50 protein-coding genes and 2 tRNA genes (2 of these 52 cut by a window edge) are annotated in these 57,671 nt (G+C 35.8%); 31 read left to right on the forward strand and 21 right to left on the reverse strand.

The window, feature by feature from the left end:
- The 3 genes in view from LZZ90_RS11400 to can are tightly spaced (at most 46 nt apart) and all read left to right on the forward strand, a layout consistent with a single transcriptional unit that may run on beyond the window.
- On the forward strand, positions 1-1,246 hold the 3' portion of the coding sequence (locus LZZ90_RS11400; RefSeq protein WP_237790827.1) for a SulP family inorganic anion transporter. The gene continues 419 nt to the left of window position 1, outside the view; the window shows 1,246 of its 1,665 coding nt (coding positions 420-1,665); its start codon lies off the left edge, out of view; it ends in the stop codon at positions 1,244-1,246.
- 46 nt (positions 1,247-1,292) lie between these two features.
- Entirely contained in the window at positions 1,293-1,976 is a 684-nt protein-coding gene (locus LZZ90_RS11405; RefSeq protein WP_237790828.1) for a carbonic anhydrase family protein, read from the forward strand.
- A gap of 45 nt (positions 1,977-2,021) precedes the next feature.
- Positions 2,022-2,657, forward strand: a complete 636-nt coding sequence (gene can, locus LZZ90_RS11410; protein ID WP_237790829.1) for a carbonate dehydratase — start codon at positions 2,022-2,024, stop codon at positions 2,655-2,657.
- A gap of 44 nt (positions 2,658-2,701) precedes the next feature.
- Here the strand turns inward: can and LZZ90_RS11415 are convergent, their stop codons facing one another.
- From LZZ90_RS11415 to LZZ90_RS11455, 9 genes are all read right to left on the reverse strand, one after another.
- Positions 2,702-3,904, reverse strand: coding sequence for an LETM1-related biofilm-associated protein (locus LZZ90_RS11415; protein ID WP_237790830.1), 1,203 nt, complete (start codon positions 3,902-3,904; stop codon positions 2,702-2,704).
- A gap of 72 nt (positions 3,905-3,976) precedes the next feature.
- Complete coding sequence (locus LZZ90_RS11420; protein WP_237790831.1) at positions 3,977-4,546, reverse strand: YdeI family protein; 570 nt, start codon at positions 4,544-4,546, stop codon at positions 3,977-3,979.
- Between the two features lie 6 nt (positions 4,547-4,552).
- The gene (locus LZZ90_RS11425) at positions 4,553-5,077 is read right to left on the reverse strand and encodes a superoxide dismutase family protein (RefSeq protein ID WP_237790832.1); all 525 of its coding nucleotides are present in this window, start codon (positions 5,075-5,077) and stop codon (positions 4,553-4,555) included.
- 132 nt (positions 5,078-5,209) lie between these two features.
- Positions 5,210-7,006, reverse strand: a complete 1,797-nt coding sequence (locus LZZ90_RS11430) for an acyl-CoA dehydrogenase family protein (protein WP_237790833.1) — start codon at positions 7,004-7,006, stop codon at positions 5,210-5,212.
- A gap of 38 nt (positions 7,007-7,044) precedes the next feature.
- Positions 7,045-7,401 (reverse strand): four helix bundle protein, encoded by a 357-nt coding sequence (locus LZZ90_RS11435; RefSeq protein WP_237790834.1) that lies wholly within the window; start codon positions 7,399-7,401, stop codon positions 7,045-7,047.
- Between the two features lie 29 nt (positions 7,402-7,430).
- Positions 7,431-8,612 (reverse strand): acetyl-CoA C-acyltransferase, encoded by a 1,182-nt coding sequence (locus tag LZZ90_RS11440; RefSeq protein ID WP_237790835.1) that lies wholly within the window; start codon positions 8,610-8,612, stop codon positions 7,431-7,433.
- A gap of 3 nt (positions 8,613-8,615) precedes the next feature.
- Positions 8,616-11,006: a 3-hydroxyacyl-CoA dehydrogenase/enoyl-CoA hydratase family protein gene (locus tag LZZ90_RS11445; RefSeq protein WP_237790836.1), complete on the reverse strand. Its 2,391-nt coding sequence runs from the start codon at positions 11,004-11,006 to the stop codon at positions 8,616-8,618.
- Positions 11,007-11,096: 90 nt separating this feature from the next.
- Positions 11,097-11,549, reverse strand: a complete 453-nt coding sequence (locus LZZ90_RS11450; RefSeq protein ID WP_237790837.1) for a MarR family winged helix-turn-helix transcriptional regulator — start codon at positions 11,547-11,549, stop codon at positions 11,097-11,099.
- A gap of 114 nt (positions 11,550-11,663) precedes the next feature.
- Positions 11,664-13,442 carry a long-chain fatty acid--CoA ligase gene (locus LZZ90_RS11455; protein WP_237790838.1) on the reverse strand — a complete coding sequence of 593 codons (1,779 nt, stop codon included), beginning with the start codon at positions 13,440-13,442 and terminating at the stop codon, positions 11,664-11,666.
- Positions 13,443-13,576: 134 nt separating this feature from the next.
- On the opposite strand from LZZ90_RS11455, the gene LZZ90_RS11460 reads away from it, so the two are divergent.
- The 3 genes from LZZ90_RS11460 to LZZ90_RS14105 all read left to right on the forward strand — a co-directional run bounded on the left by LZZ90_RS11460 (position 13,577) and on the right by LZZ90_RS14105 (position 18,512).
- Positions 13,577-15,499 (forward strand): LTA synthase family protein, encoded by a 1,923-nt coding sequence (locus tag LZZ90_RS11460; RefSeq protein ID WP_237790839.1) that lies wholly within the window; start codon positions 13,577-13,579, stop codon positions 15,497-15,499.
- Between the two features lie 8 nt (positions 15,500-15,507).
- The gene (locus LZZ90_RS11465; RefSeq protein WP_237790840.1) at positions 15,508-16,083 is read left to right on the forward strand and encodes a dual specificity protein phosphatase family protein; all 576 of its coding nucleotides are present in this window, start codon (positions 15,508-15,510) and stop codon (positions 16,081-16,083) included.
- A gap of 179 nt (positions 16,084-16,262) precedes the next feature.
- Complete coding sequence (locus tag LZZ90_RS14105) at positions 16,263-18,512, forward strand: ATP-binding protein (RefSeq protein ID WP_237790841.1); 2,250 nt, start codon at positions 16,263-16,265, stop codon at positions 18,510-18,512.
- Between the two features lie 30 nt (positions 18,513-18,542).
- On the opposite strand, the gene LZZ90_RS11475 is transcribed toward LZZ90_RS14105, so the two are convergent.
- From LZZ90_RS11475 to LZZ90_RS11490, 4 genes are all read right to left on the reverse strand, one after another.
- Positions 18,543-19,220, reverse strand: a complete 678-nt coding sequence (locus tag LZZ90_RS11475; RefSeq protein ID WP_237790842.1) for a DUF3667 domain-containing protein — start codon at positions 19,218-19,220, stop codon at positions 18,543-18,545.
- A 190-nt stretch (positions 19,221-19,410) separates the two neighbouring features.
- Entirely contained in the window at positions 19,411-23,079 is a 3,669-nt protein-coding gene (gene purL, locus LZZ90_RS11480; RefSeq protein ID WP_237790843.1) for a phosphoribosylformylglycinamidine synthase, read from the reverse strand.
- A 169-nt stretch (positions 23,080-23,248) separates the two neighbouring features.
- Entirely contained in the window at positions 23,249-23,896 is a 648-nt protein-coding gene (locus tag LZZ90_RS11485) for a DUF1579 domain-containing protein (RefSeq protein WP_237790844.1), read from the reverse strand.
- Between the two features lie 19 nt (positions 23,897-23,915).
- Positions 23,916-25,478 carry a hypothetical protein gene (locus tag LZZ90_RS11490; RefSeq protein ID WP_237790845.1) on the reverse strand — a complete coding sequence of 521 codons (1,563 nt, stop codon included), beginning with the start codon at positions 25,476-25,478 and terminating at the stop codon, positions 23,916-23,918.
- A 142-nt stretch (positions 25,479-25,620) separates the two neighbouring features.
- Here LZZ90_RS11490 and LZZ90_RS11495 point away from each other — a divergent pair, with 142 nt between their 5' ends.
- From LZZ90_RS11495 to LZZ90_RS11525, 7 genes are all read left to right on the forward strand, one after another.
- Positions 25,621-26,049, forward strand: a complete 429-nt coding sequence (locus tag LZZ90_RS11495; RefSeq protein WP_237790846.1) for a PaaI family thioesterase — start codon at positions 25,621-25,623, stop codon at positions 26,047-26,049.
- Entirely contained in the window at positions 26,049-27,113 is a 1,065-nt protein-coding gene (locus LZZ90_RS11500; RefSeq protein ID WP_237790847.1) for a chorismate-binding protein, read from the forward strand. The genes LZZ90_RS11495 and LZZ90_RS11500 overlap by 1 nt, the downstream gene beginning before the upstream one ends.
- 3 nt (positions 27,114-27,116) lie before the next feature.
- On the forward strand, positions 27,117-27,842 hold the full coding sequence (gene bshB1, locus LZZ90_RS11505) for a bacillithiol biosynthesis deacetylase BshB1 (protein ID WP_237790848.1): 726 nt from the start codon (positions 27,117-27,119) through the stop codon (positions 27,840-27,842).
- 98 nt (positions 27,843-27,940) lie between these two features.
- A tRNA-His gene (locus LZZ90_RS11510) sits at positions 27,941-28,016 on the forward strand.
- A gap of 128 nt (positions 28,017-28,144) precedes the next feature.
- Positions 28,145-28,732: an autotransporter outer membrane beta-barrel domain-containing protein gene (locus LZZ90_RS11515; protein WP_237790849.1), complete on the forward strand. Its 588-nt coding sequence runs from the start codon at positions 28,145-28,147 to the stop codon at positions 28,730-28,732.
- Between the two features lie 219 nt (positions 28,733-28,951).
- Positions 28,952-32,380 carry a zinc-dependent metalloprotease gene (locus LZZ90_RS11520; RefSeq protein WP_237790850.1) on the forward strand — a complete coding sequence of 1,143 codons (3,429 nt, stop codon included), beginning with the start codon at positions 28,952-28,954 and terminating at the stop codon, positions 32,378-32,380.
- A gap of 141 nt (positions 32,381-32,521) precedes the next feature.
- Positions 32,522-32,851, forward strand: coding sequence for a YegP family protein (locus LZZ90_RS11525; protein ID WP_237790851.1), 330 nt, complete (start codon positions 32,522-32,524; stop codon positions 32,849-32,851).
- Positions 32,852-32,901: 50 nt separating this feature from the next.
- Here LZZ90_RS11525 and LZZ90_RS11530 read toward each other — a convergent pair whose 3' ends face one another.
- The gene (locus LZZ90_RS11530; RefSeq protein WP_237790852.1) at positions 32,902-33,930 is read right to left on the reverse strand and encodes a M28 family metallopeptidase; all 1,029 of its coding nucleotides are present in this window, start codon (positions 33,928-33,930) and stop codon (positions 32,902-32,904) included.
- A 63-nt stretch (positions 33,931-33,993) separates the two neighbouring features.
- The gene (locus LZZ90_RS11535) at positions 33,994-35,007 is read right to left on the reverse strand and encodes a DUF3667 domain-containing protein (RefSeq protein WP_237790853.1); all 1,014 of its coding nucleotides are present in this window, start codon (positions 35,005-35,007) and stop codon (positions 33,994-33,996) included.
- A 217-nt stretch (positions 35,008-35,224) separates the two neighbouring features.
- Here LZZ90_RS11535 and LZZ90_RS11540 point away from each other — a divergent pair, with 217 nt between their 5' ends.
- From LZZ90_RS11540 to LZZ90_RS11555, 4 genes are all read left to right on the forward strand, one after another.
- Positions 35,225-35,860 carry a peroxiredoxin gene (locus tag LZZ90_RS11540; RefSeq protein ID WP_237790854.1) on the forward strand — a complete coding sequence of 212 codons (636 nt, stop codon included), beginning with the start codon at positions 35,225-35,227 and terminating at the stop codon, positions 35,858-35,860.
- A gap of 95 nt (positions 35,861-35,955) precedes the next feature.
- Entirely contained in the window at positions 35,956-36,264 is a 309-nt protein-coding gene (locus LZZ90_RS11545) for a co-chaperone YbbN (protein WP_237790855.1), read from the forward strand.
- Positions 36,265-36,266: 2 nt separating this feature from the next.
- Entirely contained in the window at positions 36,267-36,524 is a 258-nt protein-coding gene (locus LZZ90_RS11550) for a hypothetical protein (RefSeq protein ID WP_237790856.1), read from the forward strand.
- A gap of 214 nt (positions 36,525-36,738) precedes the next feature.
- A complete protein-coding gene (locus LZZ90_RS11555) occupies positions 36,739-38,478 on the forward strand; it encodes an alpha/beta fold hydrolase (protein WP_237790857.1) in 1,740 nt (579 codons plus the stop codon).
- A 52-nt stretch (positions 38,479-38,530) separates the two neighbouring features.
- Here the strand turns inward: LZZ90_RS11555 and LZZ90_RS11560 are convergent, their stop codons facing one another.
- The 3 genes from LZZ90_RS11560 to LZZ90_RS11570 form a co-directional block, all read right to left on the reverse strand.
- Positions 38,531-38,947: an arsenate reductase ArsC gene (locus tag LZZ90_RS11560; RefSeq protein WP_237790858.1), complete on the reverse strand. Its 417-nt coding sequence runs from the start codon at positions 38,945-38,947 to the stop codon at positions 38,531-38,533.
- 131 nt (positions 38,948-39,078) lie between these two features.
- The gene (locus LZZ90_RS11565; protein WP_237790859.1) at positions 39,079-39,543 is read right to left on the reverse strand and encodes a DUF6428 family protein; all 465 of its coding nucleotides are present in this window, start codon (positions 39,541-39,543) and stop codon (positions 39,079-39,081) included.
- Positions 39,544-39,558: 15 nt separating this feature from the next.
- Positions 39,559-39,882, reverse strand: coding sequence for a helix-turn-helix transcriptional regulator (locus tag LZZ90_RS11570; protein WP_237790860.1), 324 nt, complete (start codon positions 39,880-39,882; stop codon positions 39,559-39,561).
- Between the two features lie 127 nt (positions 39,883-40,009).
- On the opposite strand from LZZ90_RS11570, the gene tpx reads away from it, so the two are divergent.
- From tpx to LZZ90_RS11640, 14 genes are all read left to right on the forward strand, one after another.
- Positions 40,010-40,507, forward strand: a complete 498-nt coding sequence (gene tpx, locus LZZ90_RS11575) for a thiol peroxidase (protein ID WP_237790861.1) — start codon at positions 40,010-40,012, stop codon at positions 40,505-40,507.
- Positions 40,507-40,881, forward strand: coding sequence for a diacylglycerol kinase (locus LZZ90_RS11580; protein ID WP_237790862.1), 375 nt, complete (start codon positions 40,507-40,509; stop codon positions 40,879-40,881). The genes tpx and LZZ90_RS11580 overlap by 1 nt, the downstream gene beginning before the upstream one ends.
- A 43-nt stretch (positions 40,882-40,924) precedes the next feature.
- On the forward strand, positions 40,925-43,465 hold the full coding sequence (locus LZZ90_RS11585) for a DNA translocase FtsK (protein WP_237790863.1): 2,541 nt from the start codon (positions 40,925-40,927) through the stop codon (positions 43,463-43,465).
- A 3-nt stretch (positions 43,466-43,468) separates the two neighbouring features.
- Complete coding sequence (locus LZZ90_RS11590) at positions 43,469-44,134, forward strand: outer membrane lipoprotein carrier protein LolA (RefSeq protein WP_237790864.1); 666 nt, start codon at positions 43,469-43,471, stop codon at positions 44,132-44,134.
- Between the two features lie 7 nt (positions 44,135-44,141).
- Entirely contained in the window at positions 44,142-45,620 is a 1,479-nt protein-coding gene (locus LZZ90_RS11595) for an LptF/LptG family permease (RefSeq protein WP_237790865.1), read from the forward strand.
- Position 45,621: 1 nt separating this feature from the next.
- On the forward strand, positions 45,622-46,758 hold the full coding sequence (gene ribB, locus LZZ90_RS11600) for a 3,4-dihydroxy-2-butanone-4-phosphate synthase (protein ID WP_237790866.1): 1,137 nt from the start codon (positions 45,622-45,624) through the stop codon (positions 46,756-46,758).
- A 148-nt stretch (positions 46,759-46,906) separates the two neighbouring features.
- A tRNA-Ser gene (locus tag LZZ90_RS11605) sits at positions 46,907-46,991 on the forward strand.
- Positions 46,992-47,132: 141 nt separating this feature from the next.
- Positions 47,133-47,684 (forward strand): bifunctional pyr operon transcriptional regulator/uracil phosphoribosyltransferase PyrR, encoded by a 552-nt coding sequence (gene pyrR / locus LZZ90_RS11610; RefSeq protein ID WP_237790867.1) that lies wholly within the window; start codon positions 47,133-47,135, stop codon positions 47,682-47,684.
- A 20-nt stretch (positions 47,685-47,704) separates the two neighbouring features.
- Entirely contained in the window at positions 47,705-48,631 is a 927-nt protein-coding gene (locus LZZ90_RS11615) for an aspartate carbamoyltransferase catalytic subunit (RefSeq protein ID WP_026981505.1), read from the forward strand.
- 40 nt (positions 48,632-48,671) lie between these two features.
- Positions 48,672-49,592 (forward strand): hypothetical protein, encoded by a 921-nt coding sequence (locus tag LZZ90_RS11620; protein ID WP_237790868.1) that lies wholly within the window; start codon positions 48,672-48,674, stop codon positions 49,590-49,592.
- A gap of 63 nt (positions 49,593-49,655) precedes the next feature.
- On the forward strand, positions 49,656-49,988 hold the full coding sequence (locus tag LZZ90_RS11625) for a ribonuclease Z (RefSeq protein ID WP_237790869.1): 333 nt from the start codon (positions 49,656-49,658) through the stop codon (positions 49,986-49,988).
- Between the two features lie 9 nt (positions 49,989-49,997).
- Positions 49,998-50,903: a ribonuclease Z gene (locus tag LZZ90_RS11630; RefSeq protein ID WP_237790870.1), complete on the forward strand. Its 906-nt coding sequence runs from the start codon at positions 49,998-50,000 to the stop codon at positions 50,901-50,903.
- Positions 50,904-50,950: 47 nt separating this feature from the next.
- Complete coding sequence (pdxH, locus tag LZZ90_RS11635; protein WP_237790871.1) at positions 50,951-51,595, forward strand: pyridoxamine 5'-phosphate oxidase; 645 nt, start codon at positions 50,951-50,953, stop codon at positions 51,593-51,595.
- A gap of 154 nt (positions 51,596-51,749) precedes the next feature.
- Entirely contained in the window at positions 51,750-52,259 is a 510-nt protein-coding gene (locus tag LZZ90_RS11640) for a CAP domain-containing protein (protein WP_237790872.1), read from the forward strand.
- A 116-nt stretch (positions 52,260-52,375) separates the two neighbouring features.
- Here LZZ90_RS11640 and LZZ90_RS11645 read toward each other — a convergent pair whose 3' ends face one another.
- The 3 genes from LZZ90_RS11645 to LZZ90_RS11655 form a co-directional block, all read right to left on the reverse strand.
- A complete protein-coding gene (locus LZZ90_RS11645) occupies positions 52,376-54,310 on the reverse strand; it encodes an OmpA family protein (protein ID WP_237790873.1) in 1,935 nt (644 codons plus the stop codon).
- 11 nt (positions 54,311-54,321) lie between these two features.
- A complete protein-coding gene (locus LZZ90_RS11650; RefSeq protein WP_237790874.1) occupies positions 54,322-55,230 on the reverse strand; it encodes a type IX secretion system membrane protein PorP/SprF in 909 nt (302 codons plus the stop codon).
- 43 nt (positions 55,231-55,273) lie between these two features.
- Positions 55,274-57,671, reverse strand: part of the annotated coding region (locus LZZ90_RS11655) for a gliding motility-associated C-terminal domain-containing protein (protein ID WP_237790875.1) (this coding region is incomplete at its 5' end). 616 nt of the annotated region lie beyond the right edge of the window; 2,398 of its 3,014 annotated nt are in view.

Raw genomic sequence — 57,671 nt, forward strand, 5'->3', positions numbered from 1 at the left:
GTATGATGCAGATTTTGAGGGAGATGAAGCTTTTACACAAGTAGATGGAGGTAATACTTTTTCCTCTTTATTAGGTGCCTTTGATTACATTCAATTTGGCGCGGTTATTATAACGATCGTATCCTTAGTTATATTGATTGCATGGGATAGAGTACCTGCATTAAAAAAGATGAAACTTGTTCCAGGTGCTTTGGTAGCTGTTGTTTTAGGAGTAATTTTAAACGAGCTGTTTATTGCCAGCGGAAGCACATTGGCTATTAGAAAAGAACACTTGGTTTCTTTACCGGTTGCAGCTTCCTTCGAAGATTTCAAAAGCATTTTCCTGTTTCCGGATTTTTCAGCCATAACAAATTCTAAAGTTTGGGTTGTAGCTTTTACCATAGCAATTGTTGCTTCAATTGAAAGTTTGTTGTGCATTGAAGCGGCTGATCGTCTGGATCCTCAAAAAAGATATTCAGATACTAATAACGAGCTTAAAGCTCAGGGAATTGGTAACATTGTAAGTTCTCTTTTGGGAGGTTTGCCAATGACTTCGGTTGTGGTAAGAACATCTGCCAATGTAAACGCCGGAGCTAAGTCAAAAATGTCTGCCATTATTCACGGAGTTTTATTACTTATCAGTGTTTTGGCAATTCCGTTTATTTTGAATAAAATTCCTTTGGCAACTTTGGCGGCAGTTTTACTTATGGTAGGCTATAAATTAGCAAAACCAGCTACGATTATGCACTTCTGGGAAAAAGGGAAGTATCAGTTTGCGCCTTTTATTGCAACACTTCTGGCTGTGGTTTTTCTGGATTTGTTAAAAGGTGTGGCATTAGGTATGATTATCAGTATCATCTTTATTTTGAGAGGTAATTTAAAAAGAGCTTATTATTTCAGAAAAGAAGAATATGAAAGCGGAGACGTAATCCACATCGATTTAGCTCAGGAAGTTTCGTTTTTAAATAAAGCAGCTATTAAATTGACTTTGAGTAATTTACCGGAAGATTCCAAAGTGGTTATCAATGCTTCGGACACGGTATATATAGCGCACGACGTTATTGATTTGATTAAAGAGTTTAAACAGATTAATGCTGTAGAGAAAAATATCGATGTTACGTTGATCGGTTTTAAGGAAGCTTACGAATTGGATAATACACAATACGAGAATAATCATGTATTTATGGAGCATGATGCTTTGATCAAATACCGAAACAATTCGATTTCTTCGCATAAAGCTGCAATTGAAGAATTAACCACGAATTAGAAAATACTTAAAAAAAATAAAAAAACATTTATAAAAAATAAATTTCATGAGAACTTTAAATAAAGAATTACAGTCACAAATAAGCCCAAGAAAAGCATTAGAACTTTTAAAAGAAGGAAACAGTCGTTTTGTAAACAATTTAAAACTACACCGCAATTTATTGGAACAGGTTAACGACACGCGTGATGGTCAATGGCCTTTTGCAACAATTTTGAGTTGTATTGACAGCCGAACTTCTGCGGAATTAATTTTCGATCAGGGATTAGGTGATATTTTTTCTATTCGAATTGCAGGTAATGTTGCCAATACAGATATTTTAGGAAGTATGGAATTTGCTTGTAAAGTGGCTGGTTCTAAGTTAATTGTTGTTTTAGGACATTCCAAATGTGGTGCTGTTAAGGGAGCTTGCGACCACGTAGAAATGGGTAATTTAACGGAATTATTATCTAAAATTCAGCCTGCTGTTTATGAAGAGCAGCAAACCACTGGGGAAAGAAGTTCCAAAAATGGTCAGTTTGTGGAAAATGTAGCTGAGATTAATGTGAAACGTACAGTGAAATCAGTTATCCAAAGAAGTTATATTTTGGAGCAAATGATTGAAAATGGTGAAATTGGTATCATTGGCGGAATGCACAATATTGAAACTGGAACCGTAGAGTTTTACCCTGAAACTGAATTTATCAAAGACGAATTAAACCCTGAATTGAACTTAAAAGAACTGGTAAAATAGTTTTTTCTGTTTTTTGAATTACTTTTGTTGTCACAACATAATAGTATGAGCGATTTTTATAAAAAGATTTTAGACAACAATAAAAAGTGGGTTGAAGAAAAGTTAGCCGTTGACAATGATTACTTTAAAGATTTAGCAAAAGGCCAACAGCCCCCTTTATTATGGATCGGATGTTCAGACAGCCGTGTTCCTGCGAATGAAATTATTGGTGCGGCACCTGGCGAAGTTTTTGTACACAGAAACATTGCCAACATGGTGGTTCATAGTGATATGAACATGTTAAGTGTTTTAGATTATGCTGTTAACGCCTTAAAAATAAAGCACATTATTGTTTGCGGGCATTACGGTTGTGGTGGTGTAAAAGCTGCTATGGGTAATGATTCCATCGGGATTATCGACAACTGGATTCGTCATATTAAAGATGTTTACAGGTTTCACAAACAGGAATTGGATGCTATTTCAGATGAAAACGAACGATTCAACAAGTTTGTGGAAATCAATGTAAAAGAACAGGTTTTTGATTTGGCAAAAACATCAATTGTACAGAATGCCTGGAAAAATGGTCAGGAATTATGTTTACACGGTTGGGTTTACGGTTTAAATTCCGGATATGTAACTGATCTGAATGTAAACATCGATTCGAATGATCAATTGGATGAAGTATATCAGTTGAAGTTCTAAACTTTGAAAATAAAAAATCCGCTTTAAGCGGATTTTTTATTTTATCAGGTATCAGAATCTAAATTTTCATTAAAAGCAGAAGGTAAAAGCTGCGGTATGAATTTAATTAGTATCGGCAGTAATAATCCACCTCCGGGTAAAAGAAAGATGGTAAGGGAAGGCACTGTTTTGCAGATGTCCAAAAGCTGTTTTTTTACTTTTTTCTTTTCTTTGGCGTCCAAATCTCTTGTTGTAGAAAGCGCTAAGAGTTTCATTAACTCACCACTTTGGGAAAGTTCTTTAATAAGACGATTTTTGTTACGTGTAATCAAGACCACAACGTTTTGCGTAGCTTGATCGTAAAAATGCTTAACTGGATTGGAATATTTAAAATAAGGAATTTCTTTTTTGTATTTGAGGATAAAATCGTCAATTGATTCGATGCTCTGGATGGCATAACCTCTGTCAATTTCCAGTAAATCAGAAAGTTTGAATAAAAAATCGCTTTCCTTTTGCTCGATAACCCCGTCGCTCCACATTGCCATTCCAGCCATATCCAGCAAATAATTCTTTTCCAGATTAGATGCAAAATATTCTAATTCAAGCATTTCCAAATTCTCAATATTGATTTTTGAAAACTTTGTATAACGAACCGAAGATTCAAAAAGCTTGATTAGTAAATCATCATAATTCGATTTGACGGTTTTGGTTTTTAAGGCCAAGGATACAATACTAATGATGTTTTCTTCCAGCTTTTTCAGGTAATTTACTGGGATTTCTTTATGTAAAAGATACTGACGAAACGCAAGCACATCCATAAAAAGCAAAGCATTGGTAAGAATATGCGAAAAATTTTTACTGATGATGTTGTCGTTGGTTTGTACTCGTTCGTCAATCATTTCTTCCAAACGATGACTCGCAGAAGCCTCGGGTAGCATTTTTTTCAACAAAGTAAAACCTTCTGGGTTCATCTGCTTGTAAAAACCGTTGGCTTTTTCAATAAATTCTTTTGGATTTCCTTCGTGGGTAATTAGGCCAAAAACACCATAAAGCGTATTAAGAAGTGCTACTTTTGTACTTTCCTGATTGGTCCAGCCTTTAGCATCGATTGGTTTATCTACGTCAAATTCGACTGTATGTCCATAAATAAAACCGGTATTTCTAACATTTTGATAAAACTCCTTCGAGTAGATAACAACAGGTAAGGGCGAAGGCTGCTGCTCCGCAAAAAATTTGTCGATCCATCCGTTTGTAGAAGGGTTAATCATCGTTGTGAATTATACTGCAAAGCTATAGCATTTTGAGTATCGAATACAAACTTAGTGTTAAGTTTTATACTGTTAAGACCTCGATTTTTTGTTTGCTGTGCAGTATTCTATAATTTCTTGTATTCTTTTATTTCTTGTTTCCTCACGCTTGGCATGATTAAGCCAATAAAGATAACTCTTACGATAGGTGAAACTGAAATTCGTGAAATTTTCAAGGGCTTTGATGTTTTTATTAAAAGCATCCTGTAAATCTTGTGGAATGATTAAATCCTCTACATGATCAAGCGAAGTCCAGGATCCGTTTTGTTTGGCAATTTCAATTTTCGCCAATCCGCTTTCGTGCATCAAATTCTCAGCGATGAGTTTTTCAATGTAATTTTTGTTGACTTTACTCCAAACGCTTTTGTCTTTTCTGGGGGTAAAGGTTTGCTTTCGTTTGTCATCACCAATTTTTCTTACTGTAGAATCAATCCAACCGTAGCAAAGTGCCACCTGAACGGCTTCTTCCCATCTCATGCTTTGAAAATCACTACCAACTTTATAAAAAACTAAATCAATTCCTTTGGATGAATTATGGTTTTCATGCAACCAGTTACGCCATTCCTCGGAATTTTTAAAATAATGAAGCTCTTTTTCTTTCATGAAAAGTTATCGGATGATTGCTGTACATGCTACACGTCCACCTGCATTTCCCGTTGGTTGTGTGGTAAAATCGTCTTGTCCTTTATGAACGATAATTGCTTTACCTATAACATCTTTGGTCTCATCTCCACAGCCAATACACCACTGGTCGGTTGTTAAGGAAATTTTTCCGTTACCGCTGGCATCTGCTGTAAAGTTTCCTATATCTCCTTTATGGTATTCGCCTTCTCCCCAACGACCGTGTTTTTTGAAGGTAGGGTTCCAGTGTCCTCCGGCAGAAGCAGCATCAGTTGCAGAACAATCTGCTTTTTCATGGATATGTATGGCGTGCACTCCAGGAGTTAATCCGGAAATATTTGCCGTGAAAGTAACCTTTCCATTTTTTTCTGAAAATACAACTGTACCGGCTGTATTTGTTCCGCTTTTTGGTTCTAAAGCAATCTTAAGTTCGTTGGGTTTGCTTTCTGTTTTGGTTTTGCAGCCCACTGATAATGCCAATATTCCGAATGAAAACAAGATGATTTTTTTCATGATTCTTTTTCTTTCAAATTTACAGAAATTTTAGAGGTTTTGATTGTTAAAAAAGCATAAAAAAAAACCGCCCCTGTATTTGACTACAAGAGCGGCTTTTAAACAAACTAAACCAAAATTTTATTGCTTGGTTTAAAAGCAATAAGCGTTCTCTGCTACTAATTTCGAAGCGATAGTTTCACGTAAAGCAACTACATTAGGCATATTTGTATATTTTGTAAAACGGCGTAATCCCATTAACATCATGCGTTGTTCGTCGCCTTCAGCAAAAGAAACAATTCCTTCTTTTCCTTTCTGAGCGATAATGTCAACTGCGTGATATAAGTACAATTGCGCCATTGCGATTTGTTCTTTCACATTAGCTTCACCTTTAGATTTTGCTAATTTTTCAGTTCTTAAAATTGCAGATTCCGCCATGTAAATTTCAATTAGCATATCGGCAGCGGCCATTAATAACTGTTGATGAGCTTCTAAATCCGGGCCATATTTTTGTACTGCGGAACCGGCTACCATTAAGAATGCTTTTTTCAGTTTCCCGATTAATTCTTTTTCTTCGGAAAACAATTCTGAATAATCTGGAGTCTCGAAAGATGGAATTCCCATCAATTCTTCTGCAACTTTCATTGCCGGACCTAATAAATCCACGTGGCCTTTCATTGCTTTTTTGATCAACATTCCTACGGAAAGCATACGGTTGATTTCATTAGTACCTTCGTAAATACGTGCGATACGAGCATCTCTCCAAGCTGATTCCATTGGTGTGTCTTCAGAGAATCCCATACCACCGAAGATCTGGATTCCTTCATCGGAACAATTTTGAATATCTTCAGAAACTGCAACTTTTAGGATAGAACACTCGATAGCAAATTCTTCAACACCTTTTAGTTCAGCTTCCTGATGTGAATTTCCTTCAGCCACACGAGCATTGATTCTTTCTTCAATACTTCCACCAGCTCTATAAGAAGCACTTTCCCCAGCATAAGCTGAAGCAGCCATTTCTGCTAATTTTGAACGGATAGCGCCAAAGTTTGCAATTGGTGTGTTGAACTGCATTCTTTCCGTAGCATATTTTACAGCACCTGTGATGGTTCTTCTTTGAGCATCCAAACAAGCTGCTGCTAATTTGATACGACCAACGTTTAAGGCGTTCATCGCGATTTTGAAACCTTCTCCACGACCAGCCAACATGTTTTCTGCAGGTACAACAGTGTCGCTAAAGAAAACCTGACGGGTAGAAGAGGAGCGGATTCCTAATTTGTGCTCTTCCTCACCTAAAGTGATTCCGTTTGGATTTGCAGGATCATATTCTACGATGAAACCGGTAATGTTTTTATCGTCTTCGATTCTAGCGAAAACAATCATTAAGTGACAGAAACCTGCGTTGGAAATCCACATTTTCTGACCGTTGATTTTGTATGATTTACCGTCAGCAGAAAGTTCTGCTTTGGTTTTTCCTGAATTTGCATCCGAACCAGCTCCCGGCTCAGTCAAACAGTACGAACCAAACCATTCTCCAGTTGCTAATTTCGGAACGTATTTTTTCTTTTGTTCTTCGGTACCGTATAAAGTAATTGGCATAGTACCAATTCCTGTGTGCGCACCGAATGCTGTTGAGAAAGAACCTGTTGCTCCGGAAATGTAATCACAAGTAAGCATCGTATTTACGAAGCCCATGCCTAAACCACCGTATTCTTCCGGAACGGCTACACCTAAGAAACCTAGCTCTCCGGCTTTTTTCATACACTCTTCAGTGTAGGCATAATCTTTTTTCTCAAATTTATCTTTGTGAGCCCATAATTCTTTGTCTACGAATTCTTTAACAGAATCACGCATCATAATTTGCTCTTCGTTGAAATCTTCCGGTGTGAAAATGTTTTCTGATTTTGTTTCCTTAACCAAAAACTGTCCACCTCTTGTAATATCTTCCATAGTTATACTATTTTAAATTTTGAATTATAAATTTTAAATTATTTTGAAATGCTTTCTTGAGATGTTTTAATTATTTTGGTTATGATATTGATAATATGTTCAATTTCTATTAGATAGGTTTCGGTCGAAATTTTTGTAATCTCTGATTTATCTAATAGTCGTAACCAATATTTTGTTTCACGAGCTTCTTTTGAAGCTATTGACATTTTGCTGATGAAATCTTTTTTTGATTGTGCAGCAATTGCTTCTTCAACATTAGCGCCAATACTTGTTCCACATCTCATTAATTGTTTTGAAATAATGAATTCGTTTTCTTTTTTAAGTTGAACGAATAATGAAATAATTGAAAGTGAAAAATCAAAAGTCTTATTTGCAATAAGATTATCATTCTTCATAAGTTCATTTAAAATTTAAAATTCATCATTTATAATAATTCATAGATTCCTGCTGTTCCTTGTCCTGTTCCAACACACATGGTCACCATACCGTATTTGCTGCCACGACGTTTCATCTCGTCGAACAACTGAACAGAAAGTTTTGCTCCCGTACAGCCTAGTGGGTGACCTAAAGCGATTGCGCCACCATTTACGTTGATGATTTCCGGATTCAAGTCTAATTCGCGTATTACCGCTAACGATTGTGCTGCAAAAGCTTCGTTTAACTCAATTAATTCGATGTCTTTAATTTGTAAACCAGCTTGTTGTACAGCTTTCGGAATAGCTTTAACGGGACCGATTCCCATGATTCTTGGCTCAACCCCTGAAGAAGCGAAGTTTACTAAACGTGCGATTGGCTCAAGGTTTAATTCTTTTACCATTTCTTCCGACATTACCAGTACGAATGCCGCTCCATCGCTCATTTGGGAAGAGTTACCCGCTGTAACCGATCCATCCGCTGCGAAAACAGGTTTTAGTTTTCCTAAAGCTTCTTTATTGGTATCAGCTCTTGGTCCTTCATCTTTGGTTACCGTATAAGATTTGGTTTCTTTTTTACCATTTTCATTGATGAAGGTCTGCTCAATAGTGATAGGAACGATTTGTTTGTCGAATTTCCCTTCAGCCTGAGCTTTCAAAGCTTTCATATGGGAATTGTACGCAAACTCGTCCTGATCTTCACGGGAAACATTGAATTGTTTGGCAACTGCTTCTGCAGTTAAACCCATTCCCCAGTAATAATCTTCATGACCTGCTGCAGCTGCTTTATAATCTGGAGTCGGTTTGTAACCACCCATCGGAATATAACTCATGCTTTCTGCACCACCGGCAATGATACAATGTGCCATTCCGGATTGGATTTTTGCTGTTGCCATTCCGATAGTTTCTAATCCTGAGGCACAGTAACGGTTTACGGTAACACCCGGAACATCATCAATTTTCAATCCCATTAAGGAAATTAATCGACCTACGTTCAAACCTTGTTCGGCTTCCGGCATGGCGTTTCCTACCATTACGTCGTCGATTCTGGTTTTGTCGAAATTTGGCAACTCGTTCATCATGTATTCGATGGTTTCGGCTGCTAATTCATCAGGTCTTTTAAAACGGAACACTCCTTTCGGTGCTTTACCAACGGCTGTTCTGTATGCTTTAACTATATATGCTGTTTTCATTATTTAGTTTCTTAGAGGTTTTCCTTTGGTTAACATGAATTGGATTCTTTCCAAAGTTTTTCTTTCGGTACAAAGTGATAAGAAGGCTTCTCTTTCTAGGTCTAACAAGTATTGTTCGCTTACTAAAGTTGGTTCGGATAAATCTCCACCAGCCATTACATAAGCCAATTTGTTAGCGATTTTCTGGTCGTGTTCCGAAATGTATTGTCCGGCAACCATCTGATCGGTTCCAACCAAGAACATACCTAAAGCCTGTTTTCCTAAAACTTTGATATCCTTGCGTTTAACTGGCTGAGTATAACCGGCTTCCGCCATTAAAATTGCATGTTTTTTAGCTTCGGCAATCTGACGGTCTTTGTTTACAACTACGATATCTTTTCCTTTTTGAAGTACTCCGATGTCGAACCCTTCATAAGCAGAAGTTGCAACTTTAGCCATACCAACAGTTAAGAAATATTCTTGTAAAGTGTTCAATTCCACATCGTTTTTACGGAAGGTATCGGAAGCTCTTAAAGCCATTTCCTTAGAACCACCACCACCAGGGATTACACCAACACCAAATTCTACTAGACCAATATAGGTTTCAGCTGCGGCAACTGCTCTGTCTGCATGCATGGTTAATTCGCAACCACCACCTAAAGTCATTCCGTGAGGGGCTGCAATTACAGGGATTCCAGAATAACGAACTTTCATCATTGTGTCTTGAAACATCTTGATTGCTAAGTTTAATTCGTCGTATTCCTGTTCAACAGCCATCATGAAAATCATGGCTAAGTTAGCTCCAACAGAGAAATTTGCAGCTTGGTTCCCGATTACTAATCCTCGGAAATCTTTTTCAGCTAAATCGATGGCTTTGTTGATTCCCTGGATAACACCACCACCAATTGAGTTCATTTTCGACTGGAATTCTAAGTTTAAGATTCCGTCTCCTAAATCCTGAACGATTGCCTCGCTGTTACTCCACACTTTTTTAGTTTCACGGATGTTGTTCAAGATGATAAAAGCATCTTGTCCCGGAACTTTAACTTGTGATTTTGAAGCAGTATCGTAGTAATGTGTAGCACCTTCTTTTACAGAGTAAAACGATTTGTTACCTGAAGTAATCATTTCAGTAACCCAAGCAGCAGGAGCAAGGCCTTCCGCTTTCATTAATTCAATTCCTTTTTCTACACCGATGGCATCCCAAATTTCGAATGGTCCGTTTTCCCAACCGAAACCAGCTTTCATGGCATCGTCAATTTTGTAGAAATCATCAGTAATTTCAGGAACTCTGTTGGAAACGTAAGCAAACATTGCCGAGAAACTTTTTCTGTAGAATTCTCCGGCTTTGTCTTTTCCTTTTACCAATACTTTGAAACGATCAATTGGTTTGTCAATCGTTTTGGTAAGTTCTAAAGTGGCGAACGATGCTTTTTTAGCCGCTCGGTATTCTAAAGTATCTAAATCTAAGGATAGGATATCTTTGTCTACTTTTTTATAGAAACCTTGTCCGGTTTTGCTTCCTAACCATTTGTTTTCCATCATTTTGTTGATGAAATCGGGTAGTTTGAACAAGTCGTGTGCTTCGTCATTCGGACAGTTTTCGTAGATTCCGTTGGCTACGTGAACCAAAGTGTCCAAACCAACAACATCAACCGTTCTGAATGTCGCTGATTTTGGTCTTCCGATAACTGGACCAGTCAATTTATCCACTTCTTCAATAGTTAAGCCCATCTCTTTTACCAAGTGGAATAAACTCTGAATTCCGAAGATTCCGATTCTGTTTCCGATAAAAGCCGGAGTATCCTTAGCAACAACAGAAGTTTTTCCTAAAAACTTCTCACCATATTCATTCAAGAAATCCAATACTTCTTTAGAAGTTTGAGGCCCTGGAATGATTTCGAATAATTTCAAGTAACGAGCCGGGTTAAAGAAGTGCGTTCCGCAGAAATGTTTCTGGAAATCTTCGCTTCTGCCTTCACTCATAAAATGAATAGGAATACCGGAAGTATTTGAGGTAATTAAAGTTCCCGGTTTTCTGTATTTTTCAATCTGTTCAAAAACAGCTTTTTTAATGTCTAATCGTTCAACAACAACTTCAATAATCCAGTCGCAATCTTTGATTTTTTCTAAATCATCAGTTGTGTTCCCTGTTGTAATTCGGCTTGCGAATTTCTGATCGTAAATAGGAGAGGGTTTCGATTTTAAAGCATTTGCCAAATGATCGTTTACCAATCGGTTGCGAACTGCTTTGTTTTCTAACGTTAATCCTTTTTTCTGTTCAGCTTCGGTTAACTCACGCGGTACAATGTCCAGAAGCAAAACTTCCACACCGATGTTCGCAAAATGGCAGGCAATCCCTGAACCCATAATTCCTGAACCGATAACTGCTACTTTTTTAATTAGTCGTTTCATTTGTTGTTACTATTGTTTTTGTAATGGTCAAATGAACTTATTAGGTTGTTTCATTTGATACTATTAATATTTTAATTGATGTTTTGCGGTTTATTTTTCCAGGCTTTCGTCTGAGAAAATATTTTTATCTACAATCAGTTCATTGATGATTTCAGCAACTTCCATGAAATGATTTAATTGTTCTTCTGAAACATGTTGTCTGATAGTTTCGTTGAATTTTAAAACTGTTGATTTTGACAATTCGCGTTTCTCTTTTCCCAGTTTGGTAAGATGAATTAATACACCTCTGCCATCAACGGGATTTTTTTTTCTTGTAATTAATCCTCTTTCTTCCATTGACTTTAGGGTTCGGGTTAAACTCGTGGCTTCCATTCCCATTCTTGCACTAATAGCGGTCGAAGGGGTTCCGTTTTCCCTGTCAATACTTAGCAAAGCAAAACCTGTGGCCATGGTTGCCCCATATTTGGTAGCCTCTTCATTATACATTCGGGCTACTGCTTGCCAAGTGGCTCTTAAAACATAATCAATAGTTTTATCTTTCATAAACTTTTCGTGATTTCAAATATACAAAAAAATACTATGCGCGCATAATAAATTTGAATTATTTTTAAGTTAAATTAAAAAAAAACTCCTCAATTAAGAGGAGTTCCTTGATTTTTAGGCATTATTATAAATTTTATCATAAAGATTTTGATATTTCTCTTTTATGATTTTACGTTTTAATTTCATAGTCGGGGTCAAATGACCAGCATCAATAGACCAAACATCTGGAGTAAGTTCTATTTTTTTAACCTGCTCCCAGTTTCCGAATTTTTTGTTTAGTACTTCAACTTCTTCTTCGATTCTTTGTTTTACTTCCGGGTTTGCTGAAATTTCAGCTTCTGTCGTTCCAATATTGATGCCTTTTATCTTGGCCCATTCTTTTACGAAATCAAAATTAGGCTGAATGAAAGCAGCTGGCATTTTTTCTCCTTCACCAACCACCATGATCTGCTCAATAAAGCGTGATTGTTTCATTGTGTTTTCAATAAGTTGAGGAGCAACATATTTTCCTCCGGAGGTTTTGAACATTTCTTTTTTACGGTCGGTAATGCGTAAGAAACCATTAGCATCGACTTCTCCAATATCTCCTGTATGAAAATATCCGTTTTGTAGAGCCTCATCTGTTTTTTCAGGATCTTTATAATAACCAATCATAACGTTTGGCCCTTTACAAAGGATTTCGCCGTCTTCGGCAATTTTAACTTCGACACCTTCCAGAACACGTCCAACGGTTCCGATTTTAAAACCTCTGTTGTTTTGATCATTTACAGCAATTACCGGTGAAGTTTCTGTTAAACCGTAACCTTCCATAATTGGAATTCCTGCAGCAGCAAAAACTCTGGTTAGTCTTGATTGTAAAGCGGCGCTTCCGGAAACCATCAGCTCCAATTGTCCGCCAAGTCCTTCCTGCCATTTGGAGAAAATGAGTTTGCGGGCGATTTTTAATTGGAATTCATACCACCATCCGTTTGCACCGTAAGGTTCGTATTTTAGACCTAAATCAATTGCCCAGAAAAACAATTTCTTTTTGATTCCGTCTAAAGCGGCTCCTTTTGCATAAATTTTATCATAAACTTTTTCAAGAAGTCTAGGAACAGCAGTCATTACATGAGGTTTTACTTCTTTTAAGTTATCGCTCATTTTCTCGATACTTTCTGCGAAATAGATAGAGATACCGTAATATTGGTATAAATACAAAATCATTCTTTCAAAAATATGGCAAACAGGTAAGAAGCTCAAACCTCTGGTATCACCAGCTCTCAATGGTACACGAGGCGCACTCATTAATACATTGGATACGATATTTTGATGGGTCAGCATAACACCTTTCGGTCTTCCGGTTGTTCCGGAGGTATAGATAATTGTAGCTAAATCGGTGGTAACTATACTGTTTTTTCGTTCTTCAACTTCATTTTGATTGGAAGTGTCTTTACCCAATTCAAGAATCTCTTTCCAGCTTTTGCAACCGGGAATATCATTATAAGAAAAGACTTCGATTAATGTAGGAACTTGATTTCGAATCGATTTCACTTTATCTAAAACCTCCTGATCAGACACAAAACAATATTTGGATTCCGAATGGTTTAAGATATAAGCATAATCTTCCGCAGCAATTGTTGGATAGATTGGTACCGTTTGAGCTCCCGTTTGCAGTGCCCCGATATCGGTAATGTTCCATTCTGTTCTGTTATTGGAGGAGATGATTGCAATTTTATCGTTTTTCTGAACTCCCAAACGTAATAATCCTCTGGAAACTGCATTTGCTTTGTCAAGATATTCCTGAGTGGAAGTTTTTACCCATTCACCGTCGTATTTGGTAACTAAGGCATCGGAGAGGTTGTACTTTTCAAGCTGGTAATAAGGAAAGTCGAAAAGGCGGGTAACATTAATCATAATTAAGCTGTTTAGTAATCGCAAATTATAAAAAAAATAATAAAATTTGCTTAAATTTTTAATAATAGTTAACCAAAAGAAGGGTTATTTCGTAATTTTGGGCACTTAATTTTACTGATTTTCATCATTTTAACATGAACAAATTTATTCGTATTGCAGAATATAAAGCCTTGTTTTATAGACTCTTTTTGGTTTATTTTTTCTATTTCATAGCAAGACTTTTGTTTTTTGCATACAATTATAAACTTCTTAAAGTTGATTCTTTTACTGATTATTTAGCATTACAGTATCATGGTTTAGCTTTCGATACAGCTGCGATTTTATACTTAAATGCGCTTTTTATAGTGCTTTCCATCTTGCCGTTTTGGCATAATACTAAAAGAGGTTATCAGAAATTCCTTTTCTACGTTTACTTTACGTTTAACCTGATTGGATTTGCTACAAACTTTATTGATTTTATTTATTACAAATACATTTATTCAAGAACAACGATAGCGGTTTTGGATATTATGAAGCATGAATCCAATAAAGGGAACATGTTTTTCAGATTCATTGTTAGTTATTGGCACGTGTATGTATTGTTCTTTGTATTAGCTTTTTTATGGATTTACTTGTACCGAAAAGTAAGAGTGGAGCATGAAGCCCCAAAAGCTAAAGTTGTCTATTTCTCATCTTCTTTGGTTGGTTTATTGGTTATTGCTACACTTGTTGTTGGAGGAATCCGAGGTGATTTCAAAAAAAGCACCCGGCCAATCAATTTAATTGACGCTAACAGGCACGTTACCAAATCACAACATGCAGATATTGTTTTAAATACACCTTTTGCAATTATCCGAACTTTAGGAACTACAAGCTTTAAAAAGATTAACCTTGTGGATCAAAGTTTAGTGGAAGCTAATTTTCAGCCAATCAAACATTATACAAACAATCCGAAAACTACTCCGAATATCGTATTGATTATCACGGAAAGTTTTGGTCGTGAATATTGGGGTTCTTTCAACAAAGACACTAAAATTAAAGGTTATGTTGGGTACACGCCGTTTCTGGATTCTTTGGCGCAAAACAGTTTGATTTTTACCAACGGATTTGCCAACGGAAGCAAGTCAATACACGGAATGTCATCGATTATTGCAGGAATTCCATCGTTCAGAGATGCCTTTACATCTTCTCCCTATCCGAAGCAAAAAATCCAGTCGTTGGTTTCAACTTTGAAGGAAGAAGGTTATGATACTTCTTTTTTCCACGGAGCTCCAAACGGCTCTATGGGATTCTTAGGTTTTGGAAATATTTTAGGTTTTGATCACTATTATGGTAAAACCGAATTTAATAACGATGCGGAACACGATGGTGTTTGGGGAATTTGGGACGAGCCTTTCCTTCAGTTTATGAAACAAACTATTGATAAGAAAAAAGCCCCGTTCTTTACTACCGTTTTTACAGTTTCATCGCATGAACCTTACATTGTTCCGAAGAAATACGAAGGGAAATTTCCAAAAGGAACCACGCCAATGCACCAATGTGTAGGTTACACCGATTATTCCTTTAAGAAGTTTTTTGAAGCAGCCAAGAAAGCACCTTGGTATAAGAATACGATTTTCATCATCACTGCCGATCATGGAAATTTAACGGCTTATCCTGAATATGAAAAAGTGGTAAATCGAAGCGCAACTCCAATCCTGATTTTCAAGCCTGACAATAGTTTAAAAGGTGTAAATACCGATTTAGCACAACAAATTGATATCTATCCGACTATTTTAGATATGATAGGTTATGATAAACCTTTCAGAAGTTGGGGAAGAAGTTTGGTAGGCGATAAAAAGATTAAACCGTACACAATTAACTTTAACGGAAACCAATATCAGTTTCAACGTGGAAATTATATTTGTACTTTTGACGGCAAGCAAATTACAGGATATTACGATATTAACGATAAAGCTTTGGAACACAATTTGATAGCTAAGCCTAATAAGGAAATGCTTGAGAACGGTGAAGCTTGTAAAGCAATTGTTCAGGATTATTTCGAAAGAATTGTCGATCAGAAATTATACGCTAAATAATTATTAGGATGAAGAAAAAGATAGGTTTATTGGTTCTTTTGGTTGTTCTCGCAGGTGTGGGAAAATATGTTTATGATATGAACATCAACCATAATTTTGAGACCATTACTGAAGGAAAAGTATATAAAAGCGGAGTTATTCCGCCAGATGAAATCGAAGAATACGTAAAGAAATACAAGATCAAATCGATAGTTGATTTACGTTTCCCCGGAACAGGAGATTTAGTGAACAATCCTGAAATCCCAGCTGAATTAACCGCTGAAAAAGAAGCAATTGCTAAAATTCCGGGAGTTAATTATTATAACAATGGTTCGGATCAGGTGCCAAAGCAGGAGAATTTGGACACTTTCTTTAAAATCATGGATAATCCAGCTAATTATCCGGTTTTGATTCACTGTTACCATGGCGTTGGGCGTGCGGAAATGTATTCGGCATTATATAGAATTGAATATGAAGGAATGGATAGGGATGAGGCCAGAACCAGCACACGTGTTCTAACCAAATGGAGTTCTTTCGATTTAGGAAAACCTAAAGGTGATTACCTACACAATTATAAATCAAGAAAAGATAAAGAAACTAAGTAGTTTTAGTTCGTGATAGTAAACAACCCTATTTTTAATTAAATAGGGTTGTTTTTTTATTTATAGTCTGAAAGTCATGCTTAACTGTTTGAAATTTAACAGAATATATGTTTTATTGGTCGGAATTATTTGATTAAAACTGAATATTATCGTAAATTCATAGGTAACAAACATTCAGAATTGTGGAAACCAAAAACACAAACGATGGCTATTTCTTTAAATGGACAGCTGATAAACCATTACTCTGGTGTTTTGTGTTTGTTTTTTTCTGTTTTCTTTGTTTTGCAACTCCTCAAAAATCAATTATCGATCCTGTCATTTTAAAAGAATTTGAACAGGCAAAACAACTTATTGAGCAAAACAGATATGAGCAATACCAACAAGGAATGCAAATTATTACTGCTTTAGAGAGCAGACTGATTTTACAAAAAAATTACGACCAGCTTTTATATTTATATTTAGAAATATCGTATTTCCATGTAACCCAATATGATTATAATTCTGCAAAAAAAGCTCTGGATAAAGCAGAGAAAGTTTTAGAGAAACACAATAATAATTGCATTCGAGGGGAATATTATGAGCATCTTGCAGTATTTTATAATTCACAAGGAAACGAAGCTTTAGATGAAAAATACACCTTACTTTCCGAAAAATATTTGAGTAAGTATGCACCTAAAGAGAAACAAGTTGATTTGTATTATAACTTGACGCTCTTATATTTAAAGAAAAAGGATTGGAATAAAACTCTTCTGAACTCCTATAAATTTTTAAAGATAAATGAGGAAACAGGTGGGAGTAAAGATCAGCCGGAAATAAACTTAATAATCGCGGAAAGTTATTATAATCTAAATGATTTTGATAAGGCTCTTGAAAACTTATCAATTGCTGAAAAATCCAATATTTTTACAAATCATGATGAAAGTTATTTACTAAAATCCCGTTACTATCTCATCTTAGGACAATTATATCAGAAACAAAATAATTTTAAGGCCGCAGCGGAAAACTTAAAGATAGCCAATGATTATTTCAAAAAACGTTTGGTTTACCGAGTTGTTCAAATGAATCAATCTCTGAACCAAAAAAGAGAACTTGAAGTAAAAAATATAGAATTTCAGTCTATTATAAAGCAGAACGAACTTAAAACCGAAAATTATAAGTATAAAAATTATCTTTTAATTCTTTGCTTGATAACAATTGTGAGCTTATTGATCCTGTCTTATTTTCAATATAGAAACGCCCGGTTTAAAAGTTCAACAAATACTTTACTGAACCAGAAAAACGAAGAACTCTCCAAAGTTAATGAAGAATTGGAAAGTGCTTTAACAGTGAAAAAAAAATTACTCGACACGATTTCCCACGAGCTGAGAACACCGATTTATACTTTAAATGGTCTGCTTCATTTAATGAAAGAAGACAAATCGAATTATGAGAAAAATATTGAGCAGTTGGAGGCATCGGTCCAGCATCTTTACAATTTGTCTGGAAATATAATCGAAATCAATGTACTGGATAGTTTTGACAATAATTATGTTCCCAGAAAAGATGTAGTTTCTCTTGAAAAATTGCTGGTCAAAATACTTACAACAGTTGAGAAAAACAGAAGCGCCAATAACAACAGTTTTTCGTTGCTTTTTGATAAAACAATCCCTGAAGAAGTAGTTTTTGACGAATCAAAACTGCATCAGGTTTTATTCAGTTTGATCGATAATGCCTTTAAATTTTCGAAAGTTGGGGAGGTTGTTGTTCAAGCTAAGAAGTTAACTGAAAATGAGGTTCAATCGGAAATTCAATTCAGTATTAAAGACAACGGCATCGGAATTGATCCAAGTATTAAAGACAAAATTTACGATTTGTTCTTTCAGGGTTCAGATAAAATAAATTACGAATATGGAGGTAGTGGTCTTGGGCTTACTTTAGTAAAAAAGACGCTTGCTCTATTCGGAACAACTATTGTGATCGATTCTGAACTTGAAAAAGGAACTACAATCTCTTTTTCTTTAGTGTTTGAAAATTATAGACATAAAGAAGAAGAGCTTACCCAAGAACCTGTTATAAAGCAAGTTAAAGATCCTTCACAAATCAAGATATTATTAGTGGAGGACAATAAAATAAATCAAGTGATTACCAAAAAAATCATAACCAACAAAGGTTATGCCTGTGATGTTGCCAATAATGGTTTTGAAGCCTGTAATATGGTAGGTGAAAGCGACTATTGCCTTATTTTAATGGACATCATGATGCCGATCATGGATGGTTTTGAAGCTTCAGAATACATTTCAAAATTTAAGCCGGAAATCCCGATTGTTGCTTTAACAGCAATATCTGAAGATGTAAACAAAGAACTCTTTACAGTAGCCAAAATTAAAAAAGTGCTTAGTAAACCTGTCGATGTTGAGGAACTTTATAGAACTATTGATGTTTACTGTTCATAAATAAAGATTTTAACGTTTTTGACAAAATTTCTAGGCATGGTAACTGATACTGCCAAATTTCCAATTAGTGACAATCCCGAAAATTGTTATTCCCATAAAAATCAGCTCTAATAGTAAAAGAGTTAGAAATAAGAACATTTTATAAGAGAACTTCAGTTTGCTGTAATTTTCATTGAAAGCAGAATAGTAGCTGTATATAATATAAAGTAAAATGAAGACTAATCTGGCAATGTTGGAAATATCAGTTATAAAATCAAAATACTTAGTAAATTCAAAGAAATTTAGCAGATCTGCAAGAATAGTAATGATCATAATTCCTAGAAAGACAATTCCTGCCAAGATAAAATGCTCGCTTAAATTCAGTTTTCTTTTTTTGAATAGAAGATAACCGTTCAGTGCAAAAAATGGCACAAAACTAAAAATTATTATTTTGTAATATTTTTCAAGGAAAAGATCTATTTTTTGACCTGTTGAATCATTTTTTCCAATTGGGCTACTGTAATATACTTCAAAAAGCTGATCGTAATAATGATTCACAAAAAGTTGCAAACCAATAAGTAACAGAATAAAATAGAATACATTATAATAGCGGATTCTTTTTCCTGAAATATAATCTAAAGCCGCCTTTCCCGGTCTGATAAGTGCTTCTTTAGCAGTAAAAAGCATTCCTCTTTCAAAATGCCAGACACCATGCAAAAGATCATGCATGAAAAAATGCTTGAAAGTTATTCTGTGCGTATCAGATTTTTGCCCGCAGTTGGAACAGAACTTCCCAATTAGTTGTGTGTCGCAGTTTAAGCAGTTGTGATGAGCCATGTTTTAATGAGAAAATTTCGCACAATAATACAAAAAAGCACCCTAAAAATAGAGTGCTTTCTTTCAGAATTTATTGAAAATCTTATTTGTTTTTTGCTTCGATCCATTTACGTGCATTTACAAACGCTTCGTGCCATGGTGTAACTTCGTCTTTGTGTCCCTGATCCGGATAATGTGCCCAGTTCCAAGGGAAAGTGGAACGCTCAATGTGTGGCATGGTTACTAAGTGACGACCGGTTTTGTCGCACATCATAGCGGTATTAAAAACAGAACCGTTCGGGTTTGCCGGATATCCTTCATAACCGTATTTACCTACGATGTTGTATTTTTCTTCAGAATAAGGCAAGTTGAATTTGCCTTCACCGTGAGAAACCCAAACACCTAAAGTTGTCCCTTCTAAAGAAGAAAGCATCACTGAATTGTTTTTCTGAACCGTTACCGAAGTAAAGATACTTTCGTGTTTATGTGAATTGTTGTGAAGCATTTTTCCGTGAACTTCATGCTCAGGGTTAATTAACTCTAATTCCATGAATAATTGACAACCGTTACAAATTCCAACGGATAAAGTATCTTCACGTTTGAAGAAGTTTTTTAGGGCAGTATTCGCTTTTTCGTTGTACAAGAACGCTCCGGCCCAACCTTTAGCAGAACCTAAAACGTCTGAATTTGAGAATCCTCCAACAGCTCCGATGAATTGAATGTCTTCCAAAGTTTCACGTCCTGAAATTAAATCCGTCATGTGAACGTCTTTAACATCGAAACCAGCCAAGAACATTGAATTTGCCATTTCACGCTCGGAATTACTTCCTTTTTCACGGATAATTGCAGCTTTCGGTCTTGGTTTTGAATTGTCGATAACCGGTGCTTTTCCGTCAAAATGTGAAGGGAAAGTATACGTTAATGGTTGGTTTTTATAGTTGTCGTAACGCTCTTTTGCCGTTCCGTTTTTCGATTGTTTTGAATCTAAAAGGAAGGACGTTTTGAACCAAGTATCTCTTAATTTAGAAACACTTAACGTGAAAGCATCATCATTATTGATGAATGTTACCACATCGCCTTCCACAACAGAACCGATGTTGAAAATTTCAATGTTGTTTTGAGCAAAAACCGCTTCAACTTCAGCATCAGCTTGGAAAACCAAACCAATATTCTCGTTGAACAAAGCTTTAACCGTATCTTTTTCTCCTAACGAAGTTAAATCAAACGAAGCTCCTAATTGTACATCAGCAAAACACATTTCCAATAAAGTTGTGATTAAACCACCACTTCCGATATCGTGTCCGGCCTTTATTTTACGGTCTTTAATTAAATCCTGTAAAACGTTGAACGCTTTTTTGAAGTAATCAGCATTTTTAATTGTTGGAACTTCCGAACCGATTTTGTTTAAAACCTGCGCAAAAGAAGAACCTCCCAATTTGAAATTATCCTGCGATAAATTGATATAGTAGATGTTTCCTCCGTTTCTTTTCAAAACAGGTTCTACAACTTTAGTAATGTTTGAACAGTTTCCGGCTGCTGAAATAATTACCGTTCCTGGTGCGATTACTTCATCATTCGGATATTTCTGTTTCATTGATAATGAATCTTTTCCGGTTGGAATGTTGATACCCAATTCGATAGCAAAATCAGAACAACTTTTTACAGCTTCATATAAACGAGCATCTTCCCCTTCGTTTTTACAAGCCCACATCCAGTTAGCGGATAGGGAAACCGATTTTAAACCGTCCTTTAACGGAGCCCAAACAATGTTTGATAAAGCTTCCGCAATTGCAGTTCTTGAACCCGCTACCGGATCAACCAAAGCAGAAACAGGGGAGTGTCCAATAGTTGTGGCAATTCCTTCTTTTCCTTTGAAATCCAAGGCCATTACCCCAACATTGTTTAGTGGTAATTGTAATGGTCCGGCACATTGCTGCTTGGCAACACGTCCACCCACGCAACGGTCTACTTTGTTGGTTAACCAGTCTTTACAAGCAACTGCTTCTAATTGTAATACTTGGTTTAAGTAAGTTGGAATATTTTCTGTAGTATATGCTAAATCAGCGTAATTGGTCGCAACCGTTTTGTCGGTCATGATGGTTTTTGGCGAACTTCCGAAGAAATCTTCCAAAGCATAATCCATCGGTTTTGCCCCGGTAGTTTTCGATTCGAAGGTAAAACGATGATCCGCAGTTACATCACCAACCTGATACATCGGCGAACGTTCACGGTCTGCAATTTTCTGTAAAATATCGATGTCTTCTTCACCAATCACCAATCCCATTCGTTCCTGAGATTCATTTCCGATGATTTCTTTAGCGGAAAGGGTAGGGTCACCCACCGGTAATTTATCTAAATCGATTAAACCACCTGTTTCTTCCACTAATTCAGAAAGACAGTTCAAATGTCCTCCCGCTCCGTGATCGTGAATAGACACGATTGGATTGTTATCGCTTTCTACCAAACCACGAATGGCATTGGCAGCACGTTTTTGCATTTCTGGGTTGGAACGTTGAATAGCGTTCAATTCGATTCCTGAACCGAAAGCGCCTGTATCTGCAGAGGAAACTGCAGCTCCACCCATTCCGATTCTATAATTTTCGCCACCAAGAATTACGATTTTATCACCTTGTTGTGGTTTCTTTTTAATCGCTTGGTCTAATTTTCCGTAACCGATTCCTCCCGCTTGCATGATTACTTTGTCGTAACCGATTTTACGGTTGTTTTCCTCGTGTTCGAAGGTTAAAATGGAACCTGTGATTAACGGTTGTCCGAATTTGTTACCGAAATCTGAAGCACCATTGGAAGCTTTGATTAAGATATCCATTGGTGTTTGGTACAACCAAGGTCTTTCGTTCATAGCTTCTTCCCAAGTTCTGTCATTTTCTAAACGAGAATATGAAGTCATGTAAACTGCAGTTCCCGCTAACGGCAATGAACCTTGTCCACCTGCTAAACGGTCACGAATTTCTCCTCCGGAACCTGTTGCTGCACCACTAAAAGGTTCAACAGTAGTAGGGAAGTTGTGTGTTTCTGCTTTTAGGGAAAGTACAGAATCGAATTCTTTTTCCTGGTAAAAATCAGGTTTGTCAGCACTTTTTGGTGCAAATTGCGTCACTTTTGGTCCTTTAACGAAAGCAACGTTATCTTTATAGGCAGAAACAATATCGTTAGGATTAGTTTCCGAAGTTTTCTTGATTAATTTGAAAAGAGAAGTCGGTTTTTCTTCACCATCTACGACAAAGGTTCCGTTGAAGATTTTATGGCGGCAGTGTTCCGAATTGGCTTGTGAGAAAGCAAAAACCTCAGAATCGGTTAGTTTTCGTCCTATTTTAACGGCTAAATTATTCAGGTACTCTACTTCTTCGTCGCTTAAAGCTAAACCTTCCTGTTTGTTGTATGCAGCAATATCCTCAATGTCTAGAATGGCTTCCGGTTGAATGTTGATCGTAAAAATATCTTGGTTTAGTTCTGCATATTTTTGAGAAATCATCGGGTCGAAAGTGTTGAAATCTGAAGTTGATTTTTCAAATTCCTCAATTCGGATGATTCCCGAAATCCCCATATTCTGAGTAATTTCAACGGCATTGGTACTCCATGGTGTTACCATAGCGGCACGTGGTCCAACAAAAAAATCCGACAGTGCGGATTTCTCTATTTTATGTGCGCTTCCAAAAAGCCAGTTTAATTTGTTGATGTCTTCAGTCGATAATTCGTTTTGCGATTGAACAGCAAAAACAGTGTTCGTTTGGTTTCCGAAGAAATGAATCATTGTTGTAGTTGTTTTATTCCGTTACGTTCCATACAGTTAGGGGCGCTCCGGGTGTGTTGTTGTTTTGAAAGTGCAAATTTATTCCAAAAAAATCAGTTAACAAAGTTTGTCATCATAAAAAAAGCACAAGATTTAACCTGTGCTTTTTATGAAAAATCATTACATGAAATTATTTCTTTTTTGTCGAAAGAATTTCCATGTTTTTGTATTCTTTTCCGTCGTAACCGGTATCAAACATTTCCATTTTACGGGTATTGTCATCAACAACAGTAACAACTTCTCTCATTTTTTTGGTTTTTTTCGTAACCGGATCTACGCAGTCTCCTTCAAAGCTGAATTGTTTGGTTGCCGGATCATATTTTCCTTTCATGATCATAATTCCTGTTCCCATATTGTCAATCCATGTTGACGTATATTCCTGAGTTGCGTTGTCATAAGCTAAAGTACTTTTACCTTCGAAGGGCATTCCCATGAAGTTTCCTTTGTGGATACCTTCCTGATAACGTCCGCCCATTACCGTTTTGTATTCTGCAGAGACAGCTTGTTTCATTGGTTCGGCACCAGCGTTCATCCACATGGTCATTTCACCGTTCCATGTTCCGTTTTCAGCCATCATCATTTTGTGAGCTTCTCCCGGAGTTGCATATTCCATCCATGCTTTGTTTATAGCTGCTGAATCAGGAATCACAGCCGCAGCTTCTTCTGTTTTTGTAGCTGTTGAATCTACTGAAGACTGAGCGTCTGCCTTTTTCTCGTCTTTTTTGCAGGCAACTAAACTTAACGAAGCAATTGCCAGAGTAAGAATTGTTTTGTTCATAATTTATTTTGGTTTTTGGTTAAAACGTGATAGAATTATAAGCGCCCAAATCTGGTGGTGTTGCAGTAGGTCTGTCTTTTCCTAGTATATCTTTTGGAACTGGAATTGTAAGAACATCACCTTTTGCAACAGCATCCGAAGTACTTCCAATAATGAACTGATTTTTAGAAGGATTTTTAAACACAGGTTTATTAGTTGAAGACGTTTTAGCAATCAAACAACCCGGATAATTAGCTGTGTTAGCAATAGGGTATAACGGATCATTCTGAAACTGGCCAAAATCAAAGAATTTAATCATGCAATGATTGAAAAGATAATCAAAATTGAATCCGGATACTTTTTTTAGTGCAAGACTGTAGTTTGTACTTCCGTAAATAATGCAGTTATCGAATCGGGCATTGATTGCGGCTCCGTCATTATCAAGAGTTAAACAGGTTTGGTTTGGCCTTGACCAATAGTTTGCAATGGTACAATGTTTAAAACTGTAATTTCCGCCTAAAGAGCAGGATAAACTCGAATTTCCACAATTGTTTATTACCAGATTTTCACCTTCAATAGTAGCAGTTCTGGCAAGGATACCATTATTGGAACAGTTGTAAATTTGTGAATTTGTGATTTTAAGTTTTGGCGTTGTTGTTTCCTTTATTCTTTGGATAAAAATTCCAACCGCCGCGTTTTTAATTGTTAAATGGTTGATGGTGTTATTGTTTCCGGAAAATAATAAAACCGTTCCCCATTGTCCCGGAACTTCCGAAAAATCATATTCCAATCGGTCGGATTCGAAAACTACTTCGTTATCAATAGCGACAGTTCCGTCAGGATTGTAAGTACTTGCATTTCCGTCAATGTTTAGTGTTCCGGTATCGTCTACAATTAAACCGGAATCCGCATGAAAATGAACTTTTGTTCCTTGGGCAATGTTTAGAGTTTTTCCGTTGGGAACTAAGGCATAGCCGTAAACGACATAAGGTTTGCTACTCGTCCAGTTCAATTCTTCCGGAGTGGAAAGCTCGTGACCAATAATATCTGACGCTTCCCCATTTAAAATAAGTTTTTCTTTAATATTAGCAGGTAAAGTTCTGTTTGGTTTGATGAAAACAGCATCCTTTACTAAAGTTACTAAATCGACCGTTTGCGGAGCGGAACTTATATTACTGAATTCGATTTTATCCGTGTAAAGGTATTGAGAGTTTGGTCCGTTGAATTCGCTGTAATCGATAGTGGTTTCAATAAAGATGAACAGACTGTCATTGGCAAGCAGTTCAACATTTTTGAAAATTTTCCCGTCACCGATGCCGTTTCCATCGTTGTCTTCACCCATCATGCCATCAACGGTGATGCGGTATTTTGAATTATTCCCTTGAGATAATTGAACGGTCGGGATTTTGATGTCTTTGTCACTTCGGTTGTAAACTTTTAAAGTATAAGTACTCGAACCTATGTTTGTGAAAACAGTGTCTAAATAGACGGTTTGTTTTGAAAACTCAAGGCCTCCGGTGCTCGATTCAAATTCGAAATCGTCTCGGCATGAGCTTAATAAAGTTAAAATACCAAGTACCAAAAAGGTAAAAAAGTGGCGCATAAAAGTTTTTGATTTGTGTAAAAACATCGTTTTATTCAAAATTTAAAGAATTTTCAGAGGTCTAAATTAACGTTTTTTTAGACAAATTAGTTTGTTAGTGGCATTAAAAACTTTCATAAATTTACATTTTAAACCCAAAACTATGTCTTTCGATAAAGAAAAAGTATTACAGCTTTGCAAAAAATTTTCTCAAAATACTTTAATGGAAACCCTTGAAATGGAATTTACCGATGCAGGTGAAGATTTTTTGGTAGCTACAATGCCGGTAAATCCTCGCGTTCATCAGCCAATGGGACTGCTTCATGGTGGAGCTTCAGTAGCGCTCGCAGAAAGTGTGGGAAGTGCAGCCTCCATTATGTTTATTAATCCTGCGGAGGAGGAAGTAAGAGGTATTGAGATTTCTGCAAATCATTTAAAAAGTAAAAGAGAAGGACTAGTTACCGGTACCGCAAGAATTATTCATAAAGGAAGGACAGTACATCTTTGGGAAATTAAAATCACAGATGAAGAAGGCAACTTGATTTCACTTTGTAAGTTAACCAATATGGTGTTGCCAAGAAAAAGAAGCTAATGACCGATTTATTTTTAAAAGTAAAAACGCAACAGGAACAAAATCTTCCGTTTGTTTTGTATTCTAAACCGAATGCGAATTGTATTGTCGGGCTTTTTCAGAACAACGATCATTTGTATTTTGTGGAGGATTTTAATGAGAAAGGTTTTGTGTTTGCTCCCTTCGACGGTGAAAATTATGTTTTTTTGCCTGAAGAACATTTGCAGATAATCACTGAAGAGTTTCATTTTCATGAAGTTCCTCAACAAACTTCCGTATTTTATGAAATAGACGAATCTGCAAAAATAAACTTTGAAAATTTAGTTGAAAAGGCGGTAAATCATATCAATTCCGGATATTTTCAAAAAGTGGTGCTTTCCAGAAAAGAAAGTGTTACAATCAATAATTTTGAGGTGGAAACATTGTTCAAAAATATGCTGAACATTTATCCATCGGCATTTAAATATTGTTTTTTTCATCCGAAAATAGGAATGTGGATGGGCGCAACTCCGGAACAGCTTCTTAAGGTAAAAGAGTTCGAAATTAAAACAGTCGCTCTTGCCGGAACCAAGAAAAACAAAGGCAAAGAAATTGTGGATTGGAAGCAGAAAGAAAAAGACGAACAACAATTTGTAACCGATTTTATTCTGGAAAACCTGAAAAGTTATGTTTCTGAAGAAGTGGTTTCCAGTCCATACACGGTTCAGGCGGGAAATCTTCTACATATTAAAACTGATATTTCTGCAAAATTAAACGATAAAGCCGATTTACGGGAAGTACTTAAAATATTGCACCCAACACCTGCCGTTTGTGGTTATCCGAAGTTAACAGCAAAAGACTTTATTCTTGAGAATGAAGGTTATGATCGCGAGTACTATTCCGGATTTTTAGGTGAACTGAATTACAATTTCCAAACCGGCCGAAGCGAATGTTCCGATTTGTTTGTGAATTTACGCTGTATGAAAATAAACACTGCTTCAGCAGATTTATATATAGGATGCGGGATTACCAAAGACAGTGATCCGGAAAAAGAATTTTTAGAAACAGTAAACAAGTCGCTAACCATGAAAAAGATTTTAGCGTAAACTATGAGTGAATTAAAATTAGACATATTAGCCTTTGGAGCACATCCTGACGATGTGGAATTAGGCTGTGGAGCTACAATTGCCAAAGAAGTTTCTTTAGGTAAGAAAGTAGGAATCATAGATTTGACCAGAGGAGAATTAGGAACAAGAGGAACCGCCGAAATCAGGGATAAAGAAGCGGCTGCTGCTGCAAAAATACTTGGAATTGAAGTACGAGAGAATTTGCGTTTTCGTGATGGGTTTTTTATGAACGATGAAAAACATCAGCTGGAAATTATTAAAATGATCAGGAAATATAGGCCTGAAATCGTTTTATGCAATGCTATCGAGGACCGCCATATTGATCACGGAAAAGGAAGTAAACTGGTCTCTGATGCTTGTTTTCTTTCCGGATTGAGAAGAATTGAAACAAGTCTGAATGGAGAAAATCAACAAGCCTGGCGCCCTAAATTGGTGTATCATTATATTCAGTGGAAAAATATCGAACCCGATTTTGTGGTAGACGTTACCGGATTCACTGATAAAAAAGTGGAAGCGATCATGGCCTACAGTTCCCAATTTTACGATTCGAATTCCAATGAACCTGTAACGCCAATTGCTACAAAGAACTTTTTGGAAAGCCTTACGTACCGTTCTCAAGACCTGGGAAGGCTAATCGGAACTGATTTTGGTGAAGGTTTTACTGTGGAAAGATATTTGGCAGTCAATAGTTTAGGAAATTTGATATAATTTTTTTGAAAAAATATTTGCGAAAGCTGAGAAATGCGCTATATTTGCACTCGCTAATCAGGATTTGAATTGTCAAACTTTGAGAGGCATAATCAAATGGTGATTGTAGCTCAGTTGGTTAGAGCGTCGGATTGTGGTTCCGAAGGTCGCGGGTTCGAGACCCGTCTTTCACCCTTAAATACAAGCTTCGAGGAAACTCGGAGCTTTTTTTGTTTTAAAAAACTTCTAAAATTATTTTACTGCTCAATATTTCTATGTAACTATTTTCTGTATTATTGCAGTGTCAATTAAAAGTATTTACAATGAAGAAAATTTATTTAGCTATATGCTTATTAGCTGGAATGGCAACTTATTCTCAAGAAGAAACAAAAACAACTGCTGAGAAATCAACTACTGAAAAAGCAACAACCGTATCGGTATTTTATTCCGGTCCGGAGCTAAGTCAAATAGGTGTTAGTGTAGAATTTGGAGAAATTCAAAATAATACCAATAAAAAATATTTTTCTGCCAATGTTGCCAACTTAGCTTATGGTACAATGGATTATGAAACTTCAGGCTTTGACTTTACAGGGAAAGGTTTTGTTGCTGAAATTGGATCCAAAACTTATTACTGTAAAGAAAATAAAGGGATTTATACCAGCAATTTTCTCTCTTATGGAAATATAAGATTCGACGAAACCCTTTCAATTGGAAAATTTAAAGGTACTTATTCCTATTTCTCTTTTTTTAGTCCGGAAGTTGGTTATAAGTTAAAAACAGGAAATCTTTCCATCGATCCTTTTGCAGGAATTATGTGGAAATTGGAAATTAAAGGAAGAGGCGATATTGATAACAAAAATGTTGAGGAATGGACACCTCGTGTTGGTGTACGAATCGGATATCAGTTTTAATTTTATCTTATAATGACAGAAAGCTTCGAGGGAAACTCGGAGTTTTTTTTTCTGGATTGTTTTAAAAATTTTTAGTTATCTGTTTTATAGCTGATTAATTGTGTAATGTTAGGAAAATATTTATAAATTATTTTATTGTTAGTAAAATAATATGACAGTATTGTATTACAATTTAAATTTTACATTTGTTGAAATTGTAATATAAATCCTAATTTAAACATGAAAAAAATTATTCTTTCAGCCTTACTGTTCTTCGGAGCAGTTGGCTATTCGCAAGCACCTCCTTGTGCTACCGATGCTCTTCTAAAGAAAGCTTTAAAGGAAAACCCTCAAGCAAAAGAACAATTGAATTGGATTGACAGTCAGATCAATTCAGTAAAAAGTTACCAAGGGAAAGATTCAACCCCGCCACAAGCTTCTTACACTGTTCCTGTTGTTGTATATGTTGTTCATGATGGGACAGCAGCAACAAACATTTCGGATACACAGGTAAACAGTCAGCTAACTGCTTTGAATCAGTATTTTTCTAATACTGGAATCAAGTTCTGCTTGGCAACAAGAGCAGGTTCAGGTACTCAGGTTCCGATGAATTCAGGTGGAGTTCAAAGCACACCGGGGATTATTCATATTCAGAATAGTACTTTAACAAATCATGAAACCGCCACAGAACAGGCACAATTAATGGCAACTGCTCATTCATCAATTACCAAAGAAAAATTTTTGAGAATCTGGGTGGTTAACACAATTGATGGCGGTCTTCCAGGCGTTTTAGGCTATGCTTGGTTCCCGGGAGCTCAAACACATGATGGAATTGTTATCAGAGCCAATGTTTTTGGTAATGGTTCAGCAAATTTGTTACCAAGTTTTGACCAAGGAAAAACTCTTGTTCATGAAGTGGGGCATTATTTAGGCTTGTACCACACTTTTGAGGCTGGTTGTTCGGCTTCAACAGGAGATTGTTCTCAAGATGGAGACAAAGTTTGTGATACACCAAAGGCTTCAGCTCCTAATTATCATTGTGAAACAGGAACCAACTCATGTCCGGAATTTCCAGCTGTTGTTGATGATATTAGCAACTATATGGATTATGGTGATAATTATTGTGCAGATCATTTTTCTGCCGGTCAGATTCAAAGGATGCAAAGTTTAGTTTCGTTATACAGATCTGAACTGGTTTCTTATGATAATTTGATTTATGCAGGAACGTGTGATTTCCAGAATGCAGTTTCGGCAACTATTTATCCAACAACGTACACAGCTTGCGCTAATACAATGCCAATAACATTTTACCCATTGCCGGCAGAATCCTATTTATGGAATTTCGGAGACGGAACAACATCTACATTAGAGAGTCCTTCTCATACATACACTTCTGCGGTTAATTCTCCTTACACGGTAACATTAACAGTAACTGGGGAAAGTGGTCAAGCAGCTACTTCTTCAATTCAGGTTTTTGTGACTGATTGTTCAAGTTTTACACCGAATTCTAACTCATATTGGTATTTAAGCAGTTCGCTTGGATTGAAATTTAATGGAGGAATCCCTGTTTTTGACCCTACATTTCCAACGAATAGACAAACACAGGGATCTACAGTTCAAAACGATTCGAATGGAAATATGTTGTTTTATTCCAATGGCATAAATGTTTGGAATAATCAGCATACTCAAATTAATTCGAATCCATTACAAAATGTAATGGCCTATTCTGCTTCAAATGTAATTACGTTGCCTAAACCAGGTAATAATAATCAGTATTGGATTTTTACCAATACATATAGTAATGGTCAATATAATTTGGGCTTCAGATATCATGTAGTTAATACTGTTAATGGTATTGCATCTATGGGGAGTGAAAGACAACCTGTTAACTTCCCACAAGGATTAGGGTTTGATGCGTTTACTTCAGATGGAGCATTGACTGGAGGAACTGGACTCACAGCTATTGAAAAATGTGATGGTTATTGGTTATTAACTGTTTTAAAAAAGGGAAGTGTTAATTATTTAGTTGTTTATTCGTTTACAAGTAGTGGATTATCATACGTAAGCCAGTTTCAGCTTTCATTGGGTTTACATGATTATGCCTCTATTAAAGCAGCTCCAAATGGGAATAAAATCTTCTTACATTCTCTAAATACACCTAGTGCTGACGGTTATTATAGAAATTTTATATTTGATTTTAATAAAGCTCAAGGAATTATTAGTAGTCCAGTTGAAATCAATCATGGAATGCAATCTTTAATACCTAATAATTCTTACGGTTCTTTTAGCCCAGATTCAAAACTGCTTTATGTTACCAATAATCTGGATAAAAAAATTTCTCAATTTAATCTTAATTCAGTTAATATAAATAATAGTGCATTTGAATTTGGTGATCGTCCAACAAGTAATAATTGGGGGAGTATTCAACAAGGTCCTGATAACAAACTTTATATTAGCCTTGTTGGTTCAAAGAATTTAGCTGTAATTCACAGTCCAAATAGTATTGTAAATCAGAGTAATATTAATGCCTGTTTGTATACCCAAAATGGGCCGAGAAATACGTCTTCACTTAATGTCGATATGGCTCTACCAAACTTAATTAATGCAAAAACAAACACGGTTTTTCCTTCAGCTACCGAAGATTTAATTAGCATGTATACGGTTGGCTGTAATACCTACAAATTCTTCCCGAATGTTTGTGGAACATCCTTCAATTGGGAATTTAAAAACAATACAACGGGAGTAAGTTTCAATACATCGGTTACCAATCCGGTTTATGTATTTGCCGTTAATGGAGCATATACGGTTTATTTAAAAGATAATAGTAACAATGTTATCACATCTGTCAATTTAACGATTTCAGGTTTAGCAACTCCTGAAATCTATGGAAGTACAGAAGCCTGTAATCTTTTAACCGGAAACAGTGTTACTAACAATTCAACAGTTTTGTCAGCAGGTCAAACTGCTCAGTGGCAAATTGTTGGAGGGACAGGTACAATTACAGGAGCTAATAATCAATCAAGTGTTGATGTAAATTGGACTGATTTACCAGGTACACTTTTATTGACTGTGACTGATGCTGCAGGATGTTCAAGTCAAAACTATACTGAAATCAATTCGCTTTGCCCTTGTGATTGTTTGAATTCACTGACTCTTGTTTCTACACAGCAGACCAAAGGTGGTTGGCTTCATCAAGTGATAAATACAAACACTGATTTTATCTGCCAGAATTTGTTTTTGAAATACACATGGACAACAGCTTCAGGAGGGTTTTATGTAACTTATACAAATCAATTACAAGGTAACTTTCAGGGTGTAACAGTTAGAATCGACATATTAAATGAGTTTGATGGACCTCTTTGTAGCAATACACTTTCAAATATTATTGAGATAAGCGAGTTAAGATTAAATAATTCATCTTCAAAAGATACTGCGCTTAAAGTTACACCAAACCCTTCAAAGGGAGTGTTTACTGTTTCTTTAGAAGATTTTAAAGGTGATGTAAATATTTCAGTATTTGATAATAACGGTAGATTGGTTTATACTTCAGATGAGAAAAATTTCAATATTGAAAAAACGATCAATTTGAGTAACCTTCAATCTGGAATGTATATATTAAAAGTTGATAGTGATAATTTTAATTTCGTTAAAAAGATCATTAAAGAATAAGTAAATATCATTTCTGAATTAAAGCTCCGAGAAATCGGGGCTTTTTTATTTTGAAGAATTTTCTTGATTTTAAAGTATAATCTTCTTATTTTAGTAGGAATAAATTTTAAAATCAGTATTAATCAATAATAATTAAAATTCATGGGATCATTCTTAATTACTAAAAGAGCAAACGGTGAATTCCAGTTTGTTTTAAAAGCATCAAACGGACAGGTAATTTTAGCAAGTGAAGGTTATACAACCAAGGCAGCTTGCGAAAACGGAATCGAATCAGTTAAGAAAAACTCGCAAGAGGATGCACGTTTTGATCGTTTGGAGTCCAAAAACGGAAAGCCGTATTTTAATTTAAAAGCGACTAACGGACAAATTATCGGAAACAGTGAAATGTACGAATCTGTTGCTGCACGTGACAACGGAATTGAATCGGTAAAGAAAAATGCTCCGGATGCCGATGTTAAAGAAGATTTGTAGTGTTTCGATATAATAAAAAAGCTCTCAAATTGAGAGCTTTTTTTATGGGTTTATTTTCCGTCTTTATCGACTACGATTCGCTGGTCTCTGTTGGCCAGTTCCCATGCTAAGGCAAAAGCAAGTTTGGCTCTTTTTGCTAATAAATCAAATTCGATTTTTTCCACTTCGTCTGTCGGCTTATGGTAATCGTCGTGAATTCCGTTAAAAAAGAAAATGGCAGGAACACCGTTTTTTGCAAAGTTATAATGGTCGGAACGGTAATAAATTTGCTCTGGGTCGTTACGGTCGTTGTATTTGTAATCTAAACGAAGTTGTACATATTTTTTATTGACTTCTTCGTTGATGGTATGTAATTCAGAACTTAATCTGTCGGAACCGATCACATAAATATAATTGTTGTCGTTCGGGTTTAAATTATCACGTCGCCCGATCATATCGATATTGATGTCTGCAATTGTGTTTTTTAAAGGAAATAACGGATGCTCCGAATAATAACGCGATCCGTGCAAACCATGTTCTTCACCGGTTACATGCAGAAATAGGATCGAACGTTTTGGCCCGTGACCTTCTTTTTTGGCTTTCATGAACGCTTTGGCAAGTTCCATAACTGCAACTGTTCCGGAACCATCATCGTCTGCACCGTTATAGATTTCTCCGTTTTTCATTCCCACGTGGTCGTAATGAGCCGAAATGACCAAAATTTCATCCGGTTTTTCAGAACCTTCAATATAGGCCCAAATGTTCTCTGAGTCATTGAGTTTAGGGGCAAAACCTTTTTTCATGTATTCCGAAGGTACTTTCTGATAATAACTTGTTGCACCTTTAGGATATGGAACTCCTAACTTTTTATATTGATTGATGATGTATTCACCCGCTTTTTTCTGTCCGGGTTCGCCTGTGTTTCTTCCTTGCATTTCATCGGAAGCAATCACGTAGAGGTTTGTTTTTAAGTTACTTGCCTCGACAGCATTGATGTATTGGTCAATCCCTACAGTTTTGTGTGCAACAGCTCCTTTTTGGGAAGTGCAGCTCGCAAAGGTTAAGGAAAGCACAAAACAGCTTATCAGTATTTTTTTCATAGAATGAATTAGGTTTTTACAATTAGTAGCAGAAACTTCATTTTTGTTTCAAAAACAATACAATTAATGAATGCTGATAAAAGTAACAGCAATATAAAAAAGTAAAAAGAAAAACACCAGCACGAAATTGATAAAAAACAGTATTGAACTTTTTAAGAACGATACAAACTTACTTTCTGCGTATAATCTTTTGTGTGCTTTGTAAAAATAGAGGATCGGCCAAAAGAAATAGACGGTTCTAATAATTCCTTTCAGAATATCGAAAACTATAAAATCGAAATAGCTTAAAATCCATTCAACTATTATTAAGAGACTGGTTAAAAGTAATAAGAAAGAGAAATAATGCAGGGTGAAAATGCCGTGATCAAAGTAATACCAACGTTTTTTACCGTGAAAGAGCCAAAGCCAAAATGCAAAAATAGGCATATAGAGAAACAATACTTTAGGAAGGTTTTGTTTGAAAAGTATTGCGCCTTTGGCAAGAGTTTCCCTTGGTGTATTGTGTTCTGAAATGCTCACTAATTTTTTTGTGAACCAATATTGAATTTTTGTTAGTCGCTTATTTTCTGGTAAAGTCTTCTGAATAGAATCCAATTCCCAAACGGTTTTGTAGTCGGTAAGCCAGCCTTTTTTATCGCTAGTTAAATTCAAACCGTTAACCGGAATGGTATCTTTAGTTCTGTAGAGTTTGATATTTCGATTATCGGTTTGACGGTTCACCTTGATTAAGGAATCTTTATTTTCTCCAACAATATCATCGGTGTTCAGAACAAATCCGGACAGAAAAAATGTAATAAAACTGATGAAAATATAAAGCTTAACAGGTACTACATAACTTTGTCTTCTTCCGGAAAGGTATTCTCTGGTGAGTTTGGCAGGGTAAAGGAGCAGGTACTTCATCGTTTTCCAGAACCCGCTGTCGTAATGGATCAAATCCTCTAAAAAATGGGTGAAAAGATAATGGAACGATTTTCGGGTTTCAGTATTTTCCTGACCGCATTGTGGGCAGTAACGTTCTTCCACGGTGGTTCCGCAATTAAGGCAGGTTTTATCGGTTCGTAAAGTATTTTTACTCATTTGTACCTGATTTAGAATACCTTAAAGTTATAAAATATATTATTTTCTTTACAGAATTTTAAAGTGATTTTGCTTTAAAACGGTTATTTTTATTTTACTGAAATAGGATTTGTTTATCATTTAATAAAAAATTATAATCAAACAGCATGGAAAAGCAGTAATCTTATCTCTATTTTTGCCTTGTTAAAATTTAATAATCTTTAAAAACAGATACATTATGTCATTAGTTGGAAAAAAATTCCCAAGTATTACAGTTGATGCCATCTCAGAAATGGGGGACAACCTAAGAATCAACATCTTTGAAGAAGCTACTAAAAACAATAAAAAAGTATTGTTGTTCTGGTATCCAAAAGATTTTACTTTCGTTTGCCCAACAGAATTACACGCTTTCCAAGCTGCTTTACCAGAATTTGACAGCAGAAACACTGTAGTTATCGGTGCTTCTTGTGATACGAACGAAGTTCACTTTGCATGGTTAAACACGGCTAAAGATAATGGTGGAATTGAAGGTGTAACTTACCCATTATTAGCTGATACTACAAGAAATTTATCTACTGCTTTAGGAATTTTAGACGCTGAAGAAGAGTTCAACGAAGAAACTGGAGATTATTTAATCACAGGTTCAAACGTTACTTACAGAGCTACTTATTTAATTGACGAAACCGGAAAAATCTTCCACGAAAGTGTAAACGATATGCCATTAGGTAGAAACGTGAACGAGTACTTACGTTTAATCGATGCATACACTCACGTTCAGACTAAAGGTGAAGTTTGTCCTGCAAACTGGGAGCAAGGTAAAGAAGCGATGACTGCAGACCGTTTAAGCACTGCTGCATATTTAAGCAAAAACTAATTTGTAAACATTTATAATTCCAAATGACAGGATCTTGTTTGCAAAAATGAGCCTGAAGTTTGGAATTTGTTTTTAATCCCTAAATTATAAAGGTTATGTTAATCGAATTAAACGAAGATAAATTACAGGAAATCGTAAACTCCAACGATAAAGTTGTGGTTCAGTTTTCCGCTTCATGGTGCGGTAATTGCCGAATCATGAAACCTAAATTCAAAAAGTTGGCTTCTGAGAAAGAAAACCTAACTTTTGTTTTGGTTGATGCAGAACATTCTCCGGAATCCAGAAAACTCGCGAATGTTTCCAATTTGCCAACTTTTGCAACTTTTGTAAAAGGTAAATTGGTAAACGAAACGCAAACCAACAAGGCTGAAGTTTTAACGGATTTGGTAAACGAAATCGCTTGATTATGAAATTACCCGTAATTAAACACTTGACTCAGTTTATTGAGGAAAATGATCAGGATTATATCGTAGAAACCATTGAAGTTTTGGAAGCCTTAACCGAAGTTCCGTCTTTAAAAGATGAAGAACTGGATGTAATCGGTGAATTGATTTCCAATATGTACGGCGCTTTGGAAGTTAACAAAATGGTAAAAGAAGGAACCGATAAAAAAGAAGCGCTTAATGCTTTCATGCAACGTGTTTTAGGTTCTATCGATAAATAACAACAGCAACGTTACTTTATATAAAGACTTTCATTTTGAAGGTCTTTTTTTTGTCATTATCAATTTTATCATAAACTTCGGAAGCCTTGTATTCTGTGATATTCGAATCCGATTATTGAATTTATTTTAAAAAAAATATCAAAATTATTATGATTGCATAGTAATTTAACAATTTATTTATATATTAGCAATACCCAATTTTAAAATTATGCTTATGTATAAAACTACTATTAATGCTTTTATTATATCGTTACTCTGTTTAAATGCTGTAAATGCTCAGGACAACAGTAAATTTGAATACAAATCCCGTCCAAAGGAATTTGAGAATTTTGAATTCAGAAACGATTCAATTTTTCCAAAGCGAGCAGTACTTCAAAATGTAGCTTCCAAAACATTTGTGAGCAAACTTCCATATCCGATGATTTTCATTCACGGATTAAATTCCAACTCCGACACCTGGAACACAAGTTTAAACTATTTTGACAGCCAATATGGTTATACTTACGGTGGGCGTTTTGATTTTTGCCTGAACGCAGATGGAAATAATGCAACTACAAATAAAAACTTTTACCCAACACCGGGAGCAGATATAGCAGCTTTTGAATCAACAGTTATTGATGGCGATTATTATTTGGTGAACTTTGATGTTAAAGTAGATGGTTCGTTCGGAACCAATGTTTTAAGTAATCAGTCTGCTATTGCAAAGCAGGGAGTTGCCTTAAAAAAAGCAATTGAAAGGGTTTTACAGCTTACCGGAAAAGACAAAGTTATTTTGGTAGGACATAGTATGGGAGGATTGTGTTCGCGTGAATACCTTCAAAATGCAGCCAACTGGCAATCAGATAATAAACACCATGTTGCTAAATTGTTAACCGTTGGAACCCCACACGGAGGAAGTAATAAAAGTGATTCTGGTCTGGGATGGTTTGCGGGTATCGATACCAGTTCTGAAGCTATTCGTGATCTGAAAACATCGTATTATTATAGTGGTGATGCCGGAAGATTTTTGTTTGGAGGAATAGAAGTAAACAATTCCAACAATATGAACGATCATTTATTCGGAACGGATTTTTACAACATCGATGTGAACTGTAACGGAACCATTGGAGAAAGCGTGTTAGGATTAAACCAAAAACCGATAGATAATTTGATAGATTTTTCAAACGTTATCGGTAGGTTAACCGGCGGAACAAGCGATGGAGTAGTGGATGAGCCTTCTTCCAACATGAATCAATATTTCCCTGCATTAACGTATCCGGCTAAATTATTCTACTTTAATTCTGGTTTTGATTTTGTTGAGAACCATACAGAACTTCCGGGATATTACTATCAGATTATGCAAGGGCTTGATGAGCCAAATTTTAAAGAGTTGGCTTATGAGGTAGAAACAAATAAGAATTATATCGGTTATACAACCATTCAGGAGAATAGCTCTTCTGCGGATAATGATTTTTATAAGTTTACAGTTCTGGCAAACATGTCAGCAAATATTACAATGAGCAGTATTGTTACATCAGTAATGAGCGCATCAATTTTGGATAGTGCCGGGGCTGCAGTTGGAACGATTCAGAATAATTCCGGATCCGGGTTAAATTTCACCAGAAATCTTGTTCCTGGGACGTATTATTTGAAAGTAACAAGTACAACTCCAACCAATACCAATTATCAGACACCTTACCAGTTCATGATTACTACAACTCTGGCAACGCAAGACAATTTGTTAAGTAATGCTAAGTTCTATCCGAATCCGGTTAAAAATATTTTAAATTTTGAGAATTCGAATTTCAATAAAGCAACTGTATTTACTGTGTTAGGTCAAGAGTTGAAAAGTTTCGAATTTGGAGAAGACACAAATACCAAATCAATCGATATGTCTACGTATTCCAAAGGGATTTATATGATTGTTTTAGAAAAAGATGGTCAGCAACAAACCATAAAAGTAGTTAAAGAATAATTGTTGTATGTATGTATATTTTAAAAAAGCTCTCCTATTTGAGAGCTTTTTTTTATAAGTATTGGTTTGAAAAATCTTTACAATAGAGTTTTATTTCTTCCCGAACACTTCTGAATTGTTTCAGGATTTCTTCTTCGCTTCCAGTTGCTTTTGCAGGATCCGGGAAATTATGATGTAGTTTTATTGCATTACTTGGAAAAAACGGGCAACGTTCTTTTGCATTATCACAAACCGTTATTACAAAATCAAACGGAATATTGTAATACTCATCAATATTGTTTGAAGTGTTTCCGGAAATGTCGATTCCGTCTTCTTTCATAATGACAACAGCTTTTGGGTTTACTCCATGAGTTTCTACGCCAGCGCTGTATATGTTGGCTTTATCTTTAGCGAAATGATGTAAATAGCCGTCTGCAATTTGGCTTCTGCAACTGTTTCCAGTGCAAAGCACTAAGATATTTTTCTTCATAAATTAAACAAGTAGCCAAATCATGTTAATAATGCAAAATTTTGGATCAAAGCCGAAAATCAACTGTAAAAGAATTACAGATAAAGTTATAATTATTGGTTTTTTGTACTTGAAAATGAGTTCTTTCATAATTAGCAACATCCGGAATTTGGAGCGCAACAAGCTTCCGTGGTTTGTAAATCACTTAAATTTTTCTTCTCTTTTGGAATGCCGCAATTGTCCTGTGCCAAACAAGCAGTTTTTTTGGCAAGCAGTACAAAATCAGTTCCATTGAAGTCTAAATCATATTTTCCAATGGTTTCCGATTGGTATTCCACTTCAATTTCGTGGTCTTCCAAACCTAAAACTTTTTCAGATAATTCAATGATATGATTCAGTTTTTGAGGCTTTAAACGATGTTCAAAATCATTAGCGTCCCATAATTGGAAATTTACAACGGTTTCTTTTCGGACTGTTCCTCCACAATCGATGAAGTTTTTGGTGATCATCCCAACTTCGGTAACGTGAAAATGTTCCGGCACAAAGGTTCCGTCAGGTAATTGAAAATTTACGGCAGTCGCTGTTTTCAATGCTTCTTTAATTTCTGATACTTTCATAATTACAGTTTTTAATTAGCAACATTTTGTTTTTAATTCTTTTGAAATACCTGAAAAATAGGCTTCCATTTTTTTCATTGTTTCAGGATTAAGGCAATAGCAAATCGCTGTTCCTTCTATGTTTCCTTTGATGATGTTTGCGTTTTTAAGTTCTTTTAAATGCTGAGATACAGTAGGTTGGGCAAGTGGAAGTTCGTTAACGATGTCGCCACAAATACATGAATCAACTTTAAGCAGGTATTCGATGACTGCTACACGTGCCGGATGTGAGATCGCTTTAAATAAGGTTGCGATTTCGTTTTGTTCCTCTGAAAAAAAATCTGCTTTTGAAGCTCCCATTTCATTAATTTTTATATTGCAATATTACGATAAAACAATTAAATAACGAATTAATTTTCCAAAAAAATAAATTCAAACGAATTTGATATAAATTGTTTACTTTTGAAGTTCTAAAAAATTCAATAAAATGGCTAAGGTTACATTAAAAGGAAATGCAATAAATACAGTAGGAAACTTACCTGAAGTAGGTTCTCAGGCGAAAGATTTCAATTTGGTAAAAACAGATTTATCAACGGTTAATTTGAATGATTTCAAAGGAAGTAAATTGGTTTTAAACATTTTCCCAAGTATTGACACCGGAACGTGTGCTGCATCAGTTCGAAAATTCAATGAAAAAGCAAGTTCCTTAAATAATACTAAAGTATTGTGTATTTCCCGTGATTTACCTTTTGCCATGAACCGTTTTTGCGGAGCAGAAGGTTTGGAAAACGTAATTAATCTTTCAGATTTCAGAGATGCTTCGTTTGGTAACGATTATGGTTTAACTTTTGTAGATGGACCATTAAAAGGACTGCATTCCAGAGCGGTAGTTGTCTTGGATGAAAACGGAACCGTAAAATACGCGGAACAAGTTCAGGAAATCGTAGACGAGCCAAATTATGAAAACGCATTAGCTGCACTTTAATGGAAGTAAATAAAGACAACACCTTCTTTACCGGAAGGTTAAAAAGTATCGGTTTTGCTGTAAAAGGCGCGATAAAATTGGTAACTACCGAACACAGTGTGATGGTACAATCTTCCATTGCTGTACTGATGACTATTGCCGGATTTTATTATCATATTACCCCAACCGAATGGATGTTCCAGATTTTGGTATTCGGTTTGGTTTTAAGTATTGAAGGTCTTAACACGGCTGTAGAAAAAATTGCAGATTTCATCCATCCCGATTATCATGAGCGCATCGGTTTTATAAAAGATATTGCTGCAGGAGCTGTTTTCTTTGCTGCCATGTCTGCAATTGCAATTGGGGCACTAATTTATCTGCCAAGAATTATCTAATTTCATTCAGATTGCTATTTTTGTATAAAAGAACATTTATTTAATGGCTAAAGCAACCAAAAAAGAAACTTCAGAAGCTAAAGAAAGTAAAGTACAGGGTGAGAAGAAACCATTTTTTTCGCGACGTAACAAAGTCCTTTTCGGGGCTTTACTTGTTTTATTTTCCATAGCGTTACTCTTGTCGTTTGTTTCCTATTATTTGTATGGAGACTACGATCAGAGTTCCTTAACTGCTTTCTCAGACAGAAGTGAAAAAACCTATAATTGGTTAGGAAAATTTGGTGCTTTTTTGTCTGATTTCTTTTTGTATAAAGGATTTGGAGCGGCTTCTTTTTTGTTTGTACGTCTTTCCTTTTTGGCGGGAGCTTATCTGCTTGTAGATATGTCTTTAGGGAAGTTAAAAAATACACTTTTCTGGGATTTGTTCGCTATGGTAATGATTTCAGTTTTACTGGGTTTTTTTTGGGACTATATTCCGCAATTGGGAGGGGTTATCGGTTATGAAATGAATCTTTTCGTTCAGGATTATATCGGTAAAATCGGAACGTTTTTAGTGTTGCTATTCGGCTTGATTGTTTATTTGATTTTAAAGATAAAAGTTTCAACTGAAGGAATTAAAAACTATTTTGAAAACCGAAGCAAAGCTTTTACTGAAGAATTAAATGAAGTAGAGCAAAAGGTTGAAAATAAAAACATTACACCAATTCCGGTAGTTGGTGATATTGAGGTTGAAGGTGAAGAAATCATTAACTCAAACCCTTCGCTGGATTTTAACGATGCGGAAGATGATGAAATTCTTTCCAACATCGAATTAAAGACTACTTCACCATCCAATTTTGAAATTAATAAAGAGGCATTAAAACCAACAATCAGTAATCCATCGGAGATTAGTTTGAAAACGGTTCCACCAGTTGTTGTTCCGCCGGTGGGTATTCCTGTTGAGATACCGTCAATTGCAGAAACGCCAAAATCTGAAATTATCCATACCGACGATGATAGTTTTACCATCGAAAAAATTGAAGAAGAAACTACCGTTGAAGAAAACTTAGCGGCACGTTTGGTTCAGGATTTCGGTGAATTTGACCCAACACTTGAATTATCGAACTATCAGTTTCCATCCATCGAATTACTTAAAGAATATTCTTCCGGAGGAATTACCATCAATCAGGCAGAATTAGAAGAAAATAAAAACCGAATTGTTGACACCCTTAAAAACTACAACATCGGGATTTCTCAAATTAAAGCTACAGTTGGTCCAACGGTAACTTTATATGAAATTGTTCCAGAAGCGGGAATCCGTATTTCTAAAATCAAGAATCTTGAAGATGATATTGCACTTTCGTTAGCTGCTTTAGGAATTCGTATCATTGCACCAATTCCTGGAAAAGGAACCATCGGTATTGAAGTTCCGAACAACAACCCGACGATGGTTTCCATGAAAAGCGTAATAGCTTCTCCGAAATTCCAAACTGCAGAAATGGAGCTTCCAATTGCTTTAGGAAAAACAATCTCCAATGAAACTTTCGTTGTTGATCTTGCAAAAATGCCGCACTTATTAATGGCGGGAGCAACAGGACAAGGTAAATCGGTAGGATTGAATGCGGTACTTACTTCACTTTTGTATAAAAAGCACCCGGCCGAAGTAAAATTCGTTTTGGTGGATCCTAAAAAAGTGGAATTAACGCTTTTCAACAAAATTGAAAGACATTATTTAGCAAAACTTCCTGATGGAGGCGATGCGATTATTACAGATAATACCAAGGTAATCAATACGTTGAATTCGTTGTGTATTGAGATGGACAATCGTTATTCTTTATTAAAAGATGCAATGGTTCGTAACATTAAAGAATACAACGAAAAGTTCAAACAGCGTAAATTAAATCCTGAAAACGGCCATCGCTACCTTCCTTATATTGTTTTGGTTGTCGATGAATTTGCAGATTTGATCATGACGGCTGGAAAAGAAGTGGAAACCCCAATTGCACGTTTAGCCCAGTTAGCTCGTGCTATCGGAATTCACTTGATTATTGCTACGCAACGTCCTTCGGTTAATGTTATTACCGGAATGATTAAAGCGAATTTCCCTGCACGCATTGCCTTTAGGGTAACTTCGAAAATCGATTCCAGAACCATTTTGGATACAGGAGGAGCCGATCAGTTAATTGGTCGAGGAGATTTACTTTACACACAAGGGAATGATCTTGTTCGTGTTCAGTGTGCTTTTGTTGATACTCCGGAAGTTGAAAAAATTACAGATTACATCGGTTCACAAAAAGCATATGCAAATGCTTATATGTTGCCGGAATATGTAGGTGAAGAAAGTGGCATAAGTCTTGATATAGATATTTCAGAAAGAGATTCCATGTTTAGGGAAGCCGCTGAAATTATTGTCACGGCACAACAGGGTTCGGCGTCATTGCTACAGCGAAAACTGAAATTGGGTTACAACCGCGCCGGTCGATTGATCGATCAATTGGAAGCTGCGGGAATTGTTGGTCCATTTGAAGGTAGTAAGGCCAGAAGCGTTAATATTCCTGACTTGGTTGCTCTGGAACATTTTTTCGCTAACGAACAAAATTCTTAAAAAATGAGATTGTCCATTCAAGTATATAAAAAAATTGTTTTACTGTTTTGTGTGTGTTTTATCGGAATTACTTCTGAAGCCCAAAATGCACAAAAGGCTAAAGATTTGCTAAACGACGTTTCTGCCAAAGTGAAGAGTTATGACAATATTGTGATTAACTTCAGTTATTCTTTGCAAAATTTAAAGCAGAATGTAAATCAGGACAGTAAAGGTAACGTTACTTTAAAAGGAAATCAATACGTGTTGAATTTCATGGGGGTAACTAAAATTTTTGATGGAAAAAAGAATTATACCATTGTTCCCGAAGATGAGGAAATTACGGTTTCTAAGCACGATGATAATGATTCAGATGCTCTAACACCTGCAAAAATGTTAACTTTTTTCAATTCAGGATTTAAGTATTCTTGGGATATTCTTCAGAATGTAAAAGGAAGACAGATTCAGTATGTTAAACTAGTGCCTTTAAGTGTTAAAGACAACCGTAAAGAGATCCTTTTAGGTATTGATGCACAAACCAAAAACATCTATAATTTGATCGAAATGGGTAAAAATGGTTCAAAAACAACCATCACTGTTAATTCTTTTAAAACGAATCAGCCTATTTCAAAAAATCATTTTACCTTTACCCAGAGTAAATACCCCAATTATTACATCAATAATTTAGACTAAATTTCTGGTGAAAATTTTAGACCGTTACATTTTAAAATCCTTTTTGATTACGTTTACTTCGGTATTCGTAATCCTTTTTTTTATATTCATTTTACAAGGAATTTGGCTATTTATTACTGAATTGGCAGGTAAAAACCTAGATTTTTTGGTAGTAGTGAAGTTTTTACTGTTCTATTCCCCTAAAATTGTACCGCTGGTTTTACCACTTTCGATTTTACTGGCATCAATCATGACTTTTGGAAGTTTTGCGGAAAATTATGAGTTTGCTGCCATGAAATCGGCAGGAATATCCTTGAAAAGAGCCATGAAAGGTTTAACGGTATTCATTTTGGTTTTAAGTTTTGCCGCCTTCTTTTTTGCTAATAATGTTATTCCTAAAGCTGAATACAAGTTTATCAATCTTCGCAAGGAAATCCTTCAGACCAAACCAGCGATGGCTATTGCCGAAGGACAATTCAATACAATTGGTAATTCAAACATTAAAGTGGATAAAAAATCCGGTGAAAAAGGTGAGCTTCTTAATGGGGTAACTATGCACGTAAAATCCAATCAAGGATTTGGTAATAAAACGGTTATTAAAGCTAAAAAAGGAGTTTTAAAAAGTGATGATAATTCAAATATTCTTAAACTTGATCTAATTGACGGTTACTATTACGAAGACATTTATCCGAAAGATTATGAAGAGCGTAATCGCGTTCCTTTTGCAAAAGCTTATTTCAAAAAATATACGATCAATATCGATTTAAGTAATCTGAATAAATCTGACGAAGAAGTTGATATTGCCAATACAAACAACATGCTTAATGTGAATGAATTGGGCTTTACAATTGATTCCCTTCAGAAAAATTATAATAAAGATGTTGTTTCATTTGCAGATAATATTACCCAAGGAGTTGAGTTCACTTTAAAAGCGAAACCAATTTCTAAAGAATCAAAGTATAAGAATGCAGAAGAAGTTCTTTCAATGTTCAGTTTCCAAGAAAAAGCACGAATTCTTGATCTTGCTAAAAATAATGTTTCAAGTACTGATTTTTCAATCGATAGTAATAAAAACGATTTATTTGAAAAACAAAAGAATATCAATAAGCACTGGATTGCCTTGCATGATAAATTTGTGGTAGCCTTTTCATGTTTGTTAATGTTTTTTATTGGAGCACCACTAGGAGCAATTATTCGTAAAGGAGGATTAGGGCTTCCGATTGTGTTTGCGGTTTTAATCTTCATTACGTTCCATTTCATCAATACATTTGGTAAAAAAGTTGCTCAGGAGAATGGGATGCCTCCCTTTTTGGGCACCTGGCTTTCTTCGATGATTTTATCTCCATTGGCTATCTCATTAACTTATCGTGCTACAAATGATATTGGAGTTATGGTTAATTTCGACTGGATTACGCAGCCGTTCCAAAAACTTTACAATAAAATTTTCAATAATAACGACAACAGCGAAAACACAGAACACACAGAACACAACGATAATACCAACTAAAATGCTAACTACACAACAAATAAAACTCAACACAATAGAAGAAGCCATTGAAGATATTCGTCAAGGGAAAATAATTATTGTGGTTGATGATGAAGACCGTGAAAATGAAGGTGATTTTCTGGCAGCTGCCGACAAGGTGACTCCTGAGATGATTAATTTCATGGCAACCCATGGTAAAGGTTTGATCTGTACTCCATTAACAGAGAGCAGATGCAAAGAACTTGAATTAAAGGCTATGGTTACTAATAACACCGATCACATGGAAACGGCCTTTACAGTTTCTGTGGATTTAAAAGGACACGGTGTTACAACAGGAATTTCTGCATCAGACAGAGCTAAAACTGTTCAAGCTTTAATAGATCCGAACACAAAACCATTCGATTTGGCACGTCCTGGGCATATATTTCCGCTTATTGCTAAACAAGGAGGTGTTTTAAGAAGAACAGGTCATACCGAAGCAGCGATTGATTTTGCACGTTTAGCCGGTTTTCGTCCTGCGGGAGTGATTTGTGAAATCATGAACGAAGACGGTACAATGGCGCGTTTACCGGAATTGTATGAAGTAGCTAAAAAATTCGATTTGAAATTAGTTTCGATTGAAGATTTAGTAGCTTATAGAATGCAGCACGACAGCTTAATTGTAAAAAAAGAAGATTTTGATATCGAAACACGCTTTGGAACTTTCAGATTACGCGCTTACGAGCAAACCACCAACAAGCAAATCCATATCGCTTTAACCAAAGGAACTTGGAATTTAGGAGATTCGGTCTTAACAAGAATCAATTCGTCTCAGGTAAATAATGATTTATTGGGAACCTTAACCAACAATGCAGACAAACAGTTGGATGATATGTTTAAGGTAATCAATGAACAGGGTAGAGGAGCGGTTATTTTTATCAATCAGGATATGCAGTCGGTAAATCTGTTAAATAGGATTTCCGAGCTTAAATCATTGCAGGCTGAAGGAATTATGAAAGCACCAAAAATTGTAATTGACAGCAAAGATTTTGGAATTGGCGCACAGATTTTACATGATATAGATATTTCTAAAATCCGATTAGTTACCAATACAGACCAAGGAAAACGAGTAGGAATGATTGGATATGGTTTGGAAATAGTTGAATACGTAAATTATTAGAAAAATATTTTTTCGGCTAATTCAAACGAAATGAAACAGTTAAAAACAGATTAAAAAATATTTCTGTTTTTTGTAAAAAAAAGGTTTGCAGATATAAAAAAGCTTTCTATATTTGCACTCGCAATACGGAAGTAATGCGATATTTACTGGAGAAATGGCAGAGTGGTCGATTGCGGCAGTCTTGAAAACTGTTGACTGTAACAGGTCCGGGGGTTCGAATCCCTCTTTCTCCGCGAAATGAAAACCGATTAGGAAACTAGTCGGTTTTTTTTATTTTACCTCAATCTACAGGCTTATTATCCAAGATAACCTAAGAATATCTTTATGATGTAAAAAAATATTGTATTTTTACATCCCAAACACAACACTTCATTATGAGTCAAAAAATATTGCTCACTTCAAAGGAAGTCAATATCATTCTGCATCGTTTGGCCTGTCAGTTAATCGAAAAACACCTCGATTTTTCAAATACTATTCTTATCGGAATCCAGCCACGCGGTAAATATCTTGCTGAAAGAATCAAACAAATTTTGGAGCAGGAATACAATATTAAAAATATTCCGCTTGGTTTTTTAGACATTACTTTTTTTCGAGATGATTTTCGCAAAAATGAAAAACCGCTTGAGGCTAATAAAACCCAAATCGATTTTCTGGTAGAAGACAAAAAAGTGGTTTTTATAGACGATGTTTTGTACACCGGAAGAAGTATTCGTGCCGCTTTAACTGCCATTCAATCTTTTGGAAGACCTTCAGGAATTGAACTTCTCACTTTGATCGACAGACGTTTTAGCCGTGATTTACCTATTCAGCCGGATTACAGAGGAAGACAGGTAGATGCCATCAACAACGAGAAAGTAATTGTAAACTGGAAAGAAAACGACGGTGAAGACCAAGTGCTTCTGGTAGCAAAAACAACAAACAACTAAGAATACAACAACACAACAACATGAAAGAGCTAAGTGTTAATCATTTACTTGGAATAAAATACATTAACAAAAACGATATCGATTTGATTTTCGAGACTGCCGATCAGTTCAAGGAAGTAATCAATCGACCAATCAAAAAAGTACCGTCTTTACAGCACATCACTATTGCAAACATTTTTTTTGAAGACAGTACAAGAACCAAATTATCTTTCGAATTAGCCCAAAAAAGGCTTTCTGCCGATGTGATGAGTTTCTCTGCAGCACAATCATCGGTTAAAAAAGGGGAAACGCTTATCGATACGGTAAATAATATCCTTTCTATGAAAGTGGATATGGTGGTAATGCGTCATAAAAATCCCGGAGCGGCTTATTTTCTTTCACAAAATGTAAAAGCAAGTATTGTAAACGCAGGTGATGGAGCACACGAACATCCAACACAAGCTTTATTAGATAGTTATTCAATCAGAGAGCGATTAGGTGATGTAGGAGGGAAGAAAGTTGTAATCGTTGGAGATATTCTTCACTCGCGAGTAGCCTTGTCAAACATTTTTGCTTTGCAGATGCAGGGAGCCGAAGTAATGGTTTGCGGACCAAAAACGCTAATCCCGAGATACATTGAATCGCTTGGTGTGAAATATGAGCCAAATCTTCGTAAAGCTTTAGAATGGTGTGATGTTGCCAATATGCTTCGTGTGCAGAACGAGCGCTTGGATGTGAATTACTTCCCGTCAACCCGAGAATATTCGCAGCAATACGGTGTGGATAAAGCTTTGTTAGATTCACTTGATAAAGAAATCGTTATCATGCACCCGGGACCAATCAACAGAGGTGTGGAAATCACTTCGGATGTTGCAGATTCCCAGCAGTCTGTAATTTTAAATCAGGTGGAGAATGGAGTAGCGGTTCGTATGGCGGTAATTTATTTGCTGGCTCAGAAGATTAAATAGTTTACAGTTTTTTCAAATTATATTCAGTAGAGTTAACAGTATGACGAGATTTTCAATTTTAACGGTTTTAATTATCCTGATGTTTTCCTGTAAGAATACAAGTAAAGAGACTCTTTCAGAATTGCATACTTCAAATAAAACCGAAATAATAAAAAATGAAGATTTCGAACTGATTAAAGTTGCAAATCAAAAAGGAATACTTGTTTTGTTTCCGGGTTATGGACATGTTTCGGAAGATTCTAAAACCGAATTCAACATTATTGATTTAGCAAAGAACAATGGCTTTTCCGTGCTTTATATGAGTTTCAATCAGCATGTTTTTTTAAGAGACGATGAAAAAGCATCATTAACAAAAGAGATGCTTGCCATTTTTGAAACCAATAAGCTTCCTTTTGAAAACATTTATATCGGAGGTTTTTCCAGTGGTGGAAATGTGAGCCTTTTATTGTCTGATTATCTTATTAAAACCAAAAGCAAAATCCAGCCTAAAGGAGTTTTCATTGGTGATTCACCTGTGGATTTATTGAAAATCTATCAGAATTGCGAAAAAAATATAGTCAAAAATTTTAATGAACAAACGGTTGAAGAATCCAAATGGATCGTTGGTGATTTTGACGCTAAATTGGGTAGTCCAAAAAAAGGGATTGAAAAATATGAGCAGTTTTCTCCTTATATACAACAAACGGGAAATATTGAAAACGTATCTGCTTTAAAAAACACAAAAGTCAGACTTTATACAGAACCGGATGTTGCTTGGTGGAAAAAAGACAGCGATCAGAGTTACGAAGAAATGAATGCTTATTCCATTGAAAAACTTTCACAGGAGCTTAAAAAACAAGGCTTTTCAAATGTTGAATTAATTCAGACTAAAAACAAAGGCTATCGTGCAAATGGCGATCGTCATCCGCACTCTTGGTCAATTATTGATAAGGAAAACTTAATTCAGTGGATGTTGCAGTAAAATAGGTTTGTAAAAACTGAAAATGATCTGTAACTTAGCAATTCAGCCACATCAACTAAACTCATGAAAGTAGAACAAAAAGCGCATACCACAATACTTAAAGACACTGAAGGTAATATTTCAGAATTCCTGCAAAAGGTTACCAATCAGTATAATGAGTTCAAAGAACACAACCTCGTTTTGGACATTACTCAGGATAAATCAGTAGATATTAAAGGAATCAAATCCTTTTCGGATTTATCTAAAAAACATAAAAAAGCCAAAAAATCATTCGTGATTGTTGCTGAAAATATTGATTTTAATGATGTCCCTGCTTCAATGTTAGTGGTTCCAACGCTTTTGGAAGCACATGATATGATCGAAATGGAAGAAATCGAACGCGATTTAGGATTCTAAATTAGCAAAATGAAACTCACCATACTTGGCTGTTATGCCGCAACTCCCAGAACGATAACCAATCCGACTTCACAGGTTTTGGAAATCAAGAACCGTATGTTTTTGATTGATTGCGGGGAAGGAACACAGGTACAGCTTCGTAAGAACAAAATCAAGTTTTCCAGAATAGAACATATCTTTATCTCACATCTTCATGGAGATCATTTTTATGGTTTGGTAGGACTGATTTCAACCTTCATGCTCTTGAACCGTCAAACCGATTTACACGTTTACGGACCTAAAGGAGTAAAAGAGATAATCCTTCTACAATTAAGATTATCAAACTCTTACACGGGATACAATCTTTATTTTCATGAATTGGAAAGTAAAGAAAGCGAAGTTGTTTTTGAAGACGAAAAAGTACTGGTAAAATCGATTCCGTTAAAGCATCGTGTTTATACTAACGGTTACCTCTTCATTGAAAAAAACAAAGAGAGAAAGCTGAACATAGATGCAATTTTGAACCACGATATTGATGTGGTTTATTACCAAAAGATAAAATACGGTGGCGATATTACTTTAGAAGACGGAAGAGTCATTCCAAATGAAAAGCTCACTTTTGATCCGGAACCAGCCAAAAGTTATGCCTTTTGTTCTGATACGGTTTACGATGAAAGTATTGTTCCACTAATTGAAAACAGTACGGTTTTGTATCACGAAAGTACTTTTTTGGATTCCGAAGAACATCTTGCGGAAAAAACCATGCATTCTACTGCCAAACAAGCGGCGCATATTGCAAAAAAAGCGAATGTTGAACATTTGGTTCTAGGGCATTATTCCACCCGATATGAAAAAATAGAATGGTTTAAAGAAGAAGCGAAAACAGTTTTTCCCAACATTCTTCTTGCAGATGATGGTCGTGAATTTGAATTTTAAAATAAAACGCTGTAACTTAATTAGTCAGTAAATCAACAAGTTATAAAATGAGTGATTTAAGTAATTATAGAAGATCTTATGAGAAGAGTGAACTCCTGGAAACCAATATTCCGGAAGATCCAATCAATTTATTTCACCGTTGGTTTTATGAAACAGAAGAATTTGGTGGAGAGGGAGAAGTGAATGCGATGACCGTTTCGACAATCGGTTTGGATGGTTTTCCGAAATCACGTGTGGTGTTGCTTAAAAAATTTAATGAAGAAGGGTTTATTTTTTATACGAATTATGATTCTGAAAAAGGGAAAGCTTTAGAACAAAACCCAAATGTATGCTTGTCTTTTTTCTGGCATTCAATGGAGCGTCAGGTAATTATAAAAGGAATTGTAGAGAAAACCTCGGAACAAATTTCGGACAATTATTTTGATAGCCGACCTGATGGAAGTAAACTGGGTGCTATAGTTTCTCCACAAAGTGAGGTGATCCCTTCCCGAGATTATTTAGAAGACAATCTTAAATCATTGGAAAAAGAGTATTCTAATAAGCCAATTTTACGCCCGAAACATTGGGGAGGATATTTAGTTAAACCTGTTTCTGTAGAGTTTTGGCAAGGACGTGCAAATCGTTTGCATGATCGAATTAGGTATACACTAAAAGACAATTTTGAATGGAAAATTGAAAGGCTATCTCCTTAAAATTCAATAAATTAGGTTTAAATGTTAAAGTTTTGTGCGTTTTGTCGATTTTTTTTGCAGATTATCGATTTTGATGTACATTTGTCTCGAAATCAATGAGTTATAATATTCAGCTGGTTTCGAAGCAAAGCATTAACATTTAATTTTTTAATTTATGAAGGTATCAATTTTTCGCCCCCTATCGATCATTGTCCTACTTATCACTTTTGCTTCATGTTCAAATGACGCTTCTTCAGATGAGCAACCGAACAATTCAGCTGCAACTTATGAGCTGAAAAATGATTACACCTATTCGCAAATAGAAACTGAAGTTTTGGATTTGGTGAATCAGTACAGAACCAGTAAAGGTTTAAACACACTTGAAACTATTAATCATATTTCGAATGTATCGCAAGGTCACGATGTCTATATGATTTCTATCAATACGTTAACACACGCCCTTTTTGCCCAAAGAGAGGAAAATTTAAAAGCTACTTTAGGAGCTACTGCAGTAGGAGAGAATATTGCTTACAACTATTCATCTGCACAATCTGTTGTAAATGCCTGGATTAACAGTCCTGCTCACAGAGCTAATTTAGAAGGTAATTATACCAACTTCGGAGTTTCGGTAAGAGCTAATGCAGAAGGAAAGTTGTATTATACCAACATGTTTATCAAAAAATAATCTTAGTAAAATATGTGTTTAGTTTCTGGGTTTTAAATAATCCTAAAATGAAAAAGCATTCACCGTGGTGAATGCTTTTTTTATTAAACGAATTGTAAAACAATGAAGAAACAAAGTTAGTCCATACTGAGTACTATGAATTCACTTCGTCTGTTTTTCTGGTGATCAGCTTCGGAACAAGGGATACCGTCTGAGCACCCGTTAACTAACTGTGTTTCTCCATATCCTCTAGCGGATAAGCGACTTCTGCTTATGCCGTTTTTAACCATATACTCCAAGGTGGATTTAGCTCTACGGTCTGATAAACGCTCATTATATTTATGAGTCTGACGTGAGTCAGTATGGGAACGGATATCAACCTTCATATTAGGAAATTTGTTCATTACAGCGATAATTTTTTCCAAATCTACTGCTGCATCAGGACGAATATTCCATTTATCTAAGTCGAAATAGATAATACTGATGTCAAATACTTTTGCAAGGTCGGTGCCTACATCAACCGGCATAACTTTTTTCTGTAAAGCGATATCGGCTCTTGTTTCACCAGATTTTAATGGAGTGATTACATTAATTTCTTTAGTTTCATAATCTTGATTTTCGGCTCTAACGTAGTATTTTTTATCGCATTCCACGCCATCTTCGAAAATAAACTCACCTTTGGAATCTGCTTCAAGTGACTTGATCAGTTCCATATTCGCGTCAAACAATGATACTTTTGCTCCCGGTAAAGGTTGTGAAGATACCTGATCGGTAATTACACCTTTAATTACCTGCTCACAAACATTTTCCTTGAATTTATAAATATCATCCGAACCTACACCGCCATCACGATTGGAAGTAAAATATCCAATATGTGTTTTAGTGTTTACAACATAGGCAAAATCGTCTTTTGGGCTGTTTACGGGAACTCCCACATTTTTTACCACTGTAAAACTATTGTCTTTATTCATTTTTGAGGAAAAAACATCCAAACCACCAACACCCAATCTGCCATCGGTTGAAAAATAAAGTTCGTTTTTATCAGTAATAAAGGGAAAGGTCTCACGTAAATTGGTATTGATTTTTTCTCCTAAATTCTCTGGAGTACCAAAAGTCCCGTTTTCGTTAATTGCTACTTTGTAAATATCTGAAAGACCATAACCTCCCGGCATATCCGAAGAAAAGTATAACGTTTTTTCATCGGCACTTAAAGCAGGGTGGGCAACACTGTAATTGTCACTGTTAAAAGGGAGTTCTGTAATGTCTTCCCATTTACCGTCTTTTAAAGTGGCTTTATAAACTTTCAGTTTCATTATTTTGTCATCACTTTTACCTTTTTTACCGTCGTTGTAATTGTTTCGGGTAAAGTAAACCGTGTTACCGTCTTTTGTAAAAACCGGAGTAGATTCATGGAATTTAGAATCCAGTTCTTTTGAAAATTCTTTTGCATCAGATAGTTTTCCATCATCCCCAACTTTCGCCACATACAGATTTGTAAAGTACTGATCGTTCCAGGTATGTTTTTTCTGAAATACATCCTTACTTTTTCTTGCTGAGGCAAAAATTAAATCCGAATCTTTAAAAACTGAGCCATAATCGGAATATTCAGTGTTAATTCCTGAATCTTCCACACTATATCTGTCGGAGCCTTTTCTGATTTGTTCCAAATATTCTTTATGTTCCTGCAAATCTTGTAATCCTTGAGTATCGTTTGTTTTCTGATAAAACTTTTTCATGTACTCATCAGCTTTGTCGTATTTACCGACTGCTTTCAAAGATTGTGCATATCTGAAATAATATTCGGAAGGAACATCTTCTGATAAGGCAAAGAGTTCGGAATACCATCTTTCCGCTTTGTCATACTCCCCGTTGAAGTAGTATGAATTTCCAAGTTTTTCGAATAAATCTACCGATTTATGTCCTTTTTCTGCTACCTTTTCATAGATTTCAATGGCGTCTATATAAGCATATTTGTCGTACTTTCTGTCTGCTTTGGCTTGAGTTAAACCCAGCTGAGAATAGGCACTTGAGATGCTTAAAAAGGTCAATAGAAGAATAGCTTTAACTTTCATAACAATTCAATTTAAAAGAAACGAGGAGTTAACACTTTAGAATTATTCATCAGTTCGAATCGCAAAAAGATTTCATGTGATCCGGAGTTATAATTCTGTAATCGAGTAGTTTCTCTATCATATCCATATCCTATGAATAGGGAATTTGATATCTGAAATCCGGCCAGCGCACTCCAGGCAGCGTCCCATCTGTAGGCCGCTCCTAGAGTTAATTTGTCATAAATCAGGAAGTTTAATGAACCATCGGCTTGTAAAGGAGCACCTTCAACAGCTTTTAGCATTACCGATGGTTTCATTTTTAAATTACTTCCGATATCAAAAACATATCCTGTAATGAAATAATAGTGGAGTTTTTCCTGAGTAATCGAAACAGAATTGTCTTTGTAATGATTGGTTTCAAAAAAGTTAGGAACAGATAACCCTGCGTAGAATTTATCGGAATACAAATAGATTCCGGCTCCCACATTCGGGCTTATATCGTTACTTATGTTTTGAAACTGAGGATCGTTTTGATGTTGAATATTTAATTTATTTACATCGATACTAAACAGATTTGCAGAACCTTTTAATCCGAAGGCTAACTTATAATTGTCAGACATTGGGATGTAGTAAGACAAGTCAGCAGAAATCAAACTTTCATTTGAAGGACCAATACGGTCGTTTACAAAGGAAAGTCCAATTCCAAAACTCGAATCACCAATAGGAGTATTAACTGAAAAAGCATTGGTTACAGGAGCTCCGTCAAGACCTACCCATTGGGTTCTGTGCAAACCAAAAATACTTAATACTTCTCGTGAACCTGCATAGGCTGGATTAATATTCACAGTGTTGTACATGTACTGTGTATATTGTGAGTCTTGTTGTGCGTAACTCATCATGCCTATTAATCCTAAAACGAGTGTTATTATTTTTGTTTTCATAGTCACTAATTTAAATTAATTTTAGTACATAACAGTATGAGAGTTATCTATTAAGATATAAATATCCAGATTTGTCAAACCAATTTCCGTCAGGGTCTTTGTATTTCAGGATGTAGAAATACGTACCATCTGGTAATTCTTCACCAGAATTTACTGTTGATCGTCCATCGGATTTACCATCAAACACAACGGTTGTATTATTATAGCCGTCTTTATCGAAGACTAAAATTCCCCATCTGTTGTAAATTTTAACGTTGTTTTCTGTGTAACAGGTAGCGTCAATTCCGGAAATATAGAAAACATCGTTAAGAGAGTCGTGGTTAGGAGAGACCGCATTATAAACGTTAATGGATTCACAACCTAGTACTCCACAATCAATATTGAACAGGAATTTATACGTTTTAGGGCATCTTGTAACATCCGGTGTTAAGATGTAATTTATTGTATAAGCATTTCCTGCAACTAAAGATGAAGCATTTAAAATGTTTCCATTTATTAAACTGTCATCAAAATTCTCTGCATCCCAATATCCTCCTAGTTCTGCTCCGGCTTGTACTAACCAAGGAACTAAATCGATACCGGCCTCATTACAGATTTCTTTCGGATCAGCTTGTACATAATCATTCACACTAACAGTAATGGAATGTGTTACGGTTGTTGAATTTCCGCAAGCATCGGATGCAGTCCATGACCAAGTTGTTAAATAATGATCTTCATCAATAGTTTCATTAACCGGAGGATTCATTACCTGAGTAATTTCACCATTACAGTTATCTTCAAATACAAGTGGTTGTTGTTCTCCTAATTCATCACAGGTTGATTGGCTGTTTGGCAATCCGCTTATATAAACAGGTGGAGTTTCATCGTTAACCACAATTGTTTGATAAGCTACGCTTGAGTTACCACATTGATCGGTAAAGGTCCAGCTTCTTAAAATTGTGAATGAATTTTCACAATCGCCAGGAGTAACCTCATCAACCGAAGTGGCACTTATCTGACCGCTGCAATTATCATTGGTTACCAATACAACATTTTGCGGAACTTCCCCTGCACAGCTGAATGACAAACTTTCTGGTACTTCAGGTAGCTCTGGTTTTATTGTATCATGAACTGTGATGATTTGAGTGGCAACGGTTTGGTTTCCACAATCATCAATAAAAGTCCATGTTCTTGTAACTATATATGAATTAGCACATTCTCCTTCTGAAATTACATCAACTGCTCCGGCTCTTATAGGAGAAGAACAATTGTCTGTTGCAACCAATGAGCCTGCTACAGGAATTTCTGAACCGCAAGCAATGGTTATATCAGCCGGAACTTCTGGCATATCAGGAGGAATATTATCTAATACTGTAATTATTTGAGTAGCAATTGCTTGATTATTACATTCGTCTATAAATGTCCAGGTTCTTGTTACCACGTATGAATTTGCACAACTACCAGGAGTAATACTGTCTACAGCTGAAGCAACAATATCACCAGAACAATTATCATGAGCGGTAAGGTTAACAGGTCTAGGTATTAAACTACCACAGGTAACAGTAATATCTTCCGGTGCCGGATCTGGAACTGGTGGAAGAGTATCATGTACAGTAATTATTTGTTTTGTTGATGAACTGTTATTACATAAATCTACAAAAGTCCAGATTCTTGTAATTGTGTATGAGTTTGGACATTCACCTTCAGATCTGGTATCAACTCCTTCAACGGTAATGCTTCCCGCACAAGAATCTTCAGCAGTTAATGAAATCATCGGAGGAATATCACCACTACATTGAACTGTAATATCTGGTAATTGAGCAGGCGCCTCAGGAGGTGTTTGGTCAATCACAAAGATATTTTGAGACGCAGTGGCTTGATTGTTACAGGCATCTGTTGCAGTCCAGGTTCTTATGATTTTATATGAGTTTGGACATTCCCCTTGAACTATTTCATCGTTTACTGAAGTTATTGCACCAGCAGAACAATTGTCAAGTACAGGAAGTTCAGGAGCTGTTGGAATTTCCTGATCACAAGAAATTGTAATGTCAGCCGGAACTTCTGAAATTGTAGGCGGTATATCATCATTAACAGTAATTATCTGTGTTGCAGTAGCAGGATTTCCGCAGGCATCAACAAAATTCCAGGTTCTGGTAACTACAAATGAATTAGGACAACTTCCTTCGGTTCTGGTATCAACACCTTGAACAGTGATACTTCCGGAACAGTTATCAGTTGCACTTAAACTTGTAATCGGAGGAATTTCACCTTCACAAGCAACAGTTACAGCTGCTGGAGCTGGGTCAGGAACAGGAGCAACAGTGTCGTTCACAGTAATTATTTGTGATACTGATGCAGGGTTTCCACAAGGATCAGCAAAGCTCCATGTTCTTGTAATTGTAAACGAATTCGGACAGTTGCCTTCAGTTCTGGTATCTACTCCCTGAACAGTTAATATTCCG

Source organism: Flavobacterium sp. SM15 (assembly GCF_022012335.1).
Lineage (GTDB): Bacteria > Bacteroidota > Bacteroidia > Flavobacteriales > Flavobacteriaceae > Flavobacterium.

Bases quoted from the DNA above. Each gene is read 5' to 3' on its own strand.
- LZZ90_RS11405 (WP_237790828.1), top strand. From the start codon at position 1,293: ATGAGAACTTTAAATAAAGAATTACAGTCACAAATAAGCCCAAGAAAA.
- can (WP_237790829.1), top strand. From the start codon at position 2,022: ATGAGCGATTTTTATAAAAAGATTTTAGACAACAATAAAAAGTGGGTT.
- LZZ90_RS11415 (WP_237790830.1), bottom strand. From the start codon at position 3,904: ATGATTAACCCTTCTACAAACGGATGGATCGACAAATTTTTTGCGGAG.
- LZZ90_RS11420 (WP_237790831.1), bottom strand. From the start codon at position 4,546: ATGAAAGAAAAAGAGCTTCATTATTTTAAAAATTCCGAGGAATGGCGT.
- LZZ90_RS11425 (WP_237790832.1), bottom strand. From the start codon at position 5,077: ATGAAAAAAATCATCTTGTTTTCATTCGGAATATTGGCATTATCAGTG.
- LZZ90_RS11430 (WP_237790833.1), bottom strand. From the start codon at position 7,006: ATGGAAGATATTACAAGAGGTGGACAGTTTTTGGTTAAGGAAACAAAA.
- LZZ90_RS11435 (WP_237790834.1), bottom strand. From the start codon at position 7,401: ATGAAGAATGATAATCTTATTGCAAATAAGACTTTTGATTTTTCACTT.
- LZZ90_RS11440 (WP_237790835.1), bottom strand. From the start codon at position 8,612: ATGAAAACAGCATATATAGTTAAAGCATACAGAACAGCCGTTGGTAAA.
- LZZ90_RS11445 (WP_237790836.1), bottom strand. From the start codon at position 11,006: ATGAAACGACTAATTAAAAAAGTAGCAGTTATCGGTTCAGGAATTATG.
- LZZ90_RS11450 (WP_237790837.1), bottom strand. From the start codon at position 11,549: ATGAAAGATAAAACTATTGATTATGTTTTAAGAGCCACTTGGCAAGCA.
- LZZ90_RS11455 (WP_237790838.1), bottom strand. From the start codon at position 13,442: ATGATTAATGTTACCCGCCTTTTCGACTTTCCTTATTACCAGCTTGAA.
- LZZ90_RS11460 (WP_237790839.1), top strand. From the start codon at position 13,577: ATGAACAAATTTATTCGTATTGCAGAATATAAAGCCTTGTTTTATAGA.
- LZZ90_RS11465 (WP_237790840.1), top strand. From the start codon at position 15,508: ATGAAGAAAAAGATAGGTTTATTGGTTCTTTTGGTTGTTCTCGCAGGT.
- LZZ90_RS11475 (WP_237790842.1), bottom strand. From the start codon at position 19,220: ATGCATGATCTTTTGCATGGTGTCTGGCATTTTGAAAGAGGAATGCTT.
- purL (WP_237790843.1), bottom strand. From the start codon at position 23,079: ATGATTCATTTCTTCGGAAACCAAACGAACACTGTTTTTGCTGTTCAA.
- LZZ90_RS11485 (WP_237790844.1), bottom strand. From the start codon at position 23,896: ATGAACAAAACAATTCTTACTCTGGCAATTGCTTCGTTAAGTTTAGTT.
- LZZ90_RS11490 (WP_237790845.1), bottom strand. From the start codon at position 25,478: ATGCGCCACTTTTTTACCTTTTTGGTACTTGGTATTTTAACTTTATTA.
- LZZ90_RS11495 (WP_237790846.1), top strand. From the start codon at position 25,621: ATGTCTTTCGATAAAGAAAAAGTATTACAGCTTTGCAAAAAATTTTCT.
- LZZ90_RS11500 (WP_237790847.1), top strand. From the start codon at position 26,049: ATGACCGATTTATTTTTAAAAGTAAAAACGCAACAGGAACAAAATCTT.
- bshB1 (WP_237790848.1), top strand. From the start codon at position 27,117: ATGAGTGAATTAAAATTAGACATATTAGCCTTTGGAGCACATCCTGAC.
- LZZ90_RS11515 (WP_237790849.1), top strand. From the start codon at position 28,145: ATGAAGAAAATTTATTTAGCTATATGCTTATTAGCTGGAATGGCAACT.
- LZZ90_RS11520 (WP_237790850.1), top strand. From the start codon at position 28,952: ATGAAAAAAATTATTCTTTCAGCCTTACTGTTCTTCGGAGCAGTTGGC.
- LZZ90_RS11525 (WP_237790851.1), top strand. From the start codon at position 32,522: ATGGGATCATTCTTAATTACTAAAAGAGCAAACGGTGAATTCCAGTTT.
- LZZ90_RS11530 (WP_237790852.1), bottom strand. From the start codon at position 33,930: ATGAAAAAAATACTGATAAGCTGTTTTGTGCTTTCCTTAACCTTTGCG.
- LZZ90_RS11535 (WP_237790853.1), bottom strand. From the start codon at position 35,007: ATGAGTAAAAATACTTTACGAACCGATAAAACCTGCCTTAATTGCGGA.
- LZZ90_RS11540 (WP_237790854.1), top strand. From the start codon at position 35,225: ATGTCATTAGTTGGAAAAAAATTCCCAAGTATTACAGTTGATGCCATC.
- LZZ90_RS11545 (WP_237790855.1), top strand. From the start codon at position 35,956: ATGTTAATCGAATTAAACGAAGATAAATTACAGGAAATCGTAAACTCC.
- LZZ90_RS11550 (WP_237790856.1), top strand. From the start codon at position 36,267: ATGAAATTACCCGTAATTAAACACTTGACTCAGTTTATTGAGGAAAAT.
- LZZ90_RS11555 (WP_237790857.1), top strand. From the start codon at position 36,739: ATGTATAAAACTACTATTAATGCTTTTATTATATCGTTACTCTGTTTA.
- LZZ90_RS11560 (WP_237790858.1), bottom strand. From the start codon at position 38,947: ATGAAGAAAAATATCTTAGTGCTTTGCACTGGAAACAGTTGCAGAAGC.
- LZZ90_RS11565 (WP_237790859.1), bottom strand. From the start codon at position 39,543: ATGAAAGTATCAGAAATTAAAGAAGCATTGAAAACAGCGACTGCCGTA.
- LZZ90_RS11570 (WP_237790860.1), bottom strand. From the start codon at position 39,882: ATGGGAGCTTCAAAAGCAGATTTTTTTTCAGAGGAACAAAACGAAATC.
- tpx (WP_237790861.1), top strand. From the start codon at position 40,010: ATGGCTAAGGTTACATTAAAAGGAAATGCAATAAATACAGTAGGAAAC.
- LZZ90_RS11580 (WP_237790862.1), top strand. From the start codon at position 40,507: ATGGAAGTAAATAAAGACAACACCTTCTTTACCGGAAGGTTAAAAAGT.
- LZZ90_RS11585 (WP_237790863.1), top strand. From the start codon at position 40,925: ATGGCTAAAGCAACCAAAAAAGAAACTTCAGAAGCTAAAGAAAGTAAA.
- LZZ90_RS11590 (WP_237790864.1), top strand. From the start codon at position 43,469: ATGAGATTGTCCATTCAAGTATATAAAAAAATTGTTTTACTGTTTTGT.
- ribB (WP_237790866.1), top strand. From the start codon at position 45,622: ATGCTAACTACACAACAAATAAAACTCAACACAATAGAAGAAGCCATT.
- pyrR (WP_237790867.1), top strand. From the start codon at position 47,133: ATGAGTCAAAAAATATTGCTCACTTCAAAGGAAGTCAATATCATTCTG.
- LZZ90_RS11615 (WP_026981505.1), top strand. From the start codon at position 47,705: ATGAAAGAGCTAAGTGTTAATCATTTACTTGGAATAAAATACATTAAC.
- LZZ90_RS11620 (WP_237790868.1), top strand. From the start codon at position 48,672: ATGACGAGATTTTCAATTTTAACGGTTTTAATTATCCTGATGTTTTCC.
- LZZ90_RS11625 (WP_237790869.1), top strand. From the start codon at position 49,656: ATGAAAGTAGAACAAAAAGCGCATACCACAATACTTAAAGACACTGAA.
- LZZ90_RS11630 (WP_237790870.1), top strand. From the start codon at position 49,998: ATGAAACTCACCATACTTGGCTGTTATGCCGCAACTCCCAGAACGATA.
- pdxH (WP_237790871.1), top strand. From the start codon at position 50,951: ATGAGTGATTTAAGTAATTATAGAAGATCTTATGAGAAGAGTGAACTC.
- LZZ90_RS11640 (WP_237790872.1), top strand. From the start codon at position 51,750: ATGAAGGTATCAATTTTTCGCCCCCTATCGATCATTGTCCTACTTATC.
- LZZ90_RS11645 (WP_237790873.1), bottom strand. From the start codon at position 54,310: ATGAAAGTTAAAGCTATTCTTCTATTGACCTTTTTAAGCATCTCAAGT.
- LZZ90_RS11650 (WP_237790874.1), bottom strand. From the start codon at position 55,230: ATGAAAACAAAAATAATAACACTCGTTTTAGGATTAATAGGCATGATG.